This window comes from Citrobacter sp. Cb080, from assembly GCF_030334745.1.
In the GTDB taxonomy this organism is placed as follows: Bacteria; Pseudomonadota; Gammaproteobacteria; order Enterobacterales; family Enterobacteriaceae; genus Citrobacter; species Citrobacter braakii.
Map to the genome: position 1 here is coordinate 113,805 of NZ_JAOWDG010000028.1, position 46,205 is coordinate 160,009.

Genomic DNA, 46,205 nt, shown 5'->3' on the forward strand with positions numbered 1-46,205 from the left:
CTCCCAGAGACTGGAAGCTTTTACGCAGTTCGCTTACCGCTTTATTGAGATTATTTCCTGATGGCGTAAAGCCAAATTCTTCCCACACGCGAGCGATCAATTCCTCCCGGCTTAAGTCGCGTCCTCGGTGTTTAATGAATTCCTGTAAAAGACGAACGGCTGGCGCCGAAAGTGTTAATACAGACTCGGGTTGTCCAACAAGACTTATTGCATGTGCTTCAGGATCAAATAACAACGAATTATTGCATATAAAAAACATCTTTTATTCTCGGCTGTTACCGCATGCTTTTTATTCCCTGGTACGTCGATATGAAAACCGCCCCCTGACCTGCTTATTTTTTCATCAGAAGGAATTTTCCTCCCATCCTTGGCCGCGGTATTTTCGCTTAACTATACAACCTTAAAGCCAGAAAAGCAGGATAAAAAACTGTATATAACGAGTTAACTAATACAAATTTTCACAAATCGCTGTTCTGGTTAAAGTTTCCCTGCCCTGAAGCGATACGAAAGCAGACGGTGTCCTGGTGTTAACGCGCCGCCTTTAAACTCAGAGCAGGCAGACTGATTGTGAAACAGAAAAAAAGAGTGAGCATGACAACCGCCTTTTATGTCGCCGCGCTGTCATTGCCATTTTTCTCAGAAATAACAATGGCCAATATGAGCGTGTATCCCATGGAGCTGAATGTAGACAGATCCGGTGCGGCGCAAATTAAGGTGGCTTCAAAAACGGATGATATTCAGTTCATTCGGGTGAGGCAAAAGAAAATTCTTAATCCCGGAACAGCCCAGGAAAAAGAAATTGACGTCGCTTCGTGGAAAGAAGGTGGCGTGGTGGTTACGCCCGAGAAATTTGCTCTGGCTGCAGGAGCGATGCGCGTTGTTCGTCTGGTATCGCTTATACCTCCGAAAAAAGAGACCACCTGGCGTGTCTATTTTGAAGGGGTAAAACAACCTGACAGCATTATTCCAGGCAAGGCAGAAACCCCTGCAGCAATGGCGACATTAGGTGTCAATGTGATCTGGGGCGCACTGGTCCACATTGCTCCAGAAGAAAACGTAATTTCACTGTCGATTGACCCTCGCCGGGGAACGTTAAAAAACAACGGCACATTGCGTGTGCCGCTCAGAGAGATTGGTGTTTGTGATGCTGTTTCATCGTGTAAATGGATAAAAGAAGACGCGACGATTTATCCGGACACTGAACGGAAATTAAAAACGCTCACTATGAAACAGGGTCAGAAATATAAGTTCCGCTACTTCAACTGGGTGAATAAAACCGCTGAAGAAGCTGATTTACCCGTCGTGCAATAACACGACGGCACAGTAAAAACCCACGTAGTTTGTTTAAAGAGCCAAGGTGCTCATTTGTAAATATGGAGATATCAATGCGTAACTATATTAAACCTCTGATGATTGTTGCCGCGATGGCCTCGTCCTTTAGCGCGCTGGCGATTCAAAAAGATATTACCGTCAACGCCAGCGTTGACTCACAGTTGGATATGACTCAGGCCGATAACACGCCACTGCCGGCCAGCATCGACATGCAATACCTGCCAGGTCGTGGGCTGGAAAGCTACCGCCTGAACACCAAGGTGTGGTCTAACTCCGCCACCAGCAATGTCAAAGTGCGCCTCGTTAGCGCAGCTAAGCTCACCAATATGGATGGCGACGAGACTGTACCGATGACGGTGATTCTGGGTGATAAAACACTGTCTACCACCGATGCCGAATTTACCGGAACTGAACTGTTCCCAGGCAGCATTGAAAACGGTTCAGCGGTACTGCCACTGACCATTTCTCAGACCACCAAAGGCATTCTGAAAACCGGTCAGTACAGCGGCGTTGTCAGCCTGATGCTGACGCAGGCGACGACCACGGAAGGCGGTGCGTAACACCACAGTACATAAGGGATAACGTCAGAGGGTGCCCGCCCTCTGACGTCAGGATGATGTCGAGGCTTGGTCATGGCGTTTCACAGAAATACTCTCCTCTTAGTTGCTTTATTACCCGCATCCATCCAACTCGCCTGCGCCGAGATGGCCGTCCCGGCAGGTTTCGAAGATCTGGCGAAAACGCAGCGTCTGTGGATAGAGGTTAACCTCTATGGCGGATCGCTTGGCCTTTTTGAAACGGATATCACACTTGAATCGGTAAGTTTTGTCGCACCCGAAACCGTGGTCGCGGCTATCAAACGTCAGTTTAATGACGCTCCTGCCCTCGTTGCCACCGTGTCCGCAGCTCTCGCCGTTCCACTTGCCCGTAACGGCAACCTGGCGTGCAGCAGCAATGGCTCCGCAACGGGATGTGATTACATTGATACCCATCGTGCGGCCATTATCTATGATGAGAATAACGCGCGCGATAGCCTGTTTTTGGACAAGAAATTTCTGCCTAAACAGACCACAGAAAACCAGTGGTATCAGCCTACGCAGGGCACTGAGAATGCGTTGATCCATCAACAAAATATCAATTTTGTTGCCGACAGGGATTACCAGTCAGCCACCGTTCAGGGCAATGGCGCGTTGGCCATGACGCAGGACGGCTACTTTAATCTCGACTGGACCTGGCTGGGGCAGCGTTCAAGGCACCAGCAGCAACAAGAAATAACCGTCAACAATGCCTGGTTTCGCCAGGATATCTGGCGTCAGTACTATATTCAGTTAGGCGAGATGGATACCCGCGATCTGTTCAGTAATGCTGGTGGGAATATCAACCTCAGCCAACTGCCGCTGGGCAAAATTCGCGGCCTGCGCACAGGCTCGACAAGGGCATGGATCAATCCGGTTCAGCAGTCAAAGGGTACCCCTATCACCGTGCTGCTTTCCCATGATGCGCGTATTGACGCCCGCCGGGGCAATCAGCTGCTGGCCAGTTTTTATCTCAATGCCGGAGCTCAAACCCTGGACACGCGATCGTTCCCAGACGGGAGCTATACCGTGACGCTGTCCGTCTATGAAAATAACCGGCTGACACGTACCGAGCAGATACCGTTTACCCGCACCGGTATTACGCCGTTTGACCGCGTCGAGTGGTTCCTGCAGGCGGGCGAAACCGACAATAACAATCAAAACGATGAACGTAGCGCGGTCGCGCAAGCGGGTGTCCGCCTGCCTATCACTCCAACGCTGGCACTCACCAGTGGCGCAGCGATAAAGAAAAACCAACGTTTTCTGGAAAATGCGCTCGACTGGAGTCGTGGTTTCAATGCGGGTCCGATCGATGGCGTACTCTCGACCCGGTTTAGCTACCTTTACGGCAGCGAAGGACAACGCGGCAATATTCAGCAAATCAGCTATAACGACGGCTTTTCACTGAGCTTCTATCGCAACGCGTTATCAGCGGAAAACTGCAATACCCGAAGCGCGGGATATGACGCCGTAAATGGCTGTTATCGAAGCCTGTCGGTGATGTTCTCCGTCCCTGTCGGCACCTGGTACGCCAGCCTGGGATATTCGGATAACCGCAACGAAGGACGGTACGTTTCTCGTCGGGAACTCCCGGACAGTGACGATCGCCACGATGCAGGCTTGCCCTGGGAGTCGGTTTATATGACCCGCTCACGCACGCGGGCCTGGCAGGGTGGCTTGAGTACGGCTTTCAGCACGCGCGGTCTGAACATCAACAGCAGTATTAACCTTTTCATGCGTAACGATGACTCGCGCGAAGGCAGGGATAAAGGCGGCTACCTGAGCGTGAGTCTGTCAATGGCGCATAACCGTCAGGGCAATGCGACAAGCTATACCTCTCTGGGAGCGACATGGCAGCACCAGCAGCATGATAAAAACCAGCTGAGCTATAACGTGGCGCACAACTGGTATGCCGACGCACGTGGTGAAAATGAGTATGGACTGAGCGCATCAGGTATTAACAGCGATTCACTCAATACCTCTGCCTACACGCGCCAGGGCGGACGATATGGCAACGGGAGCCTGACAGTCAGCGATGCCTGGGATCGTCAGGATCGGCGCCATACCCTGAGCAGCAGCGGCAATTACAACTCCACGCTTGCGCTGTCGCGCTCTGGTCTGTGGCTGGGCCGCTGGAGCGACGGACGTCCTGCTTCAGCCATCGCGGTTAACGTTGCCACACCGGAAGATTCCCAGGATCCGAGCATTGCCGTGTCGCTGGATAACGGCGGCAGTGCAGACATTCCAGGCAATAGCCGCGCCCTCTTCGCCGTGCCGGGCTATCAGCAGACTACGTTGACGATTAACGAATCGCTGGATGTCTCGCGGGGTGCCAGCAGTGAAATCACACAAGGTTCAGGCAGCAGAACGTTGTTTATGGTGCCTGGCAAACTGCTCCGCCGGGACGTGCAAACCACGGCAAGCTACACCTGGCTCGGCCAGTTAACTGACGAGCAACATTCGCCGTTTATCGGCGGCGTGCCACTGAACGTTAACGGCTGGAGCGACCTTGGCAACGGCGGGTTTAGCGCTCAAAGCGACGCTCTGCTGCATAACCTCTACCTGGTGCGTCAGCAGCAGTTTTATCAGTGCGAGCTGAACGTAAAGAGTATGCGCGACGTCGTGCGTTACGTCGGGTCGATCCCTTGCCGGGAATTAACCTTCTCTGCCCTGCCGGATACTGTCCAGCAACAGGCTCAGCTGATGCTCGCCGGACGATCGGTACCAACGGGTCCAACAGCCATGAATGCAAACAACGTCACAAAAGGGAAATGATGTGAACAAGCACTTAATTATTTTACTTTTTTTAAGTCTGTGGGCGGGCCAGACCCAGGCAGCGGCCCCTGCCGGAAGAAACACCAGCGTCGATATCAGCTTCGATCGCATGCCCCCCCCCCGCGCGCTTTGATATCTGGGTTCATGAACCGAGCGGCTATGATGTCGCCGATCCGCAAAAATGGGGACGTAATACCCTGACGTGTCTGTCCCGTACCGACTCCGCAGTGGGCGCCTGCATGACCGCCCCGGTCTGGTTCACGGCGAACCCAGGGACACCTTATGCCATCAATTTACGTTTTACGCATGCCCTTACCAGCAAAACGGTGGATCTTAAGATTTATGGCGACCACTACATGTTTATCAATAATAAAGTTTTTACCTATGCCAGTTTTGTCACGGGAGGGACAAATATTGTTGCAAACTGGAACAGAGAACCTTACTTCGATTTCTATATCGTGAAAAGCGAGCTGGAAAAGCTCGCTCTGCCGGGTATCTGGACCGCAACGCTGAAGCAGAACCTGCGTGAATGGGATACTGCCAACTGCGGCGGGAACTTCAACGACGTCAATACCGGATGTCCAGGCTATCGCGCCATTGCTAGCTGGCAGGCCACGATGCGCATTGAGGTTGTCGATCCGGGTAATCAGCAGATTTATCTGCCGGCATTTCCGCACTCAACGCCTATCGTTAACCTCAACCTGACCAACTTCCCGGGGCGGCCGGGTGGCAGTGAAATCCAGGGTGAAAACACGCTGGATATGTGCCTGTACGACGGCAAAAACAGTACCAGCACCCGCACTTATCTTCGGTTTGAGGACGACGGACTCCCCTCAATGGACCGTGCTGAAGAGGCATTTTCAATCCGGCGACGCGGCGGAAGTCAGACCGATGCGCGGGATCGTCTCGACTATCAGGTTTTCGTCACTAATCCCGTCACGGGCGCAACCGAAACCGTCGCCAACGGTAAAACCCTGGTCTGGCAAGGCACCAACGATCCGCAGCATCTGCGTCAGGTCGTCCTGCCCGGCGGACGTGAGAGCGTACTGTGCGTACCAGCCCCTATTGTTTTGAAAACCCCTGCGTTTGCAGCCAGCAGTAAAAACGCCGGGGATTACACCGGCACGCTACGCATCATCTACACACCCAGTACGTTATAAAGAGGCCGCCGTGAATTTCGTCATTCTTGATAATAATCGTTTTTATGCCGAAGGGTTGCGCTACGCCCTTCTGCGCCGTAACGCTCACACTCAAGTTGAGAGTGGCGCGTTACAGTGGCGCCGTTCGCTGTTGGCCTGCGACACCCTCGTTGTGCGTTGCCGCTTTTCCGTCGCGAGGACGCATCTGGCGCTGGTCGACATTCTGCTTCAACTGGAGGCCAGGCGCTGGGAGGGAACGGTTTATCTGGTGTGCAATGAAAAAGGCTGGGCACTGGCCACGCATTTACGAAAGCGTTTTGCCACGCTGACCTTACATATCATTGATGACAGAATTGCCGTCGTGGATGCGGCGTATCTGCTTGCTAAAGAGCCCCGTCGGGTACGCAGTCTGAATTGCTGCCTGACTGGCATGGAGTTCAATGTTCTCGACAGGCTGGTTAACGGTCAATCGGTAAAACATGTTGCGCATATGACGCAGATTAGCGAAAAACAGGTATCGACGTATAAATGCAACGCGCTGAAGAAGCTTAATGCCAACAATCTGCTACAGCTTCTTCTGTAGGTCGAGGTTTCTCACGCCGCCCCTTATTTGCTAAACTAAGGGCGGTTTTTACTTTATCGACAGAGCACTATGTTCATTTTTGCAGGCCATGAAATTGAGACCGATAGCGAAGGCTATCTGAAAGACACCACGCAATGGAGCGAGCCGCTGGCGGAGAAAATCGCCGAAAACGAAGGTATCGTTCTCTCCCCCGAACACTGGGAAGTGGTGCGTTTCGTTCGCGAGTTTTATCTGGAGTTTAATACCTCCCCCGCAATCCGCATGCTGGTAAAAGCGATGGCCAACAAGTTTGGCGAAGAAAAAGGCAACAGCCGTTATCTCTATCGCCTGTTTCCGAAAGGCCCAGCTAAGCAGGCAACTAAAATTGCCGGCCTGCCGAAACCGGTGAAATGTATTTAATAGCGGATACTAAATCCCTTTAGCTCGTCGCCAGGGCGGTGCGGTTCGCTGAGAACCCGATCAACCCTGGCGCTGCGCGGTCCCCCGGCTTTCAACCACTTCATCAGTTGTTCCACCCGCTCGCTTTCGCCACAGGCGACAACTTCTACGCTGCCGTCATCCATATTCTTCGCATAGCCGGTCAACCCCAGCCGTTGCGCTTCATGCTGGGTGGTGTAGCGAAATCCTACCCCCTGAACCCGGCCATAGACCCAGGCGATGATGCAGACTTTCGACATTGCGGTTCTCCTTATCAACATAAATGAAAGAACAGGTACCGATGGACAGATGACCGGCAATCTCCTGATCTGTCCATAGATTAGCAGGGGATAAAAGAATAAGTTGTCGCACCTGTTCAGTGAGATTAAACCGTCGCTCGATAAGCAGAAGCCCCGCCATACCATCATGCAGTAGCGCCAGACGCTGATGATTGACCTCATCATCTGTGCTACTCTACGCGCCATTTTATTTTAATGGTTTCAGGTTGGTACTTTCATCCAACCCGCGTCACTGTTTGTGAGAGGTTGCTCCGCATGACTGAATCTACAATTCCACATTATCCTCGTTTAGTGTTAGCCAAGGGGCGCGAAAAATCATTACTTCGCCGCCATCCATGGGTATTTTCCGGTGCTGTCGCACGTATGGAAGGTAAAGCCAACCTCGGTGAAACCGTTGATATTGTTGACCACCAGGGGAAATGGTTAGCGCGCGGTGCGTTTTCTCCGGCGTCGCAGATCCGTGCGCGCGTCTGGACCTTCGATAAGTCTGAATCCATCGACATTGATTTCTTTACCCGTCGTCTGCAGAAGGCGCTGACATGGCGTGACTGGCTGGCGAAAAAGGACGGTCTGGACAGCTACCGTCTGATCGCCGGAGAATCCGACGGCCTGCCGGGTGTCACTATTGACCGCTTCGGCAACTTCCTGGTATCGCAGTTGCTCAGCGCGGGGGCTGAATACCAACGCGCCGCGCTGATTAGTGCTCTGCAAATTGTTTTCCCGGACTGCGCTATTTATGACCGTAGCGATGTGGCCGTGCGTAAAAAAGAAGGTATGGCGCTGACCCAAGGACCCGTCACGGGCGAACTGCCGCCTGCTCTGCTGCCTATCGAAGAGCACGGGATGAAGCTGCTGGTTGATATTCAGCACGGTCACAAAACCGGCTATTACCTCGATCAACGCGATAGCCGCCTGGCGACGCGTCGTTATGTGGAAAACCAGCGTGTCCTGAACTGCTTCTCCTATACCGGCGGCTTTGCGGTCTCAGCATTAATGGGCGGATGCCGTCAGGTGGTCAGCGTCGACACCTCTCAGGAAGCACTCGATATTGCCCGCCAGAACGTGGAACTGAACAAGCTGGATCTGAGTAAAGCCGAGTTCGTGCGAGATGATGTGTTCAAACTGCTGCGCGCCTATCGCGATCGCGGTGAGAAATTTGATGTCATCGTGATGGATCCGCCGAAATTTGTCGAAAACAAAAGCCAGTTGATGGGCGCCTGCCGCGGTTATAAGGACATCAATATGCTGGCTATTCAGTTGCTGAACCCAGGCGGCGTACTGCTGACATTTTCCTGCTCCGGGCTGATGACGACCGATTTATTTCAGAAAATCATCGCTGATGCCGCAATAGATGCTGGTCGTGATGTACAATTTATAGAGCAGTTCCGTCAGGCCGCCGATCATCCGGTGATCGCTACCTACCCGGAAGGGCTGTATCTGAAAGGGTTTGCCTGTCGCATCATGTAACTTGAAAAGTGGAATATTACCCTTACATAGAGGGTATCTATTTCCCGGGAGGTGACTATGATTGCCAGCAAATTCGGTATCGGCCAGCAGGTCCGCCATTCCCTGTTAGGTTACCTCGGAGTGGTCGTGGATATCGACCCGGAATATTCGCTTGATGAGCCGTCAGCCGATGAGTTGGCGGTTAACAGCGAACTTCGCGCCGCTCCCTGGTATCACGTGGTGATGGAAGACGATAATGGTCTGCCAGTGCATACGTATCTGGCCGAAGCACAACTGAGTAGCGAGCTACAGGAAGAACATCCGGAGCAACCGTCAATGGATGAACTGGCGCGCACAATCCGTAAACAGCTTCAGGCTCCGCGCCTGCGTAATTGATACTAACACAGGCCCGATGGCGCTTCGCTTATCGGGCCTGTGCGTTTCATCCGGCGACAATCCAACTTTACTTCGCCAGTCCCAGTCGCGGGATCTCAATCGCCGGGCAACGATCCATCACCACCGTCAGCCCCGCATCACGCGCCAGCACGGCCGCCTGCTCGTTAATTACGCCAAGCTGCATCCATAGCGTCTTCGCGCCAATGGCGATAGCCTCCTGAGCGACGCCCCACGCCGCTTCAGAATTACGGAAGACATCGACCATATCCACTTTCTCTGGCACATCCGCCAGCGTTGCATAGCCCTGCTGCCCCAGCAGCATTTTCCCGGCAACCTTCGGTGAAACGGGAATAACGTGATAGCCCTGATCGAGTAAATACTTCATCACGCGATAGCTTGGGCGATCGGGTTTATCGCTCGCGCCAACCAGTGCAATCGTACGGGTAGATGTCAAAATGCCAGCAATATCGGTCTCTTTCATCGTTTTCCTCCAGGCTGTTTAACAAAGTGTACGACAAACCTGCCCCCGCAACCATTCATCCCATACTGGCGTATGAGAGCTAAACTCAAAAATATGTCTATATGTTAGTAAACGTGATTATCGAAAAATTTAGATACATGTTTGCAGCTATTTTCTGGACAGGAGAAACCTATGAAAGCCGGCATTGTGACAGCCTTAATTGCCCTGTGTTTGCCGGTAACCGTTTTTGCTACCTCATTACGCCTGTCTAATGATATTGACCTTTTGGTGCTGGACGGAAAAAAAGTCTCCAGCTCATTACTGCGTGGCGCCGACAGTATCGAGCTGGAAAATGGTCGCCACCAGCTCGTATTTCGCGTAGAAAAAACCATTCGCTTGTCCAGCCACGAAGAACGTCTGTATATTTCGGCTCCGCTGGTCATCAGCTTTGATACACAACTCGTCAGCCAGGTTAATTTTCACCTCCCGCGTCTGAACAATGAGCGGGATACAGCGCATTTTGATGACGCTCCACGCGTGGAATTGCTGGATGGGGACTCCATGCCTATCCCCGTCAAGCTGGATATTCTGTCAATCACATCCACAGCAAAAATCGTGAATTATGAAATGGAAACTGAACGCTATAACAAAGCGGCTAAACATGCGTCATTACCGCAGTTTGCTACGATGATGGCCGATGACAGCTCGCTGCTTTCCGGGGTATCTGAACTGGATCGCGTGCCGCCTCAGTCGCAAACGCTGACCGAACAGCGTTTAAAATATTGGTACCAGCAGGCCGACGCGCAAACGCGAAGTAACTTTTTGCAATGGGCTCAGAAACAGCCTCCTTCATGACATTTATGTTCGCATACGCATTTTTTTTGTCTTTCTCTTGCAGCATCAAGAGCTTCCAGTACTCTGTAACCAGGTTAACTTGGGAGCTGTACTATGGAATTAACAACTCGCACATTGCCAGCGCGTAAGCATATTGCGCTGGTTGCACACGATCACTGTAAAAAGATGTTGATGAGCTGGGTGGAACGCCACCAGCCGTTGCTGGAAAAGCACGTTCTGTACGCCACAGGAACGACGGGAAACTTAATCCAACGCGCAACGGGAATGGACGTCAACGCCATGCTGAGCGGTCCGATGGGGGGCGACCAGCAGGTGGGCGCGCTGATTTCAGAAGGGAAAATTGATGTGCTGATTTTCTTCTGGGACCCGCTGAACGCCGTACCTCACGATCCTGATGTCAAAGCGCTACTGCGTCTGGCGACGGTATGGAACATTCCGGTTGCCACCAACGTGTCGACCGCCGATTTTATTATCCAGTCGCCAAACTTCAACGATGCAACGGACATTTTGATCCCAGATTACGCCCGCTATCTGGCAGAGCGCCTCAAATAAACGCCGGGCAGGCGGCAATTGCCGCCTGCTATTCAGGGTTTTCTTGCTACCGGAACATCCAGTTGTTTAAGCTCATCAACAAAGCACGACGGTGTTTCTTTATTAAACAGCAGCCATACCCGATGCCGTGCCCGCGTTAGCGCCACATACAGCAAGCGTCTCTCTTCAGCATCCGGGAAATCCTCCACCGCCGGAAGCAACGCCTCTTCCATAATCGACTCGCGGGCCGGGGCGGGAAAACCGTCATTCCCATCATGAAGCCCCACAACAATAACGTAATCTGCCTGCTGTCCCTTACTGGCATGGATAGTCATGAAATCCAGCTGTAGCTTAGGCCAACGGGTGGCAGCTTTCTCCAGACTGGCAGGTTTCAGGTGATGGTATCGCGCCAGCACCAGAATTCTCTCTTCTGCCTTCACAAATCCCGACAGCTTATCCAGTAGCAGATCCAGCTGGCTTTCATCGAGCAACGTGACGGCTTTTTTATCGCCTGCCATCAAACTGTTGAGCGGTTTCGTAAGCTGATGAGGGTTTTGCTGGATAAACTGGTTTGCGACTTCACCAATGCGGCTATTAAAACGGTAAGTCGTATCCAGATTACAACGGTCGCCCTCGCCGAAGTTTTGCTGGAATGCGGTGGTCAACGAAAGCTGTGCTCCGCTGAACCGGTAAATTGCCTGCCAGTCATCCCCTACGGCGAACAGCGTAGTGTGTGAGTTTTGCTTGCGCAGTGCGGCTAACAGGGCGGCTCGCTGAGGAGAAATGTCCTGAAATTCGTCGACCAGAATGTGTTTCCACGGACTGATAAACCGGCCTTTTTCCAGAATGACAATGGCCTGATGAATCAGCCCGGAAAAATCGACGGCATTCTCATCCTTCAGGGCGCCCTTCCAGGCTTTGAGCAGGGGAGACATCAGCTTAATGCGTTTACTGAAAAGATCGCGAATCTCCTCCGGAGCATTGGCGATCATCTCAGCCTGCGCTCCGCCATGCATTCGCATCAGGCTAACCCAACGATCCAGCCGGGAAGCCAGCCGGCGCTGTAATTTTTCGTCATCCCAGAAGTTACCTTCGGGTACAGACCACTGCATCTCTTCTTCTAACCATTGCCGCCAGCCTTTGGCCTGTGCTTTTTTCTCACTGCACTGCTGACGCCAGGTCGTGATAAAAAGTTTGCTGCGCGCGGCAACATCATTTTCCAGCTTGCTAACCGTCGGGACTTTTTTGCTCCCCTGAGAAATAATGTGCAACGCCAGTGAATGAAACGTCCTCGCGGTGATCTCTTCCGTATGCAGACGTTCACGGATGCGATCGTCCATCTCCTGGGCCGCTTTGCGTCCAAACGCCAGCAGCAGGATTTGTTCGGCCGCCGCTTCCCCTCGCGCAAGTAGCCAGCCCGCACGGGCGACCAATACGGATGTTTTGCCGCTTCCGGCCCCCGCAAGAACCAGTAATGATTGTTCGCCGTTCACCACCGCCCGCGCCTGGGCCGGATTCAGCGGCGAGGACTCAATTTGCTGGAAAAAATCGGCATGTTCTTCCAGCATGGCATCGGTATACGCCTGGTTGTGCTGCAAGCGACAAGCTTCAATGTCCTTCAACCATGCCTGGCATTGACGTAACGCCTCACGGCAATTTTCAAATTCTTCCAGCCGGTTGATCGGGAGCGGCAATGCGGCAAAGGCGCGGCGGATCTGCTGCTGTAGCCCTGACGTCTGTTCGCGCGTCAGCCATTTATTCTCACTGGTGCGGGTGGCGATCGCCTCCAACTGCTGCTGTAAAACTCCCGCAGCGACGTCGCTCATTTCCTGACTCCACTGCTGCCAGAGCGAATTCAAATGGTGATGGAAGCGCTGGGTTTCAGCCCATTCAGTGCCGTGAAGACGAACCACCTTATCATCCGGGAGCACAAACTCCAGCTCACCCCATACCAGGCCGCGTTTACAATGAATAGCCAGTAACTGATTGAAGGGAATAAGATACTCGTGACGATCGCCGGAAACCTTAATCCCGGCATTGAGAATAACGGCCCGATCGTAAGGGTGTTGTGCCAGACGTTTTCCAAGAGAAGTTGCTTTCAGTTCCATAAGACTCAAGCGGATCCACACGAAGAGGTTTGCTTATCAGTGTAACCGCCAGAGAAAACGTGCTCCAGCCCAAAAAAACGTTACAATTGCCGAATTCACAGAAAACCAGAGTTAACCGAGGGTTTATGCGTACTGTTCTGAATATTTTAAATTTTGTGCTCGGGGGATTCGCCACCACCTTAGCCTGGTTACTGGCTACGCTGGTCAGTATTGTGCTGATTTTTACTCTCCCCCTGACCCGCTCATGCTGGGAAATTACCCGACTCTCGCTGTTTCCCTACGGTAACGAAGCGATTCATGTCGATGAGCTTAATCCAGCGGGCAAAAACGTCCTGTTGAATACCGGAGGCACCGTGCTCAATATTTTCTGGCTGATTTTCTTCGGCTGGTGGTTGTGCTTGATGCACATTGTCTCAGGTATTGCCCAGTGCATTACGATTATTGGTATCCCGGTTGGCATTGCGAATTTCAAAATCGCGGCGATTGCACTGTGGCCGGTGGGTCGCCGGGTAGTGTCAGTTGAAGTTGCTCGCGCAGCGCGTGAAGCCAACGCACGTCGTCGCTTCGAATAATCAGGACCGATGGCCTTTATGTTAAGTCCTCTGCTCAAACGCTATACCTGGAACAGCACCTGGCTGTACTACGTGCGGATTTTTATCGCGCTTTGCGGCACAACAGCGCTGCCCTGGTGGCTGGGTGACGTTAAGCTGACCATCCCGCTCACGCTGGGTATGGTCGCAGCCGCGCTTACTGACCTGGACGATCGTCTTGCAGGTCGCCTGCGCAATTTGATTATCACGCTGGTGTGCTTTTTCATTGCCTCGGCCTCGGTCGAACTGCTCTTCCCATGGCCATGGCTGTTTGCCCTTGGGTTAACGCTCTCCACCAGCGGCTTTATACTGCTGGGGGGATTAGGGCAGCGCTATGCAACCATCGCCTTTGGCGCGTTGCTGATCGCCATTTACACGATGCTCGGCACCTCGCTTTACGATCAGTGGTATCAGCAGCCAATCCTGCTGCTCGCGGGCGCCATTTGGTACAACCTGTTAACCCTGACCGGACATCTTCTGTTCCCTATTCGCCCGTTGCAGGACAATCTGGCGCGTAGCTATGAACAGTTAGCGCACTATCTGGAACTGAAATCGCGTCTTTTTGATCCCGACATAGAAGATGAAAGCCAGGCGCCGCTGTATGATTTGGCTCTTGCGAATGGGCAACTGATGGCGACCCTAAACCAGACAAAGGTGTCACTGCTGACCCGCCTGCGCGGCGACCGCGGACAGCGAGGAACACGTCGCACGCTACATTACTATTTTGTGGCGCAGGATATTCACGAACGCGCAAGCTCCTCGCATATTCAGTACCAAACGCTTCGCGACCATTTTCGCCACAGCGACGTGATGTTCCGCTTCCAGCGCCTGATGTCGATGCAGGGGCAAGCGTGTTCGCAACTGTCTCGCTGTATTTTATTACGCACGCCTTATCAGCACGATCCGCACTTTGAGCGCGTCTTCACCCATATTGATGCTGCACTTGAGCGCATGCGCGCGAGTGGTGAGCCTGCCGACCTGCTCAACACGTTGGGATTTTTGCTGTCAAACCTGCGGGCCATTGATGCCCAGTTGGCTACCATTGAGTCTGAACAGGCTCAGGTACTTTCGCGCAATGAGTCTGAAAATCAGCTTGCCGATGACAGCCCGCATGGGTTCAGTGATATCTGGTTGCGTCTGAGCCGTAATTTCACGCCTGAGTCCGCCCTGTTTCGTCATGCTGTTCGCATGTCGCTGGTGCTCTGCGTCGGCTATGCCATTATCCAGATAACCGGAATGAACCACGGGTACTGGATCCTGTTGACCAGTCTGTTTGTCTGCCAGCCAAACTACAACGCCACCCGACATCGTCTGGCACTAAGGATTATCGGCACATTAGTCGGTATCGCCATTGGGTTACCGATCCTGTGGTTTGTACCTTCTCTCGAAGGGCAATTGATCCTTCTGGTGATCACCGGCGTGTTGTTTTTTGCCTTTCGTAACGTCCAGTACGCGCATGCCACCATGTTTATCACGCTGCTGGTGCTGCTGTGCTTTAACCTGCTCGGTGAAGGTTTTGAAGTTGCACTTCCGCGCGTCATCGATACGTTGATCGGCTGTGCCATCGCCTGGGCTGCTGTCAGCTTTATCTGGCCAGACTGGCGTTTTCGGAATCTGCCGCGAGTGATTGAACGGGCCACTGACGCTAACTGTCGTTATCTTGATGCTATTCTCGAACAATATCATCAGGGGCGTGATAATCGTCTGGCATACCGTATCGCCCGCCGTGACGCGCACAATCGTGATGCGGAACTTGCTTCGGTGGTGTCGAACATGTCGAGTGAACCGGATGTCACGGCCCAAACACGCGAAACGGCGTTCCGCTTGCTGTGTCTTAACCATACGTTTACCAGCTATATTTCCGCCCTCGGCGCACATCGCGAGCAGTTAACCAATCCTGACGTCCTGGCATTGCTGGATGATGCCGTCTGCTATGTAGATGATGCGCTTCACCATCAACCTGCTGATGAGCAGCGCGTATACCAGGCACTGGAAGATCTGAAGCAGCGAATTCAGCATCTCGAGCCACGTCCGGACAGTAAAGAGCCGCTGGTCGTACAGCAAGTTGGGTTACTGATTGCCCTGCTCCCGGAGATTCGGCGATTACAGCAACAAATTGCTGTGCTGCCATCTAATACCCCGGTTCCGGCGTAAGAGAGCTCACCCACTCCACCAGCTCCTGGCGACGCGTCGCCGGGAGCGCGGCTTCATGCACCCCGTCAACCGCCCCTTCAAGGGCATAGAGTATTTTTACCGTTAAGGCAGGGTTATTTTGCCGAAGTTTCAACCAGCACATCTGAGCTCCCAGCGAGCGCAATGTCCCCTCATCCTTAATTCCTGCTTCATTTAGCAAGGTCTCCAGATGAAACGTCATATTCGGTAATTCCCGCAGGCGATGTTGTGCAAAGCGACTCTGTTTTTCCTTAACGGCTGCATCGAGTGAAAATTGTGATAGCGACACTAACTGCTGCTGGTTCTGCCACAGGGTATCGTTCACCTGGTAATAATTGAGTACAACCGGACGCCCGCGCTTGATAAATGTTAGCCAGACAGGAGAATTTTTTACACAGTACTGGGCGCTCTGCTCACAGGCGCGAAGATATAACTCACCGCTGGCAACCATGGCAAAGACCGTATCACCAACCGTCAGACTATAGCCGCCAAACAGTGAGCGGTAGTGAATTGTTCCCAGAGAAGCCAGATATTCTTGTGATTTATAGATTCTTGCATAAGACTTTTCTTTCATAAAAATCCTTTTAAATCATAATGTAAGCAAATAATTTGCAGTAGCAGATCCGTTAATGACGAAAATAGGCAACTTATGCGTATGGGGCAAGATGAATTTTATTTTTCCCGTGATGATGACTAAAAATTGCGAACCTGTTTCCGAAAATTAGGTTGATCTTTATTGATGGCGGGGTTACTGTATATCCATACAGTAACTCACAGGGCTGGATTGATTATGTACACTTCAGGTTATGCAAATCGTTCTTCGTCGTTCTCTTCCGCATCGAGCAGCATTGCGCGCGTTTCAGCAGAGAACGCTACCGCTGGGCTTATCAGTGAAGTGGTCTATCGCGAGGACCAGCCCATGATGACGCAGCTCCTGCTGCTTCCCCTGCTGCAACAGTTAGGGCAACAATCACGCTGGCAGCTGTGGCTGACGCCTCAGCAAAAATTAAGCCGTGAGTGGGTGCAGTCGGCCGGGCTTCCATTGACCAAAGTCATGCAAATCAGCCAGCTCTCCCCCTGCAATACGCTAGAATCGATGGTTCGTGCGCTGCGCACGGGTAACTACAGCGTCGTCATCGGCTGGTTGACAGAAGAATTAACCGAAGATGAACATGCCGAGCTGGTAAAAGCGGCAGATGAAGGTAATGCGATGGGATTTATCATGCGTCCTGTTCGCGCTCAGACACTTGCGGGGAGACAGCATTCCGGGCTAAAAATTCACTCGAATTTGTATCATTGAGTAAAATTAGGAATTATCCTGGAATTTTTTTTCATGTTTTAATTTGCCATTGAGCTGTAACGCGTTTTCCGGCTGAAGGCCTGTCTGAAGCGGTTTTCAGGAAATCCTCAGTACATTTATTCATCTATAAATGTTAAATAATGTGTACACAAGCCTTTTTTTTTCATATGCCTGACGGACTTCACACTTGTAAGTTTTCAACTACGTTGTAGACTTTACATCGCCAGGGGTGCTCGGCATAAGCCGTAGATATCGGTAGAGTAACTATTGAACTGGTCCCCGGGTGAAGGATTTAACCGTGTTATCTCTCTTCGGAGATATTCATGGCGAATTTTGGATGATAACGAGGCGCAAAAAATGAAAAAGACAGCTATCGCAATTGCAGTGGCACTGGCTGGTTTCGCTACCGTGGCGCAGGCCGCTCCGAAAGATAACACCTGGTACACTGGTGCTAAACTGGGCTGGTCTCAGTACCATGATATTGGCAACAACCAGATCAACAACTCCGGTCCTACCCACGAAAGCCAACTGGGTGCTGGTGCATTCGGTGGTTACCAGGTTAACCCGTACGTTGGTTTCGAAATGGGTTACGACTGGTTAGGTCGTATGCCGTACAAAGGCGCCACCGATGCTACCCACAATAATGGCGCTTTCAAAGCTCAGGGCGTTCAGCTGACCGCTAAACTGGGTTACCCAATCACTGACGATCTGGACGTTTATACCCGTCTGGGTGGTATGGTTTGGCGTGCAGACGCTAAAAACAACCAAGGCTTCAAAGACCACGACACTGGTGTTTCCCCAGTATTCGCAGGTGGCGTAGAGTATGCAATTACTCCTGAAATCGCTACCCGTCTGGAATACCAGTGGACCAACAACATAGGTGACGCGAACACCGTTGGCGGTCGTCCGGATAACGGTCTGTTGAGCGTTGGTGTTTCCTACCGTTTCGGTCAGCAGGAAGAAGCAGCTCCAGTAGTTGTTGCTCCGGCTCCGGCTCCAGAAGTACAGACCAAACACTTCACTCTGAAGTCTGACGTTCTGTTCAACTTCAACAAAGCAACTCTGAAACCAGAAGGCCAGCAGGCTCTGGATCAGATGTACAGCCAGCTGAGCAACCTGGATCCGAAAGACGGTTCCGTAGTGGTTCTGGGCTTCACTGACCGCATCGGTTCTGACGCTTACAACCAGGGTCTGTCCGAGAAACGTGCTCAGTCCGTTGTTGATTACCTGATCTCTAAAGGTATTCCTTCTGACAAAATCTCTGCACGTGGCATGGGCGAATCCAACCCGGTTACTGGCAACACCTGTGACAACGTGAAAGCTCGCGCTGCACTGATCGACTGCCTGGCTCCGGATCGTCGTGTTGAGATCGAAGTTAAAGGTATCAAAGACGTTGTAACTCAGCCTCAGGCTTAAGTTATCGTCTTATGAAAAAAACCCGCTTTGCGGGGTTTTTTTTTCACTTTTTATCAATCAAAGCACGCCTGTACACAACACATTTAGCCATTCTGTGGTTATTCTTTTCCCAGCAGCGCCTGTAAATCCTGCTTCAATGTCGACATTTTATTCGCGTACTTCTCTTTATGCTCTGCGTCTTCAATCAGTTGCACAATGGTTTCAGAAAGCGTTTTGCCGCGCCGCTGCGCAAGCCCCGCTAAGCGCTGCCAGACCATAAATTCCAGATCGATAGATTTCTTTCGCGTATGCTGATGCTCCGCGTTAAAGTGCCGCTTACGCCTCGCCCGTATGGTTTGTTTCATACGATTTAGCAGCGCAGAGTTCATGTGTTCTTCAATCCAGGTATTGACCCGAACCGGTTCATTTTCGAGGGTTAGCAACAAATCAACGGCTTCTTCGGCAGCGCTGGCCTCTACGTAACGGGTGATTAATTCCCCCTCACGATGCTTCTTCACCAGATACTTCCATTTCCAGCCGCTTTCAAGGTTTTCAAGTTGTTGATATTTCATTGCGATCTCAATGTTACCGTGTAACTCTTATCAGAATATCAGCTTTTTCGGCATCTGAAGAAAAGAATATCCAGCCTGTGAACTGTCGCGCGTCATCGCATTCGTTTCACAGCGCTTTCCACGTGTGCAGTGATGATGGTTACGGTATAATCTCGTTTTTTACAACAGACTAAAAAACATCAACTTTGACCATTACGAAACTTGCATGGCGTGATCTGGTTCCTGACACCGATAGTTATCAGGAAGTATTTGCACAGCCGCACGTCACTGACGACACCGATACCTTACTTAGTGATACTCAGCCACGTTTACAATTTGCGCTAGAGCAGCTTCTTCAGCACTGGACGACGTCTTCGTTCATGCTGGTAAAAGCGCCGGAAGAGCTTGAGTACATCAACCTTATTGCACAGGCCGCGCGGCCTCTGCACTCGGATGCCGGAAGTCTCACCGGAGGTCATTATGATATCTCCGGTCACACTATCCGCTATCGTACAGCTGAGAAAGCAGAAGACAATTTTGCGACATTAACCCAGGTAGTCTGCGCTGACTGGGTTGAAGCCGAACAACTGTTTGGCTGTCTGCGTCAGTTCAACGGCGAAATTACCCTACAGCCAGGCCTTGTGCATCAGGCCAACGGTGGTGTGCTGGTTATTTCGTTGCGCACGCTACTGGCCCAACCGCTGCTGTGGATGCGCCTGAAAGCCATTGTCAGCCACGAGCGTTTTGACTGGGTAGCTTTTGATGAGTCTCGCCCGCTGCCCGTCTCCGTTCCACCTATGCCGCTTAAACTCAAAGTGGTATTAGTCGGTGAACGTGAATCACTGGCAGACTTCCAGGACATGGAGCCGGAGCTGGCTGAGCAGGCTATTTATAGCGAGTTTGAAGATAATCTGCAGATAGTGGATGCCGAAACCATGACGCAGTGGTGTCAGTGGGTAACACATACCGCTACGCGCAACAATTTGCCCTACCCGGCCCCTGATGCATGGCAAGTGCTGATCCGTGAAGCCGTTCGTTATACCGGCGAACAGGATACATTGCCGCTTAACCCGCTGTGGATCACCCGTCAGTTCAAAGAAGTGGCCCCGTTATGCGAGGGCGAAACCTGCAACGCTGAGCAGTTCAGCCTGATGCTAACCCAGCGTGAATGGCGGGAAGGTTTCCTCGCCGAACGAATGCAGGATGAGATCCTGCAGGAACAGATCCTGATCGAGACGGAAGGCGAGCGTATTGGCCAAATCAACGCCCTGTCGGTGATTGAATTTCCTGGTCACCCCCGCGCGTTTGGTGAGCCTTCTCGTATCAGCTGTGTGGTTCATATTGGCGACGGCGAATTTACGGATATTGAGCGCAAAGCCGAGCTTGGCGGAAATATTCATGCGAAGGGTATGATGATTATGCAGGCGTTCCTGATGTCGGAACTCCAGCTTGAGCAGCAAATCCCCTTCTCTGCCTCGCTGACCTTTGAGCAATCCTACAGCGAAGTGGACGGCGACGGCGCGTCCATGGCAGAACTTTGCGCATTGATTAGCGCCCTCGCCGACGTTCCTGTTAATCAAAGCATCGCCATTACCGGTTCTGTCGATCAGTTTGGTCGGGCACAACCTGTTGGTGGTCTGAACGAGAAAATTGAAGGCTTCTTCGCCATCTGTCAGCAGCGTGAGCTGACAGGCACACAGGGCGTTATCATTCCTTCAGCGAATGTCAGACACCTGAGCCTGCAGCCCGCTCTGCTACAGGCCGTAGAAGAAGAAAAATTCACTATCTGGGCGGTGGACGACGTGACCGATGCGCTGCCACTGTTATTAAATCTGGTGTGGGATGGTGAAGGCCAGACAACGCTGATGCAAACTATCCAGGAGCGTATTGCTACGGCAACGCAGCAGGAAGGTCGTCACCGTTTTCCCTGGCCGCTACGTTGGCTGAACTGGATTATTCCGAACTGATCGGACTTGTTCAGCGTACACGTGTTAGCTATCCTGCGTGCTTCAATAAAATAAGGCTTACAGAGAACATGGTAGATAAACGCGAATCCTATACAAAAGAAGACCTTCTTGCCTCTGGTCGCGGTGAGCTGTTTGGCGCAAAAGGGCCACAACTGCCTGCACCAAGCATGCTGATGATGGACCGTGTCATCAAGATGACCGAAACCGGCGGCAACTTTGACAAAGGTTATGTTGAAGCTGAACTGGATATCAACCCGGACCTGTGGTTCTTCGGATGCCACTTTATCGGCGATCCGGTGATGCCGGGCTGTTTGGGTCTGGATGCCATGTGGCAGCTGGTTGGATTCTATCTCGGCTGGCTGGGCGGCGAAGGTAAAGGCCGCGCGCTGGGCGTAGGCGAAGTTAAATTCACCGGCCAGGTTCTGCCGACTGCGAAGAAAGTGACTTACCGCATTCACTTCAAACGCATCGTTAATCGTCGCCTGATCATGGGCCTGGCTGATGGTGAAGTGCTGGTTGATGGTCGTCTAATCTATACCGCAAACGATCTGAAAGTGGGTCTGTTCCAGGACACTTCCGCGTTCTAATCCAGGTCAGCGTAGCCGCCAGACATTAACGTTTATTCGTCTTGTCTGGTGGGCAAAAAGGCGAAACCTCCGCTCTGCGGAGGTTTCTTTTATCTAAAGAGACAGAATCAGGCCATTAAAACCCTATCCCCCATGGCTTCTCGCCAGCCTCCCAGCCAGTATGACCTCTGATTCAGCGTCTGATAGGGACACATTTCTTTTGAGCGTCCGGCAATGCCGGCCTGATATCCACGTTGATGTGCCCGTTCCAGGCGATCTCGTTTTTGTCTCTTCATGCCTCGTTTCCCTCATCTTTTGGGTCTGGTGGAAAAGAAAACAGTGATTACTAAGTGTGCAATCACACTAAAACGAATACCCCTAAACATCAGGCTCGTCAATGCGCAAAATTCACGCCAGTGTCATATTTGTGAGCTACCCGCAAAATCATTTGTACAAAAATAGTCTGTCAGAACAGCTATCTCCACGGCTAAAAAAATAAAAAAAACCGCCCCGGGCATTGAACCAGGGGCGGCATAATTTACAATTATTTAAGCTTAAGGGATGCGTTTCAGCTCCTGAGCCATTGCCGTCGCTTCCTGGCTCCAGGCGTTGGCCAGAACCTTCACCATCTCATCGTAGCCGTCTTTAGTCTGTACAGCTTCGATGTGGAATGGACGCTTGATCAACTGCCCCTGGTGATTCAGCAGCCATTCACCGCTCACGATGACCTTACCATCGTACCGACCGTGGAAGCCGGTCACGGTAACGTTCAACGTGTCCTGAGTGCTTCCCAGCGGCTGCGAAGCGACAACCCAACCAGGCAACTGCATACTGAGGTTCGTAACCAGGGTATTGCGCAATTGCTGATCTAAGGGGCTGGCCCAGAGATTATTATTCGCTATCACATATTGCACATCGCTGGTCTGGTAAACCACCCCATTACCCGCCAGATAGTCCGGGACCGCAATCTGTTCAACCCACAGCAGACGGTTACCCTGGTTAGCGGAGCTCTGTACGCCCCCTTGCGCGATAGGAAGCTGGTAATAGCTTTTATTTTCTCCGCTGGAGCTGCATGACGTCAGCCAGACCGCCATCATCGCCACTAGCCACTTTTTCATTGTTTCGCCCTCTTCGGCTCTGGATCTTTTTTGTCCTTCGCTTCAAATACCAGCGCATTGCTCTTATCGTTCAACGTCTTCAGTACCGGTTGCAGTTCTCGCAGCACCTGATCAAGACGCTGCATATCCGCCACCATCTTGTTGTAGGCGGCGGAACCCGGCTGGAAGCCCTGCATACTACGGTTCAGTTCGCGCAGCGTGTTCTGCATATCCGCCGGAAGATCCTGCATCGACTGACTGGACGTGATCTTATTCATGTTGTCCAGCGTGGTTTGCAGATGCTTCATCGTACGCTGGCTTTCCGACAACGTATTGGTCGCCTGCTCAATCATCGGGTTCAACGGCAGATTGTTAATCTTATCCAGCGCTTCCATCAGTCGCTGCTGGATCTGCGCCAGACCACCGCTCACGGTCGGAATAATTTGATAACCGTTAAATTCGCGCACACCGGTAATCGGCGGTTCTTTCGGGTAGAAGTCGAGATCGACATACAGAGCGCCAGTCACCAGGTTCCCGGTTTTCAGCGATGCCCGTAAGCCGCGTTTAAGCAATTCTGCCAGATGAGCGCCAACATCAGTATCTTCTCCCAGCTGTGCCTTCAGACGTTCTGGTTCGATACGTACCAGCACCGGAATACGGTAATCATTGTTGAAGACCTGACGCATATTCGGTGAGAAGAAAGGTACTTTGCTTACCGTACCCAAACGGATGCCACGGAATTCCAGTGGCGCGCCAGGCTGCAGGCCACGAATTGAATCTTTAAAGAACATCAGGTAATCAATATGATCGGTATACAGTGAATCCTGAATACTTTTTTGGTCGTCATAGAGATTAAACGCAGACTGTTGTGCGACCGGTTCGCCTTGTTCCAGCCCTTCTGGCACATCAAAACTTACGCCACCGCCAAACAGCGTGGAGAGAGATCCCATTTCCACGCGCATACCTGCCGAAGTAAGATCCACGGCGATCCCACTGTCCTTCCAGAAACGCACATTGCTGGTCACCAGACGATCGTTAGGCGCATTGATAAATAGCTGATAGCTAATCGTACGCTTTTGCGCATCAAATGTGCTGGTTTCAACCGAACCTACACGATAACCACGGAACAGAACCGGGTCGCCCGGGCTCAACTGACCGGCTTTTTTGCTGTCCAGAATCACACGGATCCCTTTCGCATCTGGCGGCGCCAGCGGCGGTGAATCCAGCAGTTGGTAATTTTCCAGCTTGCTGCCTTTATTGCCAGGCTGCAGTTCAATATAAGCCCCGGACAATAGCGTGCCGAGCCCACTGATACCTTCACGCCCAACCTGCGGCTTCACCACCCAAAAGACAGAATCTTTATGCAGCAGCTTTTCCATTCCGGAGTTAAGACGAGCTTTAATTTCCACATGGGTCAAATCATCAGTCAGGGTTGCGCTCTCGACGATGCCGACATCCACGCTGCGGCTCTTAATCGTCGTTTTGCCCCCTTCAATACCTTCGGCATTGGTGGTAATCAGCGTGACTTGTGGCCCCTGATGACTGTAGTGATAAAACAGGACCCACGCGCCAATGAGGGCAGTGACTATAGGGAATATCCACACGGGCGACCAGTTTTTTACCTTTTGCACTTTGGCTTCCCCACTTTTAGATTCCATGCTGTCAGGACTCCTCATGATCTGGTTCACGGTCCCACGACAGACGGGGATCAAATGTCATCGCAGAAAACATTGTCATAATGACGACTAAAGCAAACATCAAAGCACCCATTGCAGGATAAATGTTCATTAACCCTCCCATGCGCACCAGCGCAGAGAGTACGGCAATTACAAAAACGTCGATCATTGACCAGCGACCGACAAATTCTACAACCTCGTAAATTAAATGCATTCGTTCACTGTCGCGTTTGCCGTGCCCTTTGGCATCCCAACACAGCCAGGCAATGGCGATCATCTTCAACGTCGGCACCATAATACTGGCGATAAAGATAACCGCAGCCACCGGGTAAGAGCCTTCGCTCCAGATTAAAACCACGCCCTCGAGTATCGTTGAAGGCAGCTTTGACCCGAGCAGATCGGTGATCATGATCGGCAGAATATTGGCAGGAAGATAAAGCATGATCGACGTAAACAGTAATGCCAATGTCCATTGCAGACTGTTTTTACGTCGCACATAACCTTTCGTCTGACAGCGTGGGCATACCAGCTCGTCTGCCGGAAGAATAGCGGTGCAGCAGGAACAGGAACGCAATCCTTGTCGGATGCCGGGCACACCAGGCTTTAATTCCTGCTTAATGGCTGGCATAGGGGCAATATCATCCCACAGCCAACGGCGATCCACACACTGAAAAGCCCGCAACTGGAGCATACAAAACAAGCACCACGGGATGAAGCTGCTGCCCACGCCGATATCGCCGTAGGCCATCAGCTTAACAAAGCTCACCAACACGCCCGCGAGGAAAATTTCTGCCATTCCCCAGCTTTTTAACTGAAACAAAATACGCGCCAGCCATGTTTTAAGCCGCTCAGGCATATGAACCCGATTCACCAACAGCAAAATGGTCAACAAGCAAAAAGCGGGAACCAACTGAACGAATAAGATAAAGAAGGTACCGAGGCTGGCGTAATCTTCCGAAAAGAGAACGCTGGGGATTTGCAGCAGCGTCACTTCGCTGCTCACCCCCGCAACATTCATATTCACAAAGGGAAAGAGGTTTGACAAAAGCAGCATAAATAATGCTGCTAACGCATAGGCGGTAGGACGCTGCCGTGGCGCGTCCCACTCAACCGTTAACGTAGTGCCACATCGTGGACATGCCGCTTTCTGACCATGCTCAAGGCGAGGTAACGCCACCAGCATGTCACACTGCGAGCACAGAATATGCTTCGCGGCATGGTGATGTTCGCACATATGTGCTCCTTTAAATTATGCGCCGTTCTTCAAAGACTCAAGATACTCCCAGCGCTCAAAGGCTTGCTCAAGTTCTTGTTCAGCTTCGTTCAGATTAGCTAATACCTGTTGCGTTTGCTCATGCGGCTGACTGAAAAAAGCGGCGTCAGCTACCTGAGCTTGTAATGCTTCCAGTTTAGCTTCCAGTTCTTCAAGCAGCGCGGGGAGCAGCTCCAGTTCGCGCTGCAGTTTATAGCTTAGTTTGCTCGTGCTGCGTTTGACAATTTCTGCTTTAGGAGCAACGGTTTCCTCTGTTTTTTTCGCAACTGGCTGTTTAAACGCCACATACTGCGATTGCTGGCTGCGGGCATCATGATAACCGCCGACATAACGACCAATTTTACCGCCGCCTTCGAAGATCCAGCATTCGGTGACGGTATTATCCACAAACTGACGGTCGTGGCTCACCAGCAGCACGGTGCCCTGGTAGCTATCAATCAGCTCTTCAAGCAGTTCCAGCGTTTCGACGTCCAGATCGTTCGTTGGTTCATCGAGAATCAAAAGATTACTGGGTTTGAGAAAAAGACGCGCCAGCAGTAGGCGATTGCGTTCCCCACCAGAGAGCGCACGTACTGGCGTCATCGCCCGTTTCGGATGGAACAGGAAATCCTGGAGGTAGCCCAGCACATGGCGAGGTTTACCGTTAACCAGCACCTCTTGCTTACCCTCAGCAAGGTTGTCCATCACGGTTTTATCCGGATCCAGTTCGGCGCGGTGCTGATCGAAATACGCCACTTCCAGCTTCGTGCCGACGTGAATGCGTCCGCTATCAGCCTGAAGCTGACCTAACATTAGCTTCAGCAGCGTTGTTTTACCGCAGCCGTTAGGTCCAATTAGCGCAATCTTGTCGCTACGTTGCACCTGCGCGGAGAAATCTTTTACCAGTTGCTTTCCATCAACCTGGTAATCAACATTCTCCATTTCGAAGACAATCTTGCCAGAACGGCTCGCCTCTTCGACCTGCATCTTCGCCGTGCCCATCACTTCGCGACGTTCGCCACGCTCGCGACGCATGGCTTTCAGCGCCCGCACGCGGCCTTCATTACGGGTACGACGCGCTTTGATGCCCTGACGGATCCAGACTTCTTCCTGCGCCAGCTTGCGATCAAATTCCGCATTTTGGAGATCTTCCACCCGCAGCGCTTCTTCTTTATCCAGCAGATACTGATCGTAGTTCCCCGGATAGGTCACCAGCTTGCCGCGGTCGAGATCGACAATACGCGTCGCCATATTGCGAATAAATGAACGGTCGTGGGAAATGAAAATAATTGTCCCATTGAAGGATTTCAGGAACCCTTCCAGCCAGTCGATAGTTTCAATATCCAGGTGGTTAGTTGGTTCATCCAGCAGCAGTACGCGCGGGTTGCTCACTAACGCGCGGCCCAGCGCCGCCTTACGCAGCCAGCCGCCCGAAAGCGAAGAAAGCGCGGCGTTAGGATCCAGTCCCAGTTGCGCCAGCACTTCATTAATGCGGCTCTCGAGCTGCCACAGATTATGGTGATCGAGCATTTCCTGAACCCGCGCCATTTCATTCAGGTTTCTGTCGCTGGGATCGGTCATCACCAGGCGCGAAATATCGTGATAACGCTTCAGATATTCAGCCTGTTCCTCAATACCTTCGGCAACGAAGTCATAGACGCTGCCCTCAACATTACGCGGCGGATCCTGCTGCAGACGCGCCACAACCAGGTCCTGCTCATAAATAATACGCCCGTCGTCAAGACCCTGTTCACGGTTGAGGATCTTCATCAGCGTCGACTTACCTGCGCCATTACGGCCAACCAGACAGACGCGTTCGTTATCTTCGATATGCAGTTCTGCATTATCAAGAAGCGGCGCATCGCTGAACGACAGCCATGCACCATGCATACTGATCAATGACATTTATTTATCCTTTCAGGCTGCGGTAATCAGCCAGCAATTGTGGATCTGACGGTTACGGGCAAAGTCCTGGGAAAGCGTTTTTTGGGTGATTTCTTGTGCTTTTAATCCCAGTTCAGCCAGACCGTCGAGATCCATACGGAACCCACGCTTGTTGTTGGAGAACATGATCGTGCCGTCTTTACGCAGCAGACGTTTCAGATCTTTCATCAGCGCCAGATGATCGCGCTGTACATCAAACGAGTCTTCCATACGTTTTGAGTTAGAGAACGTCGGCGGATCGATGAAAATCAGATCAAACTGTTCATTGGCATCGCGCAGCCAGCCCAGGCAATCTGCCTGAATTAAACGGTGAGCGCGACCACTCAGGCCGTTCAGCCGCAGGTTACGCTCAGCCCACTCCAGGTAGGTACGCGACATATCAACCGTCGTGGTGCTACGCGCACCGCCCAGTCCGGCATGAACGCTGGCACTGCCAGTGTAGGAGAACAGGTTAAGGAAATCCTTACCTTTACTCATCTGGCCCAGCATGCGGCGCGCAATACGGTGATCGAGGAACAAACCGGTATCAAGATAGTCTGTCAGGTTGACCCACAGGCGCGCGTTGTACTCGCTTACCTCAATGAATTCACCCTTCTCATTCATCTTCTGATACTGGTTCTTCCCTTTCTGGCGCTCACGGGTTTTCAGCACCAGTTTATTTGGCGCGATTTCCAGGACCGACAACGTTGCGGCAATGATATCGAACAGACGTTGACGTGCTTTTTGCGCATCGACCGTCTTCGGCGGAGCGTATTCCTGAACCACGACCCACTCACCGTAACGGTCCACTGCAACGTTGTATTCCGGCAAGTCAGCATCATACAGGCGATAGCATTCAATTCCTTCCTGACGCGCCCATTTTTCCAGCTTCTTGATATTCTTGCGCAGGCGGTTGGCATAATCTTCCGCGACCGTGGCTGGCTTGCTGTCCGCAGTAGTCTCTGCAACGTGATAGTTTTTCTGTACGCAATCCAGCGGACCGTTTTTCGCTTTGAACTGCTTGTCAGCACGTAATTGCAGGCTGCTGAGCAAATCCGGAGAGGCGCTGAACAGCGACAAATTCCAGCCGCCAAACTGGTTTTTCATCGTACGGCCCAGCAAGCTATGCAGGGCAATCAGCGCCGGTTCGCTATCCAGACGTTCGCCGTAGGGCGGGTTACTGATCACCGTACCATACGGTCCCTTCGGCAGTGGATTACTCAGTTTGGCGACATCTTTAACGTCAAATGTCATCAGATCGGCAATACCTGCGCGGCGGGCGTTACTACGCGCTTTTTCAATCACGCGCGCATCGCTGTCGGAGCCATAGAAGTGCGAAGTATAGTCAGCAAGCCCCTTACGCGCACGCACCTGAGCTTCGGCTTTAACCTCTTGCCAGACGGCTTCATCGTGCTGTGCCCAACCGCTAAAGCCCCAGTACCCGCGATGCAGGCCCGGCGCGCGATCGGTTGCCCACATCGCCGCTTCAATCAGCAGCGTGCCGGAGCCGCACATCGGATCGAGTAACGGTGTGCCCGGCTGCCAGCCAGAACGCATAACAATAGCGGCGGCCAGCGTCTCTTTAATCGGCGCCTGACCCGCGCGATCGCGATAACCGCGCTGATGCAAACCGTCACCGCTCAGATCAAGTGCAATGCTGGCGGTATCTTTGTTCAACCAGACATTGATACGCAGATCCGGAGATTCACGATCCACATTCGGACGCGGCAGATTTTTGCGGGTAAATGCATCGACAATCGCATCCTTGACCTTCAGCGCGCCGTACTGGCTGTTACGAATGGTCTCGTTCAGGCCGCTAAAATGGACGGCAAACGTAGCTCCAGGATTAAATATCTCTGTCCAGTCGATTGCCTGAACGCCGAGGTACAGATCAAGATCGCTGTAGACCTTGCACTCTCCCATCGGCAGGATAATGCGCGAGGCCAGGCGGCTCCACATCAGGCTCTGGTAAACAAGCCGCGTGTCGCCCTTAAAATGGACCCCACCCTGAACGACCTGACACTCCAGCGCGCCGAGGTTTTCCAGTTCAGTTTTTAACAGCTCTTCCAGCCCACGGGCCGTACTGGCAAACAGAGAATTCATAATGTCACTTTTACTCCTAGAAAATTGCTGCGCATTATAGCTAATATGGGCTGTATGTCATAAAGTTGAAGGCTTATTTTCGTTCAAGGGGCTGTGCAGTGGTAACGTTGACCCGACTTTTTATTCATCCGGTGAAATCAATGCGTGGAATTGGACTCACGCACGCCCTGGCAGACGTGAGCGGTCTCGCCCTGGATCGTATATTTATGATTACCGAACCCGACGGGACGTTCATTACCGCCCGACAGTTCCCGCAAATGGTCCGCTTTACCCCTTCCCCTTTCCACGATGGACTTCATCTCACGGCTCCAGACGGCAGCAGCGCGCTCGTGCGATTCGCAGACTTCGCCACCCAGGATGCGCCGACTGAAGTGTGGGGAAATCATTTTACCGCGCGTATTGCGCCAGCGGCTATCAACCTGTGGCTGAGCGGCTTTTTCTCCCGTGACGTGCAGTTGCGCTGGGTGGGTCCGCAACTGACACGCCGGGTGAAGCGCCACGCTGATGTTCCTTTGTCCTTTGCCGATGGTTATCCCTACCTGCTGGCCAACGAAGCATCTCTGCGCGATGTGCAACAGCGCTGTCCGGCAGGCGTCAAAATGGAACAGTTTCGCCCCAATCTGGTGGTTTCGGGGGCTGACGCCTGGGCAGAAGACACCTGGAAAGTGATTCGCATTGGCGACGTCATTTTTGATGTGGCAAAACCCTGTAGCCGCTGCATTTTCACTACCGTTAGCCCAGAAAAAGGCCAGAAACATCCGTCTGGCGAGCCGCTCGCCACGCTGCAAACCTTCCGGACAGCGGTGGATAACGGCGACGTCGATTTCGGCCAGAATCTTATCGCACGCAACAGTGGCGTTATTCGCGTCGGCGATGAGGTAGAGATTTTGGCAACCGGTCCCGCCAGAGCTTACGGTGCGGCGGAGCCAGACGATACCGCACAGGAACAACAACCCGATGCCACGGTACTTATTGACTGGCAGGGCCAGACCTTTCGCGGAAATAATCAGCAGGTATTGCTTGAACAGCTGGAAAACCAGGGTATCAGGGTGCCCTATTCATGCCGGGCAGGAATTTGCGGATGCTGTCGAATTCGACTGTTGGAAGGCGAAGTTAGTCCGCTGAAAAAATCAGCGATTGGGGATGACGGGACGATTCTGTGCTGCAGTTGCGTTCCCAAAACGACAATCAGGCTGGAGAGTTAAACCGCCTGCTCAAGGCTGAAACTGTCGGCAATAACCTGCGGTTTCAGTCTGTCATTCATTATTTTAATCGCGTCGCCAAGCTGCATTGTGCGCCCGGCAATAACCACACCAGGTTGTGCAAGCAGACAAAGCGCGGCATTTTCACCCGGTTCAACCACTAACAGGTTTACCTGTTCATCCGTATCGCTTAAATCCACACAAGCAGCATCCCCCACGACTGGCGACCAGTTAATACCGTGTGCGACAAAGTGCCAGCTTTTTGGCATTTGCGGTTTAAGGTAACGAATCGCCACCAGCGCATTAAGCACCAGTTCCGCCTTTTGCTCTTTGGCTAAATCCAGGTAGCGACATTTTTCTTCAAACGAAAAATAAAGCGCGGCGTCATCAACACAAAAACCCGACGGAGAAAATGCATCTGGAGTGAGCATTTTACGAGCAAAACGCGAACGGAATAACATGCCATTGGCCAAATCGAGCATCATACGATCGTGCTCTTCATCATAATACCAGCGCCAGTTATCGTCGGGTTTAATTCGCATCAGTTTCTCTCCTTTCCTTAATCATCACCATTACGACAGTATCCTTTTGCCGCTTCGTTTATTGCCTTAATAATAAAAGCTCAGAATGTTTAAATAAGCAACAGTAAAGGAATATAAAACAACCAGGGCCAGAAATAAAGCCCTGGATTGTGATTAAGGTAGCATTCAGATATTGGTGACGATTTCTTTAATCAACGGTGGGCCTTTAAAAATAAAGCCCGAATAAATCTGTACCAGGGAAGCACCGGCAGCTATTTTCTCACGCGCCGCGATTACTGAGTCGATACCACCAACCCCAATAATCGGCAGCTGACCTTTTAATTCCTGAGACAACTGGCGAATAATTTCTGTACTTTTTAATTGTAACGGTCGACCGCTCAGGCCACCCATTTGATCGCAATTTTTCATTCCCTGAACGAGAGAACGATCGAGAGTGGTGTTAGTCGCAATTACGCCATCAATATTATGACGAACTAAACTGTCAGCAACCTGGATCAGTTCTTCCACAGAAAGATCCGGGGCGATCTTAACCGCCACTGGAACATATTTATGGTGGATCGCTTGCAGATCATTTTGCTTATTTTTAATTGCCGTCAGAAGATCATCCAGCGCCTCACCATATTGCAGCGTACGTAATCCCGGCGTATTCGGTGAAGAGATATTAATCGCGATATAACCAGCATAAGCATAGACTTTTTCCATACAAATCAGATAGTCATCTTTGCCGTTCTCTACCGGAGTATCTTTATTCTTACCAATATTAATCCCCAGAATACCGTCAAAATGCGATTTTTTAACGTTCTCAACCAGGTTATCAACCCCCAGGTTATTAAACCCCATGCGGTTGATCAAACCTTCTGCATCGACCAGACGAAACAGACGTGGTTTATCATTACCCGGCTGAGGACGCGGCGTCACGGTACCAATCTCAATGGAACCAAATCCCATCGCGCCGAGCGCATCAATGCACTCCCCGTCTTTATCCAGTCCGGCAGCAAGCCCGAGTGGATTTTTAAACGTCAGCCCCATACAGGTAACCGGTTTTGCGGGTACTTTCTGGCGGACAAGCGCTTCGAGCGGCGTGCCGGTAATGCGACGTAATTGCTGGAATGTCAATTCATGAGCGCGCTCTGGATCGAGCTGGAAAAGGGCTTTACGAACGAAGGGGTAGTACATGAACTCTCCTGGATTCCCGGTGTGCAAACCGGGGGCGTATTATGTGCGATCGCGAGCAAAAAGGGAATTGACCTGCGGCAATAAATAGCAATCGTTTTCCTACTTCCTCCTTTTTATTCATTTTTCAACTTTTCTATCCCGTATAAATCATTTCGATAAACAAAGTCTCTCTGCCAGACTGCACAAATTGTTATCAATGTTAATCAAAAGCAAACAATTGGTTATAAGGGGAGAATGAAATTATGCGCGTCATCACTCTGGCGGGAAGCCCACGCTTTCCCTCTCGCTCCAGCGCGTTACTGGAATATGCCCGAGAAAAATTGAACGGCCAGGATGTCGAAGTCTTTCACTGGAACCTGCACAACTTTGCCCCGGAAGACCTGATCTATGCCCGTTTTGACAGTCCGGCGCTGAAGACTTTTATCGAACAACTGCAGAATGCAGACGGGCTGATTGTCGCAACGCCGGTCTACAAAGCCGCTTACTCTGGCGCACTGAAAACGCTGCTCGATCTGCTCCCCGAGCGGGCGCTGGAAGGAAAAGTGGTTTTGCCGCTGGCGACTGGCGGCAGCGTGGCGCATTTACTGGCCGTCGATTACGCGCTGAAACCGGTGCTGAGCGCGTTAAAGGCTCAGGAGATCCTGCACGGCGTGTTTGCCGATGATTCGCAGGTCATCGATTATCAGCATAAACCGCAGTTTACGCCCAACCTGCAGCAGCGCCTGGACAGTGCGCTCGACACTTTCTGGCTGGCGTTGCATCGTCGCGATCTCCAACTCCCGCAACTGAATGCCCTGCGAGGTGCCGCCCATGCTTAATCTGCTCAAGCGTCACACCCCATGGCTGGCATTAACCGGGCTGCTGTCCCTGTCATCCTTGGCGCATGCCGCAGAATCGGCTCCGGATGCCCTGCGCATTGGCTACCAGAAAGGAAGCGTCAGCATGGTGCTGGCAAAAAGTCATCAGCTACTGGAGAAACGTTACCCACAGACCAAAATCTCGTGGATTGAGTTCCCGGCTGGACCGCAAATGTTGGAAGCACTCAATATCGGCAGTATCGATCTCGGCAGTACCGGTGACATTCCGCCAATTTTCGCCCAGGCCGCCGGAGCCGATCTGGTTTATGTGGGCGTCGAACCGCCCAAACCGAAAGCCGAAGTGATTCTGGTGCCGAAAAATAGCCCGATCCAGAGCGTTGCGCAGCTCAAAGGGCATAAAGTCGCCTTCCAGAAAGGTTCCAGCGCCCACAATTTACTGCTCCGGGCGCTGCAACAGGCAGGGTTGAAATTTACCGATATTCAACCGACTTATCTGACCCCCGCCGATGCGCGAGCGGCCTTCCAGCAAGGAAACGTGGATGCGTGGGCTATCTGGGATCCCTACTATTCGGCCGCATTACTGCAAGGTGATGTGCGCGTGCTGAAAGACGGCTCAGACCTCAAGCAGACCGGTTCGTTTTATCTCGCTGCACGTCCTTATGCCGAAAAAAATAGCGCTTTTGTTCTTGGCGTACTGGATACCTTTAGCCAGGCGGATGCGTTAACTCTCAGCCAACGCCAGCAAAGCATTACTCTGCTGGCTAAAACCATGGGCCTGCCCGAGCCGGTAATTGCGTCTTATCTGGATCACCGTCCGCCAACCACCATTACGCCCGTCAGCGCCTCGGTTGCCGCCCTACAACAACAAACCGCGGATCTGTTTTATGACAACCGTCTGGTGCCGAAAAAAATCGATATTCGCCAGCGTATCTGGCAACCCACTCAGCAGGCAGGAGAAAAATTATGAGTCTGAACATGTTCTGGTTTTTACCCACCCACGGTGATGGTCATTATCTGGGGACGGAAGAAGGTTCGCGCCCGGTCGATCACGGTTATTTGCAACAAATTGCGCAAACAGCCGATCGCCTGGGATTTACCGGCGTTCTGATCCCAACCGGTCGCTCCTGTGAAGATGCCTGGCTGGTCGCCGCGTCGATGATCCCGGTCACCCAGCGATTAAAGTTTCTGGTCGCGCTTCGTCCAAGCGTAACCTCGCCGACGGTCGCCGCCCGCCAGGCTGCGACGCTCGACAGACTCTCTAACGGCCGGGCGTTATTCAACCTGGTAACCGGCAGCGATCCACAAAAGCTAGCGGGTGACGGCGTGTTCCTTGATCACACCGAGCGCTATGAAGCCTCTGCTGAATTCACTCAGGTCTGGCGGCGTTTGCTGCAAGGTGAAACCGTGGATTTCAACGGCAAACACATTCATGTCCGCGGGGCGAAACTGTTTTTCCCTCCTGTACAACAACCCCGGCCACCGCTTTATTTCGGCGGTTCGTCTGATGTTGCACAAGATCTTGCTGCCGAGCAGGTTGATCTCTATCTGACCTGGGGCGAGCCGCCTGAACAGGTGAAAGAGAAGATTGAACAGGTGCGGGCCAAAGCGGCGGCGCTCGGGCGCAAGATCCGCTTTGGTATTCGTCTGCATGTGATCGTCCGGGAGACAACGCAAGAGGCGTGGCAGGCAGCGGATCGTCTGATAGCCCATCTGGATGACGACACCATTGCCAAAGCCCAGGCCGCCTTCTCAAGAACGGATTCGGTTGGTCAGCAGCGAATGGCTGCACTGCACAACGGTAAACGCGACAAACTGGAAATCAGCCCGAACTTGTGGGCAGGAGTAGGACTGGTGCGCGGTGGCGCGGGTACCGCGCTGGTCGGAGATGGTCCGACGGTCGCGGCGCGTATCAACGAGTATGCCGCACTGGGAATCGACAGTTTTGTCTTGTCCGGGTATCCACATCTGGAAGAGGCATACAAGGTTGGCGAGCTGCTGTTCCCACATCTGGATGTCGCTATACCAGAAATTCCGCAGCCGCAGCGCCAGCATCAACAAGGCGAAGCGGTGGCAAACGAATTTATCCCACGCAAAATCGCGCAAAGCTAAGGAGCCTGCTGATGGCAACGCCGAAAAACAGGTGGTTACTGCGCCTCGCACCCTGGTTTTTACCGGTTGGGTTGGTCGCGCTCTGGCAGCTCGCATCATCAATGGGCTGGTTGTCCACCCGCATCCTGCCCTCTCCGGAGGGCGTTGTCGAAGCCTTCTGGACGCTTTCCGCCAGCGGCGAGCTTTGGCAGCATCTGGCGATCAGCTCCTGGCGCGCGCTGGTAGGCTTCTCCATCGGCGGATCGATTGGCCTGACGCTGGGACTGATTAGCGGTCTTTCGCGGTGGGGAGAACGCCTGCTGGATACTTCGGTGCAGATGCTGTGTAACGTGCCGCATCTGGCGCTGATCCCACTGGTGATTTTGTGGTTCGGCATTGATGAATCCGCCAAGATCTTTCTCGTCGCGCTGGGCACGCTTTTTCCGATTTACATCAACACCTGGCATGGGATCCGCAATATCGATCGCGGTCTGGTAGAGATGGCTCGCAGCTATGGGCTGTCTGGTTTTTCACTATTTATTCATGTGATCCTCCCCGGCGCCCTGCCCTCGATTATGGTTGGCGTGCGTTTTGCTCTCGGGCTGATGTGGTTGACGCTTATTGTCGCGGAAACCATTTCAGCCAATGCCGGCATTGGTTACCTGGCAATGAACGCCCGCGAATTTCTGCAAACCGATGTGGTCGTGGTGGCCATTATTCTCTACGCCCTGCTCGGCAAACTTGCCGACGTCAGCGCCCAATGGCTGGAGCGGATCTGGCTGCGCTGGAACCCGGCTTACCATGTGAAGGAGGCTACCGTATGAATACCGCTCGCCTGAACCAAGGCACGCCGCTTTTACTGAGTGCCGTGACGAAACAATACGCCGCCAATACGGTGCTCAATCAGTTAGATTTACACATTCAGGCCGGACAGTTTGTTGCCGTGGTTGGCCGCAGCGGGGGAGGAAAAAGCACGTTGCTGCGTCTGCTGGCTGGGCTGGAGTCTCCCACCTCAGGTGCATTACTTGCCGGAACCACCCCGCTGGCAGAAATTCAGGAGGATACGCGAATGATGTTTCAGGATGCGCGTCTGCTGCCCTGGAAGACGGTTATCGATAATGTGGGTCTGGGTCTGAAAGGTCACTGGCGCGATGCGGCCCGGGACGCGCTGGCCGCAGTTGGGCTGGAGAATCGTGCTCAGGAATGGCCTGCCGCCCTGTCCGGTGGACAAAAACAGCGCGTGGCCCTGGCGCGGGCATTAATTCATCGTCCCGGTCTGCTGCTGCTGGATGAACCCCTCGGTGCGCTGGATGCCTTAACCCGCCTTGAAATGCAGGAGCTGATTGTCTCTTTATGGCAAGAGCACGGCTTTACCGTACTGCTGGTCACCCATGACGTCAGTGAAGCGGTGGCAATGGCCGATCGCGTGTTGCTTATTGAAGATGGAAAAATCGGACTGGATTTAACGGTGGATATTGCGCGACCACGCCGGATTGGTTCGGTGCGTCTGGCAGAGCTGGAAGCAGAAGTGTTGAACCGGGTAATGCAGCGTAGCGAAATGGAACAGCCGATCCGCCGGCATGGATAAGCATTCAGAAAAATCAGGCCCAGTAAGCGCAAGCGCCACCGGGCCTTTTGCCGGATAGCGGCGTTACCGCCTAATCCGGCTTACAAAACGACAGGTCAACGTTTCAGGCTAACGCTTTGGTTACCTTCTCGAACAGATCGCCGGAGAGATTCTCCAGACCTTTCAGCTGCTCCAGCGCCGCGCGCATCTGCGTCTGACGTTTTGCATCATACCGTTTTAAGCGAATCAGCGGCTCAATCAGACGTGACGCCACCTGAGGGTTACGGCTATTGAGTTCAGTCAGCATGTCGACCAGGAACTGATAGCCGCTGCCATCTTCCGCATGGAATGCCGCCGGGTTGCTGCCCGCAAAGGCGCCAATCAGAGATCGGATTCGGTTCGGGTTACTCATACTGAAGGAACGGTGCTTCAGTAAGCCACGTACCGTTTCCAGCACGTTTCTCGCCGGGCTGGTGGATTGCAGGATAAACCATTTGTCCATCACCAGACCGTCATGATGCCACTTATCGTCATACTCCTGCATTAGCGTGTCGCGGCAAGGCAGTTGCGCCGCGACTGCCGCGGACAGCGCCGCCAGCGCATCGGTCATATTGTTTGCTTCACGGTACTGCTTGCTGACCAGCGTGTCGGCCAAATGGGTTTCGCCAAAGGCCAGGAAACGCAGGCAGGCATTACGTAGCGTACGCTTGCCAATATCGGCATGCTCAACGCGGTACTCATCAAGATGATTAGCGTTATAGATGGCGAGGAATTCATCCGCCAGTTCGGCCGCCAGCGTGCGAGTTAACGCTTCACGTACTTCCGTTATCGCCACCGGATCGATGATGTCGAACAGTTCAGCAATTTCATTCACCGAAGGCAGCGTCAGAATCTCTGCCGCCAGTGCCGGATCGATTTTCTCATCCAGCAAAATCGCCCGGAATGCATCGGCCACGTGTACCGGCAGCGACAGCGGCTGTCCCTGCTGATGGCGGGCTACGTTGAGCTTAATATAGGTCGCCAGCAAGCTTTGCGCCGCGTCCCAACGAGAGAAATCGTTACGCGCATGACGCATCAGGAAAGTCAGTTGCTGATCGCTCCATTTGTATTCCAGTTTTACCGGTGCGGAAAATTCGCACAGCAGTGCCGGAACCGGCTGGAAGTAGACGTTATCGAAGACAAACGTCTGCTCAGCCTGAGTGACATTGAGTACGGAATTCACCGGGTGCCCGCCTTTTTGCAGCGGGATCACTTTCCCTTGGTTGTCATACAACTCGAGGGCGAAAGGAATATGCAGCGGCTGTTTTTCGGCCTGATCCGGCGTGGCCGGCGTGCGCTGGCTGATAGTCAGCGTGTACTGCTCAGTGGATGGATTGTAGTCATCACGCACGGTCAGAATCGGCGTACCGGACTGACTGTACCAGCGGCGGAAATGCGATAGATCGACGTTGGACGCATCTTCCATCGCCTGCACGAAATCATCACAGGTTGCAGCGCTGCCGTCATGACGCTCAAAGTACAACTGCATCCCTTTCTGGAAGTTAGCCTCACCGAGCAGGGTGTGGATCATACGAATAACTTCAGCGCCCTTTTCGTACACGGTCAGGGTATAGAAGTTGTTCATTTCAATGACCATATCCGGACGGATAGGATGCGCCATTGGGCTGGCATCTTCGGCAAACTGCAGGCCGCGCATGGTGCGTACATTGCTGATCCGGTTTACCGCGCGTGAGCCGAGATCGGAACTGAACTCCTGATCGCGAAACACGGTTAGCCCCTCTTTCAGGCTCAACTGGAACCAGTCGCGACAGGTCACGCGGTTGCCGGTCCAGTTGTGGAAATATTCGTGACCGATGACGCGCTCAATATCGAGGTAGTCTTTGTCGGTGGCGGTATCGGTACGTGCCAGCACATATTTGGAGTTAAAGATGTTCAGACCTTTATTCTCCATCGCCCCCATGTTGAAGAAATCGACCGCGACAATCATATAAATGTCGAGGTCATATTCGAGGCCAAAGCGCTCTTCATCCCATTTCATGGAGTTTTTCAGCGAGGTCATCGCCCACGGCGTGCGGTCCAGGTTGCCGCGATCGACATACAGTTCCAGCGCCACTTCACGCCCGGAACGGGTGGTAAAGGTGTCGCGCAGGACGTCGAAATCACCGGCTACCAGCGCAAACAGATAACACGGTTTCGGGAACGGATCCTGCCACTGTACCCAGTGACGACCATTTTCCAGTTCCCCCTGCGCCACGCGGTTACCGTTGGAGAGCAGGAACGGATATTGGGTTTTATCGGCGATAATTTTGGTGGTAAAACGCGCCAGGACATCCGGCCTGTCGAGATACCAGGTAATATGGCGGAACCCTTCCGCTTCACACTGGGTGCACAGCGCGTCGCCGGACTTGTACAGTCCTTCCAGCGCGGTATTGGCCGCCGGGCTAATTTCATTCACGATACGCAACGTAAAACGTTCCGGCAGTTGACTGATGACCAGAGCGCCTTCTTCTTCTTTATACTCTGCCCACGGCTCGTCGTTCACGTGGATCGACACCAGGGTCAGATCTTCGCCATTCAGGCGCAGGGGTGCATCGGACGCGCCATGACGGACAGCCTGGCTCACGGCGGTGACCACGGTTTTTTCAGCATCCAGGTCAAAGGTCAAGTCAATATCAGTAATCTGGTAATCCGGCGCACGATAGTCGTGACGGTATTTGGCTTGTGGCTGTTGTGTCATAAAAAACCTTTAGCATCTTTGGTAGAGTCTCGGCTTCAGTCTATTCCTGTTGCGTAAATCGCGCTACGCAGAATGTTCATCTTTTCAGGCACAAACACCCTTTTTGCTACATTTTTATAATATGTACTCATAGTTTTTAAAATCGATAAAGATCGTCCAGGAGCGCATAAAACAAGGGATGAGCGAGATCGATGAAAGTCAGAGTTAATGAACTTTAACGAACTTCACAGACCACTTTTGCCCCATCCATGCCCCATGACTGAATTTAGCTAACACCAGGAACCATCCATGTTCCAGAACAAATCAGCTATATAATTCCGTCGAGCATGCCCCATAAACGTCATTGCTCTAGCTTCTCAGATATTCATTGAGTGCCTATACTTTCAGTCTTAAGACTGGAGGTATCTATGTGTGGACGTTTTTCACAGTCAATGACGCGTGAAGACTACCTCGCCTTTCTCGCTGATGAATCAGAACGCGACATTCCATACGATCCAGAACCCATCGGAAGATTCAACATAGCGCCAGGAACAAAAGTTCTGCTTCTTAGCGAACGTGATGAGCAGTTGCATCTTGATCCAGTTATCTGGGGATATGCCCCCGGTTGGTGGGATAAACCGCCGCTCATTAACGCACGGTCTGAAACTGCGGCCACCAGCAGAATGTTTAAGCCACTCTGGCAGCATGGTCGCGCAATTTGCTTTGCTGATGGATGGTTTGAGTGGAAAAAGGAAGGCGACAAGAAACAACCCTACTTTATTCACCGGGCCGATGGTCAGCCGATATTCATGGCGGCGATCGGCAGCACACCATTTGAACGTGGAGATGAAGCAGAAGGATTTCTGATAGTGACGGCTGCTGCCGACAAAGGACTGGTAGATACTCACGACAGGCGGCCACTGGTACTATCACCAGATGCTGCTCGCGAATGGATGAGACAGGACGTTGGAGGGAAAGAAGCGGAGGAGATTGTAGCTGACGGTTCCGTGCCCGCTGATAAATTTATATGGCACGCCGTGACGCGTGCCGTCGGGAATGTTAAGAATCAAGGACCAGAGTTAATAGAAACTATGCGTTAATGTATGATGCGGCAGGGAAAAACGTCTGCTTTGAGCGAAAAGCGGACGCCCGCATAGCGTAAACAGGCGTCTGATATTTTGATATGGATTGATGACTTAACCCCTTCCCCGCTTCGTCAATGACTTTCTCGTCATTATCTTTGGTAAATGATCCTTTTGCCTTTCCGGTAGAATACTCAGCATTATTTCTGAAGAGCGGCAAAGACGAGTGCCTTGCCATGAGTTCACCATAATTTCATCTGCGCCCGTGCGGCGAACCAGATCCCTGAGCCCGTCACGGACGACCTCCGGTTTGCCCCATACGGATTCACGCAGCTGATAATATTTTGCGGTCAGTTCATCAGCGGTATCACTAGTCATTGCCCGTGAGCGGGTCATGGGGGCCATAACGACGCGGTTTACCAGGTCAGTATCACCGGTCTGAAACGGGGTAAATAATTTTTCCATTTTTATCTCCTTTGCTGGAGGAAATATGATGGTCTCAGCTACGGAATAAAAAAACAGTAGTCTGTTCCGAACTGAGTAGACATAATTTCTACATTTAGTGTTCTCCTGGTATTAAACCGAAATATTTGATTGTAGGCGATGTCTTACGTAGAGATAAAGCCTGCTGCAAAAGTGATGAAGACTCAGTATGTTCTCTTCTAATACAAAGCAGACGCCCATTCTCATGCAGACGCTTTGTTCTTGTCTCGCTAGCAACCAAATCGCTTGCTCCACAACTATGATTGCTTATTAGCGTTTTCATCAAAAAACAAATCAAAATAAATTGATTTTATGAATTCTCTATCGGAGTCTATATGGTCAGCGCGATTTGCATGCTCTAATGTTTCAATTGCCAGAGTGTGCGCGGCATCAGCAAACATCTCAGGCCAACCCGTACTCAGCATAGATAGCCCTTTGAGCACTCTTATCTGAATCTCTCTCATACTGGCACCATCGCGTGCGACAGGTGAGAAAAAGTCTTCCAGGAGATCGTTGTTCTGAAGTGGCGCAACGTGTACTGAAGGATAGGTCACTTCAATTTCATGAGACTTATTCTGCGCGTAAGCAGAAAGTATACGAACACCTCTGCCAATGACATCGATTGCGGTTCCAGGATCGTTCACTGCGGGTGAAAGGGCTCTGCAGGCTATTTCGGCCATGACGCTAAGACAAAATCGGGGATCCTGAGCAAATGAACGCACATCCGAGACAATGATCGTCTCAAGTAAATCGGCGCAGATTGATGACTCCTGGCCCTGACTCAGGTACAAAGCTGGCATGGACGGATGAATGAAACTGCCTGGTTGCGCCACAAGGTATACATGACGATGATCATTGGCCAGCAGCTTGCTGAGTTTCTCCATATCAATATATTCAACATAGCCAATCTTCTTCGGATAAACTGCAACCGTTCCTTTCGGCTGTTCATAGCTCTCAAGCCATGGATATCCGCCGAGACAGGGATTTCTGGCTCTCGCAATAAATGTTTCGATGGCCGCCTGTTCTACTTTTGCTGTTGTCTCACCGACCCTCCCCAGAGAGGTCAAATGCTGTATCCAACGAAGCAATGTGATGAGGATGAGGGCAATGACAACGAGTGTGACAATGAATAAAATGACTCTTCCCCTTTCTCCGTAGGCTCCCATATTGAGGGCAATAATTCCTACCAGACTGAAGAGAAAGGAACCAATGAAGGTGGCCAGTACATTTTGTGTGGTTACGTCTTCCACAACTAAACGCGTTGCTCTGGGAGTAACATTAGTAGTGGCTGAACCGTAGGCTGTGACCATGATACTCAGCGAAAATGTGGTCACTGCCAGCATACTCGATGCCAGTATGTTCAGAATGTTATCAACTGCTTCCGCACCAACCTTCACTGAAACCGACTCAGGAATCATTGATTTAAAAAGAATAGATAAAAGAGCCGTTATTATCGCGACAATTGCGAATAACGTAGCTCTGAACCAGAGTTTCTTAAATGTTTGCTTCAGAATCCATTGCCAGCGTGAAATCATTCTGCATTCCCTCGTATTGCGGTCGGGATAAATAATTGCCGCCCCCTAGGACGGCATTTTGCTATCAACGAACCAGGTGCAGGAAGTGCAGGTGTTTTTCGTACTGGTCCAGTATGTCATTAATCAACTGTTCCTGATTCCAGCCCATCACATCATAATTTTGACCGCCTTCTTTGAGATAAACCTCAGCGCGATAATATCGATGTTGGTCAGTCTGCTGCTCATCATTATCCATTGCGGCGAGCGCGAAGGTGGGTGAGCTATACCCGCGAAGCCTCACTTCATATATAAAATTCAGCTCGTTGCCCAAATCCACTTCAAGACGAATACGATCGTCGGCTGCGTCACTAATGTGGCTTATCGTCCCCTGCTTGTTCAGTTCTTCCTGAACCAGCGTCATGGCAGGCTGGATAATGTCGTCCATAAAACGTTTCACAAGAGATCGTTTCGGCAGATACGCGATATTGCGCAACCTTCTCTGCCAGGGAATTGGGTTACGTGCAGCCGTAGGAGCAATAGTCGCCATGCTCAGGCTTTCACGCTTAGTCAAATCTCGACGCAGGGCTTTTAACAGCCCGTATATGGATATCAGCAAGATCACGGAGAAGGGTAATGCACTTGCTATTGTCACCGTTTGCAGCGCGCTCAGCCCTCCCGCAAGGAGAAGCGCAATTGCAACAACTCCCATGAGCGATGCCCAGAAGATTCGCTGCCAGACGGGTGTGTTTGCCACCCCACCTGATGCCAGAGTATCTACAACCATTGCCCCCGAGTCAGCAGATGTGACAAAGAAGACGATGACCATAGCCATTGCAATAAATGACAGCACGGAGGAGAACGGGAAATGCTCCAGGAAATTGAACAAGGCCAGCGAGACATCCTGTTGGACGGTATTGGCGAGATCGGTCGCCCCCTGGTTCATAATGAGATAGATTGCGCTGTTACCAAACACCGTCATCCACATGAGCGTAAAGCCGGCCGGAACAAACAGCACACCGGTGACAAATTCGCGAATGGTTCGGCCGCGTGAGACCCGTGCGATAAACATCCCCACAAATGGCGACCATGAAAGCCACCATCCCCAGTACAGTAATGTCCAGCCCCCCAGCCAGTTGCTCGACTTAGGTTCATATGCGTAAAGATTGAACGTTTTACTCACCAGTTCCGAAAGATAACCGCCGGTATTTTCCACAAATGACTTCAGCAGAAGCACAGTTGGCCCCAGACACAGGACCAGCGCCAGGAGCAACAACGCGAGGCCCAAATTGAGCTCAGACAGGATACGTATTCCCTTGTCTAGGCCGGTCACCACAGAAATCGTCGCTAACCCCGTGATGGCCACGATCAGAATGACCTGCACCGTTTCATTAATGGGCACCCCGAATAGGTGGTTCAAACCGGCATTCACCTGCAAAACACCGTAACCCAGCGATGTTGCAACGCCAAAGACCGTACCTATAACGGCAAAAATATCAACCGCATGGCCTATAGGTCCGTATATGCGATCGCCAATAATGGGATAGAGTGCAGAACGCAGCGTTAAAGGTAGACCGTGGCGGTAACTGAAAAAGGCCAGAATCAGCGCTACAATGGCATATATTGCCCAGGCATGCAGACCCCAGTGGAAGAAGGTCAGCCGCATTGCTTCCTTCGCTGCCGCAACAGTCTCTGGGGCGCCAACGGGAGGTGAGAGATAATGCATCACCGGTTCAGCAACGCCAAAGAACATCAGGCCGATCCCCATCCCTGCCGAAAAAAGCATCGCAAACCAGGAGTGATAGCTGAAATCAGGTTGCGCATGGTCCGGACCCAGCTTGATATCACCGTAGCGTGAGAGTCCCAGAAACGTGACACTCAATAAAATCAGGGCCACAGCAAGGATGTAGAACCAGCTTGCATTCGTGAAGATTTGTTGCTGAAGTAGTTTGAAATTTTTGTCAGCAACATCCGGGAATGCAGCGGCAAAAGCGACAAGAAGAAAAATTAACAAAGCAGATGTAAAGAATACAGCTTTGTTAATCTGGCTGTGAGACTTCTTTGGGATTGTTTCATTTTCACTCATAATCATTTATTCCATTGATTTAAATCCGTATTGGATAATGCTTACCACCTCTTACAGAGTAGCAAAATTCAACTGACTATGCGGCGTGAATCGAGCACATGGTGTGATGAGTGCCGATACAAATCATCCTATAATCGAAGGAGTTCTTTGTTAATCAGCCTGCCACTTCTTGGGTATTTAATTTGCATATTCTGTACCAGAGCTGGGATATACGTTAAGTGAAGTATATTAGACACGAATTACCAGCTTCTGCTTTTGGCACATAGCTGCCATTGAAATGGTTGCGCACCGTCATGGGGTGTCGGGGGTCGGAGGTTCAAATCCTCTCGTGCCGACCAAAAATCCTCTAAGAACCAGCCTGTTACGGCTGGTTTTTTTATGCCTGTTTTCTGTACGGGGAAACTCCGGGGAATTATTGGGGTGAAACTATCGACAGATCACCAGCCAACTACGATCTATCGGATTGTAATATCCTCTTGAGTAGCAAGCACGATAATTGCCAGGAACCTTTTCCCTATACAGTTGTCTGACAATAGAATTCATCTGACATTAAGAAGCCCTATGATTACTAGTCTCTCATTGGTATTTGCCGTGATTACCACTCTGTGCATCATGTTGTTCGCTGCGGTAAAAGTAGGGGTTGGTTTGTCTAACAATCCAGACAGAAATGATAATTAACCTAAACCACGTAACCCCACTTCATACTTCACTTAACAGTGATGTGCTCACATCACCGGGCAATCGTCGAACTCTCCATTCCTGGCATCATTAATGATGTACGTGATCACCCCGAATATAGCGGGTGCAGAACTGTAACCGCCATCATCTACTGGCAGCGCCTCCCTTCCCCCGTTCTCCAGATTAACAAGGTGGGGTTGAGGATGGGTCCGATATCGCTTGATCCTGAACTCCCCGTCTATTGCGCATATCAGCAACGAGCCATCACAAGCAGTAAGTGACGCATCCACAACCAGCAGCGCCCCCTGGATTATCCCTTCCCTGAAATGTGAACGCGATGCCCGCATGAAATAAGTCGCTGCGGGTTGGCTGATTAGCTGCTGATCGAGGGAGATTCGTGTTTCAACATAATCTGCCGCAGGTGAAGGAAAGCCCATGTTTACGCCCTCTCTTGAATACCGGATAAAAACACAGTATAAATACTGTATATACATCCAGTAAAGAGGAAATGAGCAATGTTCGTGGAACTCGTTTATGACAAAAGGAATTTTGATGGGCTGCCTGGTGCAAAAGATATCATTCTGGGCGAATTGACCAAGAGAGTGCACCGGATTTTCCCGGATGCTGATGTTCGGGTTAAACCGATGATGACACTGCCGGCGATCAACACTGACGCCAGCAAGCATGAGAAGGAACAGATAAGCCGTACTGTTCAGGAAATGTTTGAAGAGGCTGATATGTGGCTGGT

42 protein-coding genes, 1 tRNA gene and 3 pseudogenes (1 of these 46 only partly in view) are annotated in these 46,205 nt (G+C 51.8%); 26 read left to right on the forward strand and 20 right to left on the reverse strand.

Annotation, left to right across the window (positions count from 1 at the left end; translation table 11 throughout):
• Window positions 1-259 carry the beginning of a winged helix-turn-helix domain-containing protein gene (locus OGV38_RS04065; protein WP_049042089.1) on the reverse strand. Its footprint begins 497 nt before the window's first position, so the window shows 259 of its 756 coding nt (coding positions 1-259); it begins with the start codon at window positions 257-259; its stop codon lies off the left edge, out of view.
• A 308-nt stretch (window positions 260-567) separates the two neighbouring features.
• On the opposite strand from OGV38_RS04065, the gene OGV38_RS04070 reads away from it, so the two are divergent.
• The 6 genes and pseudogenes from OGV38_RS04070 (at window position 568) to tusE (ending at window position 6,803) form a co-directional block, all read left to right on the forward strand.
• Window positions 568-1,311 (forward strand): fimbrial protein, encoded by a 744-nt coding sequence (locus OGV38_RS04070; RefSeq protein WP_286472960.1) that lies wholly within the window; start codon window positions 568-570, stop codon window positions 1,309-1,311.
• Between the two features lie 74 nt (window positions 1,312-1,385).
• Window positions 1,386-1,892, forward strand: coding sequence for a CS1 type fimbrial major subunit (locus OGV38_RS04075; protein WP_016152497.1), 507 nt, complete (start codon window positions 1,386-1,388; stop codon window positions 1,890-1,892).
• Between the two features lie 72 nt (window positions 1,893-1,964).
• Window positions 1,965-4,682: a TcfC E-set like domain-containing protein gene (locus OGV38_RS04080; RefSeq protein WP_286472962.1), complete on the forward strand. Its 2,718-nt coding sequence runs from the start codon at window positions 1,965-1,967 to the stop codon at window positions 4,680-4,682.
• Window position 4,683: 1 nt separating this feature from the next.
• Window positions 4,684-5,842: pseudogene (locus OGV38_RS04085) on the forward strand (CblD like pilus biogenesis initiator family protein).
• A gap of 10 nt (window positions 5,843-5,852) precedes the next feature.
• Window positions 5,853-6,404: a LuxR C-terminal-related transcriptional regulator gene (locus OGV38_RS04090; protein WP_049042100.1), complete on the forward strand. Its 552-nt coding sequence runs from the start codon at window positions 5,853-5,855 to the stop codon at window positions 6,402-6,404.
• Window positions 6,405-6,473: 69 nt separating this feature from the next.
• Window positions 6,474-6,803, forward strand: coding sequence for a sulfurtransferase TusE (gene tusE, locus OGV38_RS04095; RefSeq protein WP_016152493.1), 330 nt, complete (start codon window positions 6,474-6,476; stop codon window positions 6,801-6,803).
• Here tusE and yccX read toward each other — a convergent pair.
• Together yccX and OGV38_RS04105 are read right to left on the reverse strand one after the other, a co-directional pair.
• On the reverse strand, window positions 6,800-7,081 hold the full coding sequence (yccX, locus tag OGV38_RS04100) for an acylphosphatase (protein ID WP_016152492.1): 282 nt from the start codon (window positions 7,079-7,081) through the stop codon (window positions 6,800-6,802). The two genes, tusE and yccX, sit on opposite strands and share 4 nt — an antisense overlap.
• Window positions 7,082-7,115: 34 nt before the next feature.
• Window positions 7,116-7,262 (reverse strand): annotated as a pseudogene (locus tag OGV38_RS04105) (AraC family transcriptional regulator); the annotation flags it as partial.
• A gap of 113 nt (window positions 7,263-7,375) precedes the next feature.
• Between OGV38_RS04105 and rlmI the strand changes: the two are divergent.
• Window positions 7,376-8,587, forward strand: coding sequence for a 23S rRNA (cytosine(1962)-C(5))-methyltransferase RlmI (rlmI, locus tag OGV38_RS04110; RefSeq protein WP_269517470.1), 1,212 nt, complete (start codon window positions 7,376-7,378; stop codon window positions 8,585-8,587).
• Between the two features lie 57 nt (window positions 8,588-8,644).
• Window positions 8,645-8,962 (forward strand): heat shock protein HspQ, encoded by a 318-nt coding sequence (hspQ, locus tag OGV38_RS04115; RefSeq protein WP_016152490.1) that lies wholly within the window; start codon window positions 8,645-8,647, stop codon window positions 8,960-8,962.
• A gap of 67 nt (window positions 8,963-9,029) precedes the next feature.
• Here hspQ and OGV38_RS04120 read toward each other — a convergent pair whose 3' ends face one another.
• Entirely contained in the window at window positions 9,030-9,443 is a 414-nt protein-coding gene (locus tag OGV38_RS04120; protein WP_016152489.1) for a CoA-binding protein, read from the reverse strand.
• 171 nt (window positions 9,444-9,614) lie between these two features.
• On the opposite strand from OGV38_RS04120, the gene csgI reads away from it, so the two are divergent.
• Both csgI and mgsA read left to right on the forward strand, forming a co-directional pair.
• Window positions 9,615-10,277 (forward strand): curli synthesis inhibitor, encoded by a 663-nt coding sequence (csgI, locus tag OGV38_RS04125; protein ID WP_049042103.1) that lies wholly within the window; start codon window positions 9,615-9,617, stop codon window positions 10,275-10,277.
• Between the two features lie 93 nt (window positions 10,278-10,370).
• The gene (mgsA, locus tag OGV38_RS04130; protein WP_016152487.1) at window positions 10,371-10,829 is read left to right on the forward strand and encodes a methylglyoxal synthase; all 459 of its coding nucleotides are present in this window, start codon (window positions 10,371-10,373) and stop codon (window positions 10,827-10,829) included.
• Window positions 10,830-10,861: 32 nt separating this feature from the next.
• Here the strand turns inward: mgsA and helD are convergent, their stop codons facing one another.
• A complete protein-coding gene (gene helD, locus OGV38_RS04135; RefSeq protein WP_019076416.1) occupies window positions 10,862-12,916 on the reverse strand; it encodes a DNA helicase IV in 2,055 nt (684 codons plus the stop codon).
• Window positions 12,917-13,041: 125 nt separating this feature from the next.
• Here helD and OGV38_RS04140 point away from each other — a divergent pair, with 125 nt between their 5' ends.
• A complete protein-coding gene (locus OGV38_RS04140; RefSeq protein ID WP_016152485.1) occupies window positions 13,042-13,488 on the forward strand; it encodes a YccF domain-containing protein in 447 nt (148 codons plus the stop codon).
• An 18-nt stretch (window positions 13,489-13,506) separates the two neighbouring features.
• The gene (gene yccS, locus OGV38_RS04145) at window positions 13,507-15,660 is read left to right on the forward strand and encodes a YccS family putative transporter (RefSeq protein ID WP_016152484.1); all 2,154 of its coding nucleotides are present in this window, start codon (window positions 13,507-13,509) and stop codon (window positions 15,658-15,660) included.
• Here yccS and OGV38_RS04150 read toward each other — a convergent pair.
• Window positions 15,638-16,252, reverse strand: a complete 615-nt coding sequence (locus tag OGV38_RS04150; RefSeq protein ID WP_016152483.1) for a TfoX/Sxy family DNA transformation protein — start codon at window positions 16,250-16,252, stop codon at window positions 15,638-15,640. The genes yccS and OGV38_RS04150 overlap by 23 nt on opposite strands.
• Window positions 16,253-16,468: 216 nt before the next feature.
• On the opposite strand from OGV38_RS04150, the gene sulA reads away from it, so the two are divergent.
• Together sulA and ompA are read left to right on the forward strand one after the other, a co-directional pair.
• Window positions 16,469-16,978, forward strand: coding sequence for an SOS-induced cell division inhibitor SulA (gene sulA / locus OGV38_RS04155; protein ID WP_032931135.1), 510 nt, complete (start codon window positions 16,469-16,471; stop codon window positions 16,976-16,978).
• A 357-nt stretch (window positions 16,979-17,335) separates the two neighbouring features.
• Window positions 17,336-18,394 (forward strand): porin OmpA, encoded by a 1,059-nt coding sequence (gene ompA / locus OGV38_RS04160; RefSeq protein WP_047414154.1) that lies wholly within the window; start codon window positions 17,336-17,338, stop codon window positions 18,392-18,394.
• A 98-nt stretch (window positions 18,395-18,492) separates the two neighbouring features.
• Here the strand turns inward: ompA and matP are convergent, their stop codons facing one another.
• The gene (matP, locus tag OGV38_RS04165; protein ID WP_016152480.1) at window positions 18,493-18,945 is read right to left on the reverse strand and encodes a macrodomain Ter protein MatP; all 453 of its coding nucleotides are present in this window, start codon (window positions 18,943-18,945) and stop codon (window positions 18,493-18,495) included.
• 185 nt (window positions 18,946-19,130) lie between these two features.
• On the opposite strand from matP, the gene OGV38_RS04170 reads away from it, so the two are divergent.
• Together OGV38_RS04170 and fabA are read left to right on the forward strand one after the other, a co-directional pair.
• Entirely contained in the window at window positions 19,131-20,891 is a 1,761-nt protein-coding gene (locus OGV38_RS04170) for an AAA family ATPase (protein ID WP_286472964.1), read from the forward strand.
• Between the two features lie 68 nt (window positions 20,892-20,959).
• Window positions 20,960-21,478: a bifunctional 3-hydroxydecanoyl-ACP dehydratase/trans-2-decenoyl-ACP isomerase gene (fabA, locus tag OGV38_RS04175; protein ID WP_003035875.1), complete on the forward strand. Its 519-nt coding sequence runs from the start codon at window positions 20,960-20,962 to the stop codon at window positions 21,476-21,478.
• Between the two features lie 107 nt (window positions 21,479-21,585).
• On the opposite strand, the gene rmf is transcribed toward fabA, so the two are convergent.
• From rmf to rlmKL, 6 genes are all read right to left on the reverse strand, one after another.
• On the reverse strand, window positions 21,586-21,753 hold the full coding sequence (rmf, locus tag OGV38_RS04180; protein WP_003035871.1) for a ribosome modulation factor: 168 nt from the start codon (window positions 21,751-21,753) through the stop codon (window positions 21,586-21,588).
• Between the two features lie 258 nt (window positions 21,754-22,011).
• Entirely contained in the window at window positions 22,012-22,575 is a 564-nt protein-coding gene (gene pqiC / locus OGV38_RS04185) for a membrane integrity-associated transporter subunit PqiC (RefSeq protein ID WP_016152478.1), read from the reverse strand.
• Window positions 22,572-24,212: an intermembrane transport protein PqiB gene (gene pqiB / locus OGV38_RS04190; protein WP_003836843.1), complete on the reverse strand. Its 1,641-nt coding sequence runs from the start codon at window positions 24,210-24,212 to the stop codon at window positions 22,572-22,574. Before pqiB ends, pqiC begins: the two co-directional genes overlap by 4 nt.
• 4 nt (window positions 24,213-24,216) lie before the next feature.
• Entirely contained in the window at window positions 24,217-25,464 is a 1,248-nt protein-coding gene (pqiA, locus tag OGV38_RS04195) for a membrane integrity-associated transporter subunit PqiA (RefSeq protein WP_019076412.1), read from the reverse strand.
• A gap of 15 nt (window positions 25,465-25,479) precedes the next feature.
• Complete coding sequence (locus OGV38_RS04200; RefSeq protein ID WP_016152476.1) at window positions 25,480-27,387, reverse strand: ABC transporter ATP-binding protein; 1,908 nt, start codon at window positions 27,385-27,387, stop codon at window positions 25,480-25,482.
• Between the two features lie 12 nt (window positions 27,388-27,399).
• The gene (gene rlmKL, locus OGV38_RS04205; protein WP_016152475.1) at window positions 27,400-29,508 is read right to left on the reverse strand and encodes a bifunctional 23S rRNA (guanine(2069)-N(7))-methyltransferase RlmK/23S rRNA (guanine(2445)-N(2))-methyltransferase RlmL; all 2,109 of its coding nucleotides are present in this window, start codon (window positions 29,506-29,508) and stop codon (window positions 27,400-27,402) included.
• A 98-nt stretch (window positions 29,509-29,606) separates the two neighbouring features.
• On the opposite strand from rlmKL, the gene OGV38_RS04210 reads away from it, so the two are divergent.
• On the forward strand, window positions 29,607-30,713 hold the full coding sequence (locus tag OGV38_RS04210) for a YcbX family protein (RefSeq protein WP_049271481.1): 1,107 nt from the start codon (window positions 29,607-29,609) through the stop codon (window positions 30,711-30,713).
• Here the strand turns inward: OGV38_RS04210 and zapC are convergent.
• A complete protein-coding gene (gene zapC, locus OGV38_RS04215; protein WP_016152473.1) occupies window positions 30,710-31,252 on the reverse strand; it encodes a cell division protein ZapC in 543 nt (180 codons plus the stop codon). The two genes, OGV38_RS04210 and zapC, sit on opposite strands and share 4 nt — an antisense overlap.
• Window positions 31,253-31,417: 165 nt before the next feature.
• On the reverse strand, window positions 31,418-32,428 hold the full coding sequence (gene pyrD / locus OGV38_RS04220) for a quinone-dependent dihydroorotate dehydrogenase (RefSeq protein ID WP_016152472.1): 1,011 nt from the start codon (window positions 32,426-32,428) through the stop codon (window positions 31,418-31,420).
• Window positions 32,429-32,670: 242 nt separating this feature from the next.
• On the opposite strand from pyrD, the gene ssuE reads away from it, so the two are divergent.
• The 5 genes from ssuE to ssuB are packed head-to-tail and all read left to right on the forward strand — an operon-like array spanning window position 32,671 to window position 36,922.
• Window positions 32,671-33,246: an NADPH-dependent FMN reductase gene (gene ssuE, locus OGV38_RS04225; RefSeq protein ID WP_137367145.1), complete on the forward strand. Its 576-nt coding sequence runs from the start codon at window positions 32,671-32,673 to the stop codon at window positions 33,244-33,246.
• Window positions 33,239-34,213 carry a sulfonate ABC transporter substrate-binding protein gene (locus OGV38_RS04230; protein WP_016156132.1) on the forward strand — a complete coding sequence of 325 codons (975 nt, stop codon included), beginning with the start codon at window positions 33,239-33,241 and terminating at the stop codon, window positions 34,211-34,213. Before ssuE ends, OGV38_RS04230 begins: the two co-directional genes overlap by 8 nt.
• Window positions 34,210-35,355: an FMNH2-dependent alkanesulfonate monooxygenase gene (ssuD, locus tag OGV38_RS04235; RefSeq protein WP_286472965.1), complete on the forward strand. Its 1,146-nt coding sequence runs from the start codon at window positions 34,210-34,212 to the stop codon at window positions 35,353-35,355. Before OGV38_RS04230 ends, ssuD begins: the two co-directional genes overlap by 4 nt.
• 11 nt (window positions 35,356-35,366) lie before the next feature.
• Window positions 35,367-36,158: an aliphatic sulfonate ABC transporter permease SsuC gene (gene ssuC, locus OGV38_RS04240; protein WP_286472966.1), complete on the forward strand. Its 792-nt coding sequence runs from the start codon at window positions 35,367-35,369 to the stop codon at window positions 36,156-36,158.
• A complete protein-coding gene (gene ssuB, locus OGV38_RS04245) occupies window positions 36,155-36,922 on the forward strand; it encodes an aliphatic sulfonates ABC transporter ATP-binding protein (RefSeq protein ID WP_049042117.1) in 768 nt (255 codons plus the stop codon). The genes ssuC and ssuB overlap by 4 nt, the downstream gene beginning before the upstream one ends.
• Window positions 36,923-37,025: 103 nt before the next feature.
• Here the strand turns inward: ssuB and pepN are convergent, their stop codons facing one another.
• The gene (gene pepN, locus OGV38_RS04250) at window positions 37,026-39,638 is read right to left on the reverse strand and encodes an aminopeptidase N (protein ID WP_269517484.1); all 2,613 of its coding nucleotides are present in this window, start codon (window positions 39,636-39,638) and stop codon (window positions 37,026-37,028) included.
• A gap of 407 nt (window positions 39,639-40,045) precedes the next feature.
• Here pepN and OGV38_RS04255 point away from each other — a divergent pair, with 407 nt between their 5' ends.
• Complete coding sequence (locus OGV38_RS04255; RefSeq protein WP_286472970.1) at window positions 40,046-40,717, forward strand: SOS response-associated peptidase; 672 nt, start codon at window positions 40,046-40,048, stop codon at window positions 40,715-40,717.
• A 303-nt stretch (window positions 40,718-41,020) separates the two neighbouring features.
• On the opposite strand, the pseudogene OGV38_RS24930 reads toward OGV38_RS04255, so the two are convergent.
• The 3 genes and pseudogenes from OGV38_RS24930 to OGV38_RS04270 all read right to left on the reverse strand — a co-directional run.
• Window positions 41,021-41,164, reverse strand: a pseudogene (locus OGV38_RS24930) (oxidoreductase); the annotation flags it as partial.
• A 275-nt stretch (window positions 41,165-41,439) separates the two neighbouring features.
• Complete coding sequence (locus OGV38_RS04265; RefSeq protein WP_286472971.1) at window positions 41,440-42,717, reverse strand: DUF2254 domain-containing protein; 1,278 nt, start codon at window positions 42,715-42,717, stop codon at window positions 41,440-41,442.
• Window positions 42,718-42,781: 64 nt separating this feature from the next.
• Entirely contained in the window at window positions 42,782-44,779 is a 1,998-nt protein-coding gene (locus OGV38_RS04270; protein ID WP_016245729.1) for a BCCT family transporter, read from the reverse strand.
• A 256-nt stretch (window positions 44,780-45,035) separates the two neighbouring features.
• Here OGV38_RS04270 and OGV38_RS04275 point away from each other — a divergent pair.
• Both OGV38_RS04275 and OGV38_RS24935 read left to right on the forward strand, forming a co-directional pair.
• Window positions 45,036-45,117, forward strand: a tRNA-Pro gene (locus OGV38_RS04275).
• Between the two features lie 223 nt (window positions 45,118-45,340).
• Window positions 45,341-45,457, forward strand: a complete 117-nt coding sequence (locus OGV38_RS24935; protein ID WP_352471416.1) for a YnaM/YnfT family protein — start codon at window positions 45,341-45,343, stop codon at window positions 45,455-45,457.
• Between the two features lie 47 nt (window positions 45,458-45,504).
• Here the strand turns inward: OGV38_RS24935 and OGV38_RS04280 are convergent, their stop codons facing one another.
• Complete coding sequence (locus OGV38_RS04280) at window positions 45,505-45,894, reverse strand: HumD family translesion DNA polymerase (RefSeq protein WP_286472972.1); 390 nt, start codon at window positions 45,892-45,894, stop codon at window positions 45,505-45,507.
• Window positions 45,895-45,972: 78 nt separating this feature from the next.
• Here OGV38_RS04280 and OGV38_RS04285 point away from each other — a divergent pair.
• Window positions 45,973-46,205 (forward strand): DinI family protein (locus OGV38_RS04285; protein ID WP_286472868.1); only part of this gene is annotated, 233 nt, incomplete at its 3' end.

Bases quoted from the DNA above. Each gene is read 5' to 3' on its own strand.
- OGV38_RS04075 (WP_016152497.1), top strand. From the start codon at position 1,386: ATGCGTAACTATATTAAACCTCTGATGATTGTTGCCGCGATGGCCTCG.
- OGV38_RS04080 (WP_286472962.1), top strand. From the start codon at position 1,965: ATGGCGTTTCACAGAAATACTCTCCTCTTAGTTGCTTTATTACCCGCA.
- tusE (WP_016152493.1), top strand. From the start codon at position 6,474: ATGTTCATTTTTGCAGGCCATGAAATTGAGACCGATAGCGAAGGCTAT.
- yccX (WP_016152492.1), bottom strand. From the start codon at position 7,081: ATGTCGAAAGTCTGCATCATCGCCTGGGTCTATGGCCGGGTTCAGGGG.
- rlmI (WP_269517470.1), top strand. From the start codon at position 7,376: ATGACTGAATCTACAATTCCACATTATCCTCGTTTAGTGTTAGCCAAG.
- hspQ (WP_016152490.1), top strand. From the start codon at position 8,645: ATGATTGCCAGCAAATTCGGTATCGGCCAGCAGGTCCGCCATTCCCTG.
- OGV38_RS04120 (WP_016152489.1), bottom strand. From the start codon at position 9,443: ATGAAAGAGACCGATATTGCTGGCATTTTGACATCTACCCGTACGATT.
- csgI (WP_049042103.1), top strand. From the start codon at position 9,615: ATGAAAGCCGGCATTGTGACAGCCTTAATTGCCCTGTGTTTGCCGGTA.
- mgsA (WP_016152487.1), top strand. From the start codon at position 10,371: ATGGAATTAACAACTCGCACATTGCCAGCGCGTAAGCATATTGCGCTG.
- helD (WP_019076416.1), bottom strand. From the start codon at position 12,916: ATGGAACTGAAAGCAACTTCTCTTGGAAAACGTCTGGCACAACACCCT.
- OGV38_RS04140 (WP_016152485.1), top strand. From the start codon at position 13,042: ATGCGTACTGTTCTGAATATTTTAAATTTTGTGCTCGGGGGATTCGCC.
- yccS (WP_016152484.1), top strand. From the start codon at position 13,507: ATGTTAAGTCCTCTGCTCAAACGCTATACCTGGAACAGCACCTGGCTG.
- OGV38_RS04150 (WP_016152483.1), bottom strand. From the start codon at position 16,252: ATGAAAGAAAAGTCTTATGCAAGAATCTATAAATCACAAGAATATCTG.
- sulA (WP_032931135.1), top strand. From the start codon at position 16,469: ATGTACACTTCAGGTTATGCAAATCGTTCTTCGTCGTTCTCTTCCGCA.
- ompA (WP_047414154.1), top strand. From the start codon at position 17,336: ATGAAAAAGACAGCTATCGCAATTGCAGTGGCACTGGCTGGTTTCGCT.
- matP (WP_016152480.1), bottom strand. From the start codon at position 18,945: ATGAAATATCAACAACTTGAAAACCTTGAAAGCGGCTGGAAATGGAAG.
- fabA (WP_003035875.1), top strand. From the start codon at position 20,960: ATGGTAGATAAACGCGAATCCTATACAAAAGAAGACCTTCTTGCCTCT.
- rmf (WP_003035871.1), bottom strand. From the start codon at position 21,753: ATGAAGAGACAAAAACGAGATCGCCTGGAACGGGCACATCAACGTGGA.
- pqiC (WP_016152478.1), bottom strand. From the start codon at position 22,575: ATGAAAAAGTGGCTAGTGGCGATGATGGCGGTCTGGCTGACGTCATGC.
- pqiB (WP_003836843.1), bottom strand. From the start codon at position 24,212: ATGGAATCTAAAAGTGGGGAAGCCAAAGTGCAAAAGGTAAAAAACTGG.
- pqiA (WP_019076412.1), bottom strand. From the start codon at position 25,464: ATGTGCGAACATCACCATGCCGCGAAGCATATTCTGTGCTCGCAGTGT.
- OGV38_RS04200 (WP_016152476.1), bottom strand. From the start codon at position 27,387: ATGTCATTGATCAGTATGCATGGTGCATGGCTGTCGTTCAGCGATGCG.
- rlmKL (WP_016152475.1), bottom strand. From the start codon at position 29,508: ATGAATTCTCTGTTTGCCAGTACGGCCCGTGGGCTGGAAGAGCTGTTA.
- zapC (WP_016152473.1), bottom strand. From the start codon at position 31,252: ATGCGAATTAAACCCGACGATAACTGGCGCTGGTATTATGATGAAGAG.
- pyrD (WP_016152472.1), bottom strand. From the start codon at position 32,428: ATGTACTACCCCTTCGTTCGTAAAGCCCTTTTCCAGCTCGATCCAGAG.
- ssuE (WP_137367145.1), top strand. From the start codon at position 32,671: ATGCGCGTCATCACTCTGGCGGGAAGCCCACGCTTTCCCTCTCGCTCC.
- OGV38_RS04230 (WP_016156132.1), top strand. From the start codon at position 33,239: ATGCTTAATCTGCTCAAGCGTCACACCCCATGGCTGGCATTAACCGGG.
- ssuD (WP_286472965.1), top strand. From the start codon at position 34,210: ATGAGTCTGAACATGTTCTGGTTTTTACCCACCCACGGTGATGGTCAT.
- ssuC (WP_286472966.1), top strand. From the start codon at position 35,367: ATGGCAACGCCGAAAAACAGGTGGTTACTGCGCCTCGCACCCTGGTTT.
- ssuB (WP_049042117.1), top strand. From the start codon at position 36,155: ATGAATACCGCTCGCCTGAACCAAGGCACGCCGCTTTTACTGAGTGCC.
- pepN (WP_269517484.1), bottom strand. From the start codon at position 39,638: ATGACACAACAGCCACAAGCCAAATACCGTCACGACTATCGTGCGCCG.
- OGV38_RS04255 (WP_286472970.1), top strand. From the start codon at position 40,046: ATGTGTGGACGTTTTTCACAGTCAATGACGCGTGAAGACTACCTCGCC.
- OGV38_RS04265 (WP_286472971.1), bottom strand. From the start codon at position 42,717: ATGATTTCACGCTGGCAATGGATTCTGAAGCAAACATTTAAGAAACTC.
- OGV38_RS04270 (WP_016245729.1), bottom strand. From the start codon at position 44,779: ATGAGTGAAAATGAAACAATCCCAAAGAAGTCTCACAGCCAGATTAAC.
- OGV38_RS24935 (WP_352471416.1), top strand. From the start codon at position 45,341: ATGATTACTAGTCTCTCATTGGTATTTGCCGTGATTACCACTCTGTGC.
- OGV38_RS04280 (WP_286472972.1), bottom strand. From the start codon at position 45,894: ATGGGCTTTCCTTCACCTGCGGCAGATTATGTTGAAACACGAATCTCC.